This is a genomic window from Myxococcus virescens, from assembly GCF_900101905.1.
GTDB lineage: Bacteria > Myxococcota > Myxococcia > Myxococcales > Myxococcaceae > Myxococcus > Myxococcus virescens.
Window position 1 is genome coordinate 170,420 of sequence record NZ_FNAJ01000007.1, and the last position, 57,671, is coordinate 228,090.

The following is a 57,671-nucleotide window of genomic DNA, read 5'->3' on the forward strand; positions in this document are numbered from 1 at the left end:
CCGCCGTCGCGACGCCTCCACCGGCGCCTGTCGTGGCTCCCGTGCCCCCGGTGTCGTCAGCGGGCTCACCGGTGGAGGACCTGGAGGCGCGGGTCCGTGCCGTCTTCGCTCGGGTGACGCGCTATCCGGAAGCGCTCTTGACGCCGGAGGCGGACCTGGAGGACGAGCTGGGCATCGACTCGGTCAAGCAGGCCGAGGTGATGGCCGTGCTCGTCAAGGAGCTGGGCCTGACCGATGCTCCGCAGCCTTCGCAGCGGCTGCGGACGATTTCCACTATCTGTGAGATGGCGCGCGCCCGGCTGGCGGTCGCGGCGCCCGTGCGCGAGGACCGAGCGCCGCGTCAGTCGCCGCCGCCAGCCGTGCTGCCCTTCGCGGGGAAGGTCGCGTTCGTTACGGGCGCTGGGAAGGGGATTGGCAAGGTCATCGCGGCTCGCCTGGCCAGCGCGGGGGCGACGGTGGTGGTGAACTCGTTCCACTCCCGTGACGAAGGAGAGCGGACGGTTCAGGAGATTGTTGACGCAGGAGGGAAGGCGTTCCACGCCTGGGGCTCGGTCGCGCAGGAAGAGCACCTGGACCGGATGTTCGCCAGCATCGAGGCGCAGTTCGGTGGGTTGGACTTCCTGGTGTGCAACGCGTCCAACGGCCTCATCGGACCGTTCGACCGGATTACTCCGCGCGACTGGGACAAGGCGTTCCGCACCTGCATCACGGGGACCTATGAGTGCGCCCTGCGCGCGCGGCCCCTGATGGCCCGGCGTGGCGGCGGCAGCATCGTGACGATGTCCACCTCCATGTCCCAGCGGTACATGCACGACCTGGGCTGCCAGGGCGTGGTGAAGGCCGGGGTGGAGTCCTTGACGCGCTACCTGGCCGCGGAGCTGGCACCGGATGGCATCCGGACCAACTGCGTGTCCGCGGGACCGGTGCATGGCGAGCTGCTGCGCATGTTCCCCGACGCCGCGAGCCGGGTCGCGCGCTGGGAGTCGGCGACGCCGGGCGGGGAGATCTGCACCGCGGAGGATGTCGCCGACGTCACCGAGCTCCTCCTGGGGCCCAAGACGCGCCGGGTGAACGGCGCCATCTGGGTGGTGGATGGGGGGCTCTCCGGCACGGTGGACGGGCTGCTGCCGGGCGCGTCGGAGGCACGGCGTCCCGGGGGGCCGCGCGGGTCGCACAGCCGTGAGCACGACGTGCGAGCGCTCCTCGCGCTCGATTCCTGAACCTCGTACCGGAGCCAATCGTCATGGGTTACTTCGCGGTCCCGTACGACATTCATTTCGATGACACGATGGCCTACGGGAGCCATCACTTCCTCACGAACTTCAAGTTCCAGTGTGCTGGGCGGGAGCACCTGCTCTTCAGCCCGGACGTGTTCGACGTGCCGGAGTTCCGGCGCGACTTCGACCAGGTGCTGCTGCTCACCTACGAGGGCTACTCGCGCAACCTGGCACCGGCCAACCTGGGAGATCGGTTGGTGGTGCTGACGACGCTGGAGGAGCGGGGAGCGGTCTCCATCCGCTTCTGCTTCCGGACCCTCAAGAGCGATGGGACGCCCGTGGCGTGCGGCTTCCAGACGGTTCTCTGTGCGGACCGGACATCGGGCGCCCTGTGTTCGTTTCCTGAGTCGTTCCTGCGGTGCTTCGATTCGTTGTCCGGCATCTTCGAGCGCGCCGGGGCACGGAGCTTCCGGGACTGTGTCCAGCAGGGAGGCTCCGCACTCAAGGAGGTGTTTCCGGAGTCCATCCGGGCGTTGGCGAAGTCGCTGCTCGCGGACCCTGCGTCACTGGGGACATCCCGCGTCGTTTCGTTGGAGGGGGCGCCCGCGGCGAGCGCTGCCAAGAGTCCCGACGCGCTGGTGCTGCCGCCGGGCGCGACGGCATTTCTGTTCGCCGGGCAGGGTTCGTTTGAGCCAGGGCTCTATCTCCAATTGAAGGCGCTCGACCCTGACCTCGAGGGCGAGCTTCAGGGGGTCGCCGCCGCATGTCGTGAGGTCGGCGTGGACGCGGAGCCGTTGCTCGCCGCGCGTGACGTCTCGGACGTCCGGCGTGCGCTGGATGAGCTGCCTCAGCTCGACCAACTGGGCATCTACCTGTCCGGAGTCCTGGGCGCCCGGTGGATGCAGCGACAGGGGGCGAGCCCGGACGTGTTCGTGGGGCACAGCTTCGGGGAGATTGCCGCGATGACGGCGGCGGGTGCGCTCGACTTGCGCGCTGGCGCGCAGGTCGTCTGCCACCGCATCCGAGCGCTTCAGGTCCTTCCCGACGACTTCGGAACGCTGGCGGCGGTGGCGCTCGGGGAGTCCGAGGCCGTTCGCGCCATCGCGGAGTGCGGCGCTTCGGGATTGCACATCGCGGGGCGCAACCACGCGCGGCAGACGGTGGTGGCGGGAGCGCGCGAGCAGCTCGCGCGGCTCCGCGCGCTGTTGGAAGGCCGGGGGCAGGGATTCACCTTCGTTTCGAGCCGGTACCCCTTCCACCATCCGGACATGGCCCCGGCCGCGAAGGCCTTCCGCGAGATGCTGGGCCGTGTCCCCATGCAGGCGCCGCGCGGCCGTGTCTATTCGCCCATTGAACGGCGCGCCTATGTGGGCGGGCGGCCAGAATTGGCGGATGCGCTCGCATCGCACCTGGTGCGCTCGTTCGACTTCCTGGGGACGGTGGAGACGCTCACCCGCGCGGGATGCGCGCGCTTCGTCGACTGCGGAACCACGGGCGTCCTGGCGCGCATCGTCCAGAAAATCATCCCGGAGGAGACGGCCGCCGAGGTGAGCGTCATCAGCAAGCTGCTTCCGGCGGAGCGGTCTGCCCCGTCGGCTGGCATCGAGCCGAAGTCCGTGGATGCCGCCGAGGTCGACGAGAGCGGCATTGCCGTGGTGTCGCTGGGCTGCATCCTTCCGGGGGGCGCGAAGGACCCGGAAACGTACTGGCAGAACATCCGGAAGGGCATCAGCGGCATCGTCGACCAGGGCCTGTTGCAGCCCGAGTTGGTGACGGACTTCGCGGGTCCCGCGGGAACTCCAGACCGGACGTACACCCTGCTCACGGGGTATGTGCGGGATGACGACCTGGTTCCGCCGCCGGGCTTCGACCCGACGCGTTTCCAGCAGTACGTCCGCGAGCAGAAGCTGCTGGCCATCGCCCTCTCGCAGGCCATGCAGGGACTGAAGCCGCTGGCATCGAAGTCGCCGGGGCGCATCCAGTGCCTGCTCGGTTCGACGGCGGAAGGGTCGGCCGAGTACGACGCCGCGCTGAGCGTGGAGGCTGGAGAGGCGCTGCTGAGTGCCCGGGGGGAGCGGGTTCATGACATCGCGGCGCTGGCGTGCGCGGCGCGTGAGGCACTTGGGGTGGAGGCCATCTCCCGTGACCTGGCGCCGCATCCCACCCTGCAGGCCGTGGTGACGGACGTGGTGGGGCAGGGTGTCGCCACCACGCTGCTCGACGCTGCTTGTGCGTCGTCGCTCTATGCCATGGCGCTGGGCATGAAGGCGCTGGAGCGAGGGGACTCGGACCTGATTCTTGCTGGCGGCGTGTTCTCGCCGGGGCCGGGCAACAGCTGTCTGTTCTCGCAGTTCAATGGACTGTCCGCCACGGGGAGCCGGCCCTTTGACGTGCGCGCGGACGGCGTCATCTTCGGTGAAGGCGCGGGCGTCGTTGGGCTGATGCGCCTGAAGGACGCCGTCGCGGCGGGGCACCGGGTCCATGCCGTCATTCGAGGCGCGGGGCTCTCCAGTGATGGACGGAGCAGCTCGGCGAACGTGCCCCGGTCGGAGGGGCAGGTGGCGGCGATGGAGGCGTGCTACTCGGGGGCCCAGGTTGACCCGGCGAGCGTGCAGTACATCGAGGCGCACGGAACGGCGACTCCCGCGGGGGACGCCACCGAGCTCCGGTCGATTGCCCGCGTCTTTGGTGGCAAGCGCAGTGGCGTTCAGCTCGCCAGCGTCAAGGCGCTGATTGGTCACGTTGGCTGGGCCGCGGGGGCTGCTTCGGTCATCAAGCTGTGCAAGGCGATGGAGCACCGGATCTTCCCGGTGCAGTCCAACTTCGATGCGCCCGGTGCCGCGCTGCGCGCCATGGGGCCCGGCTTCGACGTGAACACGCGCGAGCAGCCTTGGCCGGAGAATGGCGAATGGCCTCGTCGTGCCGCCACCAATGGCTTTGGCTTTGGCGGAACCAACGCCCACCTGGTGCTGGAGGAGTACCGGGGGCCTTCGTCGGCGCCGAGGTCCCGCGAGGGCATCCCATCGGAGGCCGAACTCGTGGTCGTGGCCGCGGAGGGCTTGTTCCCAGATGGACGCGGGCGGCCCGAAGCGGGTGTCCCTGTCGAGGTAGGAGCGCGCTTCGATCTGCAGGCACTGCGCCTGCCGCCCACGGTGCGCCTGTTGCCCGACATCTCCGAGGACATGGATGCGACGCAGCACCTCGGGCTCGTGGTCGGGAGTGCGCTCGCCCAGAAGCTGGGGGCGTTCGAAACGCTTCGTTCGGGGACGGCCATCGTGCTGGGGCTCGAGGGCAAGACGCGCCGTGGCGTCGAGGCGGTCCAGCGTGTCCTGGCGTTCACGCTGCAACGGCGCTTGAGTGAGAAGGCTCGTCGCGAGCCCGCATCCGCCGCGGTGCTGCCCCTGGCGGAGCGTCTTCACTCGGCGGTGATGGAGAGCCTCCGTCCCTCGGGGCCGTACACGCTCCAGGGGATGATGCCGAACGTCACGCCCGGCCGTGTCGCGGGGGCGCTCGACGTCAAGGGTCCCAATTTCGTGGTGGATGCGGGGGCAGCCTCGTCCTCGGCGGCGCTCCAGGCGGCGCGGGGGCTGCTGGAGAGCGGCTTCGAGCTGGTCCTCGTGGGCAGTACGCACATTGGCAGGCCGGGTGAAGTCAGAGGGGCGCAGCAGCCCGAGGAAGGCGCGGCGCTCTTCGCGGTGACGACGGCGGAGAAGGCCCGAAGGCTCGGCTTGAAGCCCATGTGCCACCTTCAGATTTCCACCCGTGGCGCGAAGGGGACAGGTGCGGGTGTCGACCTGCCACCGCACTCGGCGGCGGAGAGCCTGGCGTTGCTGCGCGCCGTACACGCGGCGGCGGATGGTCGTGCTGGCACGCTGCGGTTCCACCCCGATGCCGCGACAGGTGTCCGGCTCGAAGTGCGGCTCCAGCCGATGGCGGGCGGGCTGCCCGTGGAATCAATGCAGTCCTCGTCGCGAGCCCACGCCCATGCCGCAACGGAGGGCCAGCTTGGCGCGACATCTCGGGCAGCGGAGCAGGGAGGGCGGATTGACGCCTCCACGTCACCTCTTCGGACGCATCCTGATGCCGTGACGGACGGCCGGAGCGAACTGCCGTCCCGACCGTCAGAGGGAGTGCGGCTTGCTCCTTCCCGTTCTGTTGAATTCGCGTCGTCACCCGTCAACGGCGCATCAGGAGCCGAGTTGCAAGCCGCAGCGGGAGGCTTCGACCACGCCGCGCCCATTCAGTATCTGTCGCCCGTGCTGGTGGAGCGGCCAGCTCGGAAGACGCGGCCGTCGTATCTCAGAGGCCGTCGGGTGCTGTTCATCGCGGAGGACGTGGCGCTCGCGCGCGAGCTTGCAGCTCGGGCGGAGGCCCTGTGCGGATCGGAGCACCGGATTCTCTGTCCGGGGACAGGTTCGGATTCGGGACGCCTCCGGTACATCGACCTCACGACAGACACCTCCGCGGAGGCCGGGCTGGCCGCCCTTGGCTTCGAGCCCGAGGTCATCCTCGCGGTCCCCCGCATCGAGGCAGGGGCGCTCGAGGCCTCTGTGGTCGCGGACACGGCCATGAAGCACGGGGCCCTGGAGTTGCTCTTCCTGGCCGCCCGTCGCGCCTATGAGCGCCTGTCTCGTGGCGAGGTGGAACTGGTGAGTCTGTGCATTGGCGCTGTGGGCCCACGGCGGTGCCTGCATCCAATGTCGGGACTGTTCGCGGGGATGCTCAAGTCCATCGGGCGGGAAGTGCCTGCCCGGAACGTTCGTGCCGTCTCCACCACGGCCATGCCGCTCCAGGAGGCGCTCGAGCTGGCCGAGGCTGAGCTGGGCTCGGAGGCGGGCGGGAATCACTCCATCGAGGTTTGCTTCGACGGTCCGGTGCGCTGTGTCCGCGTGTTGCGGGTGACGGACGTCACGGCGGACCCGGCGGCGACGCTCGATTCTCGCTCGGTGGTCCTGCTCACGGGCGGGGGACGGGGCGTCACGGCAGTCCTCGCGGGAGCCCTGCTCAAGCGGTTTGGATGCAAGGTGGTCCTGTTGGGGCGGAGCGATCCGGATGAGGCACCCCTGCGCGTGCTCCAGGCCCGTGAGGAAGACCTTCCGGCGATGGAGCGGGAGTTCTACGCCTCGGAGCTGGCCAGCAATCGGGGCGTGCGCATGCCAGAGCTGCGCAAGCGCTTCGAGCGCTTCCTGGCCGCTCGCGAGCTGAAGGCCACGCTGGAGGGCCTGGGCCGGCTCCCGGGCGAGGTGCTCTACCGGGCCGCGGACGTCACGCGAGCGGCGGACGTGGACCGCGTGGTCCAGGAAATCGTCGACACGCATGGGCGACTGGACCTGGTGGTGCATGGGGCGGGCACGCAGACGTCCAAGAAGTTGAATCGCAGGCAGCTCGGGGAGTTGCGCACGAACCTGGGCACCAAGCTGCTGGGGCTCAGGAACCTGCGGGAAGCCTGCGTGAATCGGCTTGCTCGGCCGGTGCCGTTCCACGTCCTGACCTCCGCGTTCAGCTACATCGGGAATGACGGTCAGGCGGATTACGGCGCGGCGAACGAGGCGCTGGACCGGCTCTGCGCCTGGGTCAGCGACGCGAGCCAGGAGGTCCGCTGGTGCAGCGTGGGCTGGTTGGCCTGGGACGGAATCGGCATGACACGGGGCTCGGAGTACCGCGTGCTCGGTGCCACCCGGCATCTGCGAGGAATCCGAGCAGAGGAAGGCGAAGCGCTCTTTCTCCAACTCGTGGATGGGCGGCCTCGACAGGCCATCAACGTCCAGCTCACGGAGAGTGAGCGTTCCTACTACGCACTGGAGGTCTTGCCCGCGGAGGAGGCGCGTTCTCTGTCGGCGGGGCCCGTGCAGCGCGAGCTGGTCGTGGATGCGGCGAGTGTGCCGTGCCTGGAGGACCACCTCGTGCGTGGCACGCCCACGTTGCCGGGGGCCTGGGCGTTGGACCTGATGCTGCAAGCCGCGGTGGGCAACGGGCGGCCAGAGCTGCGCACCGTCACCATCGAGGACGTCCGGTTCTCACGCTTCATCCGCGTCAAGCAGGGAGGCCGTCAGCACCTGCGCGCCGAATGCACGCCCCTCATCGATGAGCCCGGATGTCATGGCGTGCGGGTCCGGCTGATGGGGGACATCGTCCACGCGTCCGGGGTCGTGCTGGAGAAGGACCTCGTCTATGCGGAGGCGCGGTTCACGCTGACGGCGGAGCCGCCGCGGGGCACGCCGGAGCTGGATGCGGCGGCGCCGTCGGGACAGGCACTGCGGGTCCACGACCCACACTGCGCCGCCGGTGCGCCCATCGAGCTGCGGAAGATGTTCGACTGCCTGGAGGAAATTCGCATCGAGCCGTCGGCCCGGTTCGCGCGATTGGGGCTGCCGACCGAGCCTCGTCAGGCGGGCAGCACCGTGCCCGCGCTCGTCCTGGATGCCGCCTTGCGGCTGAGCGCGATGCATGTGGATGGGGAGTCGAGCGCGGTGTTCGCGCCCATCCAGTTCCAGCGGGCCACGTTCGATCGTGGCCTGGTGGACGCCCGAGGTGGAGCGCCGCTTCACCTCTCGTTGAAGGCACTTCCTCCGCGAGTGGATGGCGACCTGCTGGAGTGCGGCACCGTCGCTGCGCTCGACGAGGCGGGACGGCTTCGGATGTTGCTCGAGGGCGGCCTTGCGCGGCCCATGGCTTGAGACCTCCTTCCTTCGGGTGAACGCATGAATTCTTCCAATCCCCAGGCGGGTCCCATTCCCGCCGATGACCCCCGGTGGCTGCGGTCGGAGCTGCGCCGGGTGATGCCGCCGGAGTCCTTCCAGCCGCAGCCCCTGCGAGGCATCGTCGCGTTCGGGCTGGTCCCGGTGATGGTGGTCTTGATGTGGGCCGCGGGAAGCGGGCGGCTGCCATGGTGGGCGTGCCTGCTCATCTCGTTCGTGCTCGGGCAGATGGTGACGGCCGTGGGGCTGGCGGCGCATGAGGCGCTGCACCACGCGGTGTTTCGCAGCAGGGCGCTGGAGAGTCTCCTGGGCTGGGTGGGCTTCAGCCCGTTCCTGGTGACCCCCGGGAACTGGCGGGCGTGGCACGTCCAGGCACACCACAGCGCGGCGAACGTCCTGGTTCGGGACCCGGACATCCTGCCGCGTCAGAGCGAGTGGCGGACCCAGTGGTTCGCGAAGGTGTTCCACGCGATGTCTCCGGGCTCGGGCTCGTTGCTGAGCTTCGTCAGCTTCAGCTTCTTCTTCACCGCCCAGGGACAGGCCTTCCTCTGGCACCACAGCCGGCTGCCGCAGTTCAAGCATGTGCACATGCATCGAACGCGGGAGCGCGTCCTCACGGTGCTCGTGCTGCTGGGGTGGGTCGCGGTGGGCTGGTGGATGGGGCCAATGGGGGCGCTCTATGCGCTCATCCTTCCGCTCCTCATCGGCAACATCACCTTGATGATCTACATCGCCACCAACCATTGGCTGCTGGCCGCGCACGAGGAGTCGGACAACCCCTTCGTGAACACGGCCAGCGTGGCGACGCATCCGGTGATGGACTGGCTGCACTACAACTTCAGCCACCACCAGGAGCACCACATCTTCCCGGCCATGAGCCCGAAGTTCGCGCCGCTGCTTCGCAAGCACCTGCGCGAGCTCAACCCCGAAGCGTCACAGGTGTACCCGCACCTGCACGCGCTTCGGATGCTTTACCGGCGCCCGGCGCTCTATGCCGAGGACGGGCAGACGCTCATGGCTCCGGATGGGACGCCTTCGATTTCGACGGAAGCGCTGCGCAGCCAGCTCAAGGGAGGTGGGGCAAGTCTCGAACACGGCCTGAACCGGTGAACGGCTGCGCCTATGTTATGGGGCACCATGCCTCCCTCCGACACCGAGTCCTACCTCCTCGACTACCACCGCCGGCTCGCGGGCGTGACCGCGCGGTGGTTCGCGAAGACTCCCGTGGTTCGGGGGGACAGCCGATTCGCCTCCACCTACGAGTTGCTGGCGGCGGAAGTCCCCCAGGACGCGCGGCCGAGGACCGTGCTCGACCTGGCTTGCGGTGATGGCTACCTGCTCGAGTTGCTCGCTCGGCGGGCGCCTCCGCGTCCAAGACTCGTTGGCCTGGACATGAGCGAGGACGAGCTCGCCCTGGCCCAGGCGCGATTGAAGGGGGCCGCCACGCTGATTCAAGGCGTGGCGCAGTCGCTCCCGTTCGAGGACGCCAGCCTCGACGTCGTGCTCAGCCACCTGGCGCTCATGTTGATGGATGACTGCGAGAAGGTCCTCTCCGAGATTCGCCGCGTCCTGACGCCTGCCGGGAAGCTGTCCTGCGTCGTCGGCGGAGGCTTCATGCCTTCCGGGGCGCTCGCGGTGTTCCGCGCCCTGATGAAATCCGCCATCGAGGCGCAGCCTCGCCCTCTGCTGAGCCTGGGCGACACGCGCTTCCGCTCCACCGAGGGGCTGAGGGCACTCTTCGACCTCGCCTTCGAGCATGTCGAGGTCTTCGACCTCGAGGTCCAGGAATGCGGAGAGCCGGAGCAGGTCTGGGCTTCCCTCTCCTCCACCTACGACGCCGACCAGCTCCCGCCCGACGCACGCGAGGACGTCCGGCGCGCGTTCCTCGCGGCCGTGGAGCCCATGAAGGATTCAACTGGAAACATCACGTGTCTCTGGAGCATGCGGCAGGTGACGGCGGGCACGCCGCGACGCCGCGGCGTGTAAGGCCTGGCGTGACCTGCCTGGCGCCTTGTCGCCCAAAGGACAAGGTGACCGACTCGTGATGAGTTGGCGCGCGGGCATGGGCAACCCAATCTCCTGGGCCTTCTGGCGAATGGAGACATGCCCATGCAGCGCAGGAGCTTCCTTCGACTCACGGCGATGAGCAGCGGACTCCTGGCCCTGGGGCCGGGTTTCTGGCGTTCCGTTCATGCCGCTCCCGCCCGGCCGGGGCCTGGCCCCTATGGTGCCATCTCCGGCGCTCCGGATGCTCAGGGGCTAAGGCTGCCCGCGGGCTTCAGCTCACGTATCGTCGCGCGCACCGGACAGCGCGTCCCCGGCACCCGCTACACGTGGCACGCCGCTCCGGACGGCGGCACCTGTTTCCCCACCGACGATGGCGGCTGGGTCTACACCTCCAACTGTGAGTTGCCGCTGATTGGAGGTGCCTCATCGATTCGCTTCGATGGAGGCGGCAACGTGACGAGCGCCTACCGCATCCTCGAGGGCACCCAGCTCAACTGCGCCGGGGGGCCCACGCCCTGGGGTACCTGGTTGTCCTGTGAGGAGTGGGACGGGGGCCATGTCTGGGAATGCAATCCCCAGGACCCCTCACAGGGCCTGCGGCGGAGTGCGCTGGGCACCTTCGCCCACGAGGCCGTCGCCGTGGACCCGGTGGGCATGCGCCTGTACCTGACGGAGGATCGGCCGGAGGGGCGGTTCTACCGCTTCACCCCCGCCCAGTGGCCCTCGCTGTCCTCGGGCACCTTGGAGGCCGCGAAGCTGAACGGCAGTGCGCTGGACGGCACCGCCACCTTCAGCTGGGTGAGGGTCTCCGCCTCGCTTCCCGCGTCGCTGCAGCTCGCCCGTTTCCTGACGACCGCGTTCGATGGCGGCGAGGGCTGCTGGTACGACAGCGGCACCATCTACTTCACGACCAAGGGCGACAATCGCGTCTGGGCCCACACCCCGGCCACCGGCAAGGTGGAGCTCCTCTACGACGACGACCTCTATCCGGAGTCGCCGCTACGCGGCGTGGACAACATCACCGTGTCCCGCTCGGGTGACCTCTACGTGGCTGAGGATGGTGACGACCTCCAGCTGTGCCTCTTCACCCCGGGCCCTGAGCGCTCTGTCGCGCCATTCCTCCAGGTGTTGGGGCACGCGGGGTCCGAACTCACCGGCCCCGCCTTCTGTCCGGATGGCCAGCGGCTGTACTTCAGCTCGCAGCGTGGGACGGATGGCAACGGCGTCACCTTCGAGGTGCGCGGCCCGTTCCGCTGAAGCCAGGATGCGCCCCGCGCGGTGCTGTTCGTCGCGTGGGGGCGTGTCGTGTCGGAGGGCCCGAAGCCATCGAGAGCAAGCGCTCGGCTCCGGGCCCTTCGTCATTGGACGAGACGTCGCTGCCGCTCGTACGGCGTCAGGCCGTGGCGGAGCGCACCGCCGCGAGCAGCTCGCCAGAGTCGACGAGCTGGCTCACCGCCTCGATGTCGCGGTGCAGCTCGCGGTCCTTGTCCATGTGGGGGACCTTCGAGCGCACCAGCTCGTACGCCGCGAGGGCGCCCTTGCCGGGCTTCAGCGGCAGGCGGAAGTCCAGGGCCTGCGCCGCCACCAGGATTTCAATCGCGAGGCACGAACGGGCGAAGTCGCTGACCTGACGGCCCTTGAGCGCCGCCGTCATGCCCATGGACACGTGGTCCTCGCGGCCCGCGGATGACGGAATCGAATCCACGGACGCGGGGTGGCTCAGCACGCGGGACTCGGCCACCAGCGCGGCGCTGGTCACCTGCGCGATCATGAAGCCGGAGTTCAACCCGGAGTTCTTCGCCAGGAAGGCCGGCAGGTTGGACAGCGACGGGTTCACGAGCTGCTCCACGCGCCGCTCGCTGATGGACGACAGCTGCGTCAGCGCCATGGCCACCACGTCCATGGCCAGGGAGATGGGCTGGCCATGGAAGTTGCCGCCCGACACGATGCGCTCCGTGTCCGCGAACACGAGCGGGTTGTCCGTGGCGCTGTTGACCTCCACCTCCAGGATGCGCCGGGAGAACGCGATGCCCTCGCGCGCCGCGCCGTGCACCTGCGGCATGCAGCGCAGGGAGTAGGGGTCCTGCACCTTGCTGCAGTTGACGTGCGACTCCACCAGCTCGCTGCCCACCAGGATGCGCCGCAGGTGCGCCGCGACGTCCTTCTGGCCCGGGTGCGCGCGCACGTCGTGAATCTCAGGAATGAAGGGCTTGTGGCTTCCCAGCAGCCCTTCCAGCGTCATGGCGCCCGCGACGTCGGCGATGTCCGCCAGGGACTCCGCGCGAAGCTGGAGCAGGGTGCCCACCGCGCACATGGCCTGCGTGCCGTTCACCAGGGCGAGGCCCTCCTTGGCCTCCAACACCACCGGTTGCAGGCCGGCGCGCTCCAGCGCCTGCTTCGCGGGCATGCGCTGGCCCTGGTAGAAGGCTTCACCTTCGCCGATGAAGACGAGCGCCAGGTGCGCCAGCGGGGCGAGGTCCCCGGAGGCGCCCACGCTGCCCCGCTCGGGGACCACGGGCACGACGTCCCGGTTCAGCATGTCCAGCGCCAGGGCCAGCGTCTCCATGCGAATGCCGGAGTAGCCCTTGGCGAGCACGTTGCAGCGGAGCAGCAGGAGCGCCCGCGCTTCGGGAAGGGGGAGGGGCGTGCCGACGCCACACGCGTGGGAGAGGATGAGGTTGCGCTGAAGGTCGCGCAGGTCCTTCTTGTCGATGCGGACTTCGGCCAACGTGCCAAAGCCGGTGTTGATACCGTAGGCGGGCGTGTCTCCGGCGGCGACGCGGTCCACCAGGGCGCGCGAGGCCCGCACGCGGGTGGCGGCGTCGGGCGACAGCTCCACGGTGGCCTCGTTGCGAGCCACCTGGAGGATTTCCTCGAGCTTCAGGGTGTCACCGTCGATGAGGATACGGGGGCGCGACATTCGGGACTCCAATGGGTGCGACGAAAGGGCGGGCACCCTAACGTAAACGGGTGCGGAGGTGCTGGCCGGCGCTTTACACCCGCCGGCCGGGCTCGTATAGCTCCCGCCCGTCTGGAGAGGGAGGTTGCAGGCGCCGTGGCACTCATCGTCCAGAAGTATGGCGGTACCTCCGTAGGTGATGTGGCCCGCATCAAGAACGTGGCCCTGCGCTGCCTGGCCGCCCAGGAGGCGGGGCATGACGTGGTCGTCGTCGTGTCCGCCATGTCCGGCGAGACGAACCGGCTGCTGAAACTGGTGGCGCAAATCACCGACCGGCCGGACGAGCGCGAGCAGGACGTGGTCGTCGCCACCGGCGAGCAGGTCTCCATCGGCCTGCTGGCCATGGCCATCCACGCCCAGCAGGGGAAGGCGACCAGCTTCCTCGGCCAACAGGTGCGCATCGTCACCGACAGCACCTTCTCCAAAGCGCGAATCAAGAGCATCGACGCGCAGCCCATCCGCGCCGCGCTGGCTCGGGGCCACATCGTCGTGGTGGCGGGCTTCCAGGGTGTGGACGAGTCCGGCAGCGTCACCACGCTGGGCCGTGGCGGCTCCGACACCACCGCCGTGGCCGTGGCCGCCGCGCTGAACGCGGACGCCTGTGAAATCTACACGGACGTGGACGGCGTCTACACCACCGACCCCAACATGGTTCCGTCCGCGCGCAAGCTGGACCGCATCACCTACGAGGAGATGCTGGAGCTGGCCAGCGTGGGCGCCAAGGTGTTGCAGATCCGCTCGGTCGAGTTCGCCATGAAGTACAAGGTGCCGCTCTGGGTGAAGTCGTCCTTCACCGACGACCCCGGCACCCTCGTGTGCGAGGAGGACAGTTCCATGGAGGATGTGCTGGTCCGCGGCGTCGCGTATGACCGCAACGAGGCGAAGATCACGGTGTGCGGTGTGCCGGACGTCGCGGGCGCCGCGGCGAAGATCTTCGGTCCGCTCGATGAGAAGCACATCGTGGTGGACCTCATCGTGCAGAACCCGTCCAAGGACGGACGCACGGACGTGACCTTCACCGTGGGCAAGGCGGACTTCCTCGCCGCGCAGGAATTGGTGCGGAAGGTCGCCGAGGAGATTGGCGCGTCCGGTATCGAGACGGACGGGGACATCGCGAAGGTGTCCATCGTGGGTGTGGGCATGCGCAATCACTCGGGTGTGGCGGCGCGGATGTTCCGGGCGCTGTCCTCCGAGGGCATCAACATCCAGATGATCTCCACGTCGGAGATCAAGGTGTCCTGCGTGGTCCAGGCCAAGTACACGGAGCTGGCCGTGCGCGCGTTGCACACCGCCTTCGGGTTGGATCAGCCGATGCCGCCGGAAGGCGTCTCCGCCGTCTCCGAGATGGCGGCCCTGATGGGCGAGAAGGTCTGAGCGCGTGGCGAGCCGCACCGCCGCGCTCGCCGCCGTCGCGCTGGGGGTGTTGGGCGTGGGCGTCGTCGCACGCCTGCGCTGGCCGGATACGGCGCCCGCGTTGGACTGCGCCGCTGAGTCAGTGCGAATCCGTCCGGATGGTGTGGCCATCTGTGGAGACGGCGCCGTGCCGACCGGGGCCCAGGCGCTGGCCCTGGGGCGTCCGTTGGATTTGAACTCGGCGACCGAGGAGGAGCTTGCCCTGCTCCCGGGCGTCGGGCGCTCCCTGGCGCGGAGCCTCGTGGAGGCCCGCGAGGAGCAGGGCGGTTTCAAGAGCTGGGATGACGTGGATGCCGTCCGTGGCGTGGGGTCCGCCAAGTTGCAGACCCTCCGGGCGGCCACGGCGCTTGGAGCGCCTCCCGACGCCGGGCCCGTGTGGTAAGCACGTCGAGTGCAGATCTCGTGCCCTCAGTGCTCGATGCAGTACGTCCTCGACTCCCGCTTGCTGCCGCCGGGGGGCGCCTCCGTCCAGTGCACGCGCTGTGGTCACGTGTTCATGGCCACGCCACACGGTGCGCCGCCGCCCTCGCGCTCGACTCCGGCGGTGACGGGCGGGGCAGGGCCCGCGCGCTCGAGCACGAAGTCCACGCAGCTCTTCGCGGGAACTCCCCCTGGCGCCACGGCGGGTTCGTCCGTGACGACGACGACGCAGGTGTTCGGCGCGGGAGCCGTGGAGCGTTTGGCGCAAGCACCTTCGTCGGGGGCGCCGGTGGGGACGACGCAGTCGTACGGTGCGGTGGCGTCGAAGGGGCAGGGCGCCGACAACGCGACGCAGGCGTTCGGGGCGGTGCCTCCCGTGGCACCCGTTGGAACCACCCAGACTTTCGGGGCAGCTCCCGCGGCAAGCAACGCAACGCAGACGTTCGGCGCGGTGCCTCCTGTTGGAACCACGCAGACGTTCGGGGCAGCTCCCGCGGCGAGCAACGCAACGCAGACCTTCGGCGCGGCGCCTCCTGTTGGAACCACGCAGACGTTCGGGGCAGCTCCCGCGGCGAGCAACGCAACGCAGACGTTCGGCGCGGTGCCTCCCGTCGGAACCACGCAGACGTTCGGGGCAGCTCCGGCGACTGGGCGGGGAACTGACAACGCGACACAGGCGTTCGGGGCGGCGCCCCCGGTAGCCCCCGTGCCGCAGACGCAGGCGTTCGGGACGATGCCTTTCAGGGGACCGGCGGCCGATGCTGGCGCCTCGTCGCAGGGCGGAACTCCCGGAGCCGGGACACAGATGTTCGGCGCGGTTCCTCCAGTGGCACCTGTCATTCCCCCCGTTGGAAAGACGCAGACCTACGGCACGGTTGCCGGACAGCAACACGGGGCGCCAGGGAGTGCCGGACCTGGCTCCGTGGCGCCCGGCAACGCGACCCAGACCTTTGGGGCGTACGCGCCTCCTCAGGCTGGCGCTTTCATGATGCCAGACCCGGGTTCCGTGCCCACGCCGCCTCCCGTGAGCCCGATTCACGCCGGTGGGGCGCAGGTTGCACCGCAGGGCTCCGCCTCGGCGGACGGCGCCCCCGTTGGATTCGCCGCGCCTCCCGCGAGCGATTCCGTGGCCCCATTGGGGCGCAGCCAGACGTTCAGCGCCGTTCAGCCGCCTGCTTCCGAGGCACCTGTGGGGTCGAAGCGGATCTTCGGCTCCGTGCCGCCCGTTCCCGCGCCCGCGAGCCTGTCCGGCGATGCCCCCACATCGTCACCGGATGCCGCCGAGCCCTTCGCGGGCGTCCGAACGACGAGCCCCTATGGCCTGTCACCGCTGTCCGGCGCCGACAATGGCATCCAGCTCCCGCCAGAATCGGAGCCCACCGAGGCGCCGGGCGCCGGGGCAGGGGGGCTGAGTGCCCTCAATGACTCCAGTGACTCGGACCTGGGCCCTCTGGCCGGGGCCGCATCACGCCGGGCCCCGCTGGAGCTGCCTCCGGACCTGATTGCGTCGACCCGCCTGTCGATGGACGGAGCGCGGGCGTTCGAGCACGGCAGCTCCCAGCGAATCCGCCCCCGGGTGGTGCTGGCCATCCTGTTTGGACTCATCGTGGTGGCCTCGCTGGGCTACGTCGCGCTGAAGAACCGCGGGGTGGAGATCCCCGCCCATGTGGTGGATGCGACGGACCGTGCGTCGGTGCTGCTCCGTCGGGATGACTCCACCAACCGTCATCAGGCCATCGAACGGCTGCGAACCATCGCCACCGAGAATCCCGGCTACGTCGACGTCCAGGCCGAGCTGGCGGTAGCGCTCACGCTCAGTCTGTCGGATGCCCAGGCGGATGCCGAGCGTCTGCGCCTCCGGGGCGCTGCCATCGCCCGCGGGCTGGAGGCCGCGGCGAAGATGCGCGTCCTTGCCGACCAGGTGGCGCGCCGCACCTCACTCCAGCAGGAGCAGGACGCCAACGCGCGCGAAATGGCGTCCCTGCGTGACACCACCGACACGCTTCGCAAGGAGCTGGACGTGCAGTTGGCCCAGCTGAGCAAGGCGCCGGAGTCCGAGCCGCCCAGTGCCGCGGCGGCGCGGCTCAAGGCACGCGCCCTCCATGCCTCCGTCCTGGCGGCGCCGGACTCCCTGGCCCTGGCCGAGCGTCTGCGCAACGTGGAGAGCGCCCCGTACCCGTGGAGCACGCTGGCTCGGGCCGAGTACGCGCTGATCGCCGGGTCGCCGCCAGAGTCGCTCGAGGCGGTGTCGAGGGATCTGGAGGCGCTGCGCCAGGCCGACAGCACGCTGCTGCGCGCCTACCTGCTCGGTGCTCGCGTGGCGCTGAAGCTGAAGGACACGGCAGCCGCCCGTTCACTCCTGGACGACGCCGTGGCGCTGAACCCGGACCACCAGGCGGCGGCTCGGCTGATCGCGCAGATTGACGCGGACGCCGCCTCGCCCTGAAACGACGACCGCTTCCGCCGTCTCGAGGGCTGGAGAAAGTCCAGTCCCTCACCCAGGGAAGAGCCCTCCGTGGCGCCACTGCCTGTGATTTCAAGCGCGTGGAAGAGGCACGCCTCTTGCTGAACCCGGACCCGTTTCGAGGACTGGGTGCTGGGAGGCAGGGTAGATGGCGGAGGTCTTCTTCTGGTGTGCCGTGCTGCTGCTAGCACACACTTACTTTCTCTATCCCTTGAGCCTTTTTTTGCTCGAAGGGGCCGCGCAGGTGCTCAAGAACGCCCGCGATGTGCGGCGCGCGGAAACAGGCAATCAAGGCTCTGGCGGGCAGCGGGCGTTGCCCTCGGTGAGTCTGGTGGTGGCGGCCTACAACGAGGCTTCGTGCATCCAGCAGAAGCTGGAGAACAGCCTCGCGCTGGCGTACCCGGCGGAGCGGTTCGAGGTGCTCATCGGTTCGGATGGTTCGTCGGACGGGACGGATGACATCGTCCGCGCCTGCTCCGACGCGCGCGTGCGGCTGTCACCGGCGCCTCGAGCGGGCAAGACGACGGTGCTCAACCGCTGCATCCCCATGGCGCAGGGGGACATCGTCGTTCTTTCCGACGCGAACACGATGATCGAACCCGAGGCCATCGAGCGGCTGGTGCGCCACTTCGAGGACCCGGAGGTGGGGGCGGTCTGCGGCAAGCTGCGGCTCTACAACCCCACGAAGCAGGACTACGAGGAGAGCGCGTACTGGAGCTACGAGTCGCTCATCAAGATGTACGAGGGGCGGCGCGGCGCGGTGGTGGGTGCCAACGGTGGCCTCTATGCCATCCGGCGCTCGCTGTTCACCCTGCTGCCGCCGTCCACCATCGTGGACGACTTCGTGATTCCGCTGCGCATCCTGGATCAGGGCTACAAGGTCGTCTACGAAGAGCACGCCGTGGCGCACGAGGAGACCACGGAGGATTATGGCAAGGAGTTCGGCCGTCGGGCGCGCATCGCCGCGGGCAACTTCCAGAGCATCCGCATGGTGCCCGGGCTGTTGCTGCCGACCGCGGGCTTCCCGGCCTTCGCCTTCTGGTCGCACAAGCTGCTGCGTTGGTGCGCCCCCGCGCTGATGGGGATGGCGCTGGTGGCGAACCTGTTCCTGCTGGACCGGCTCTTCTACCAGCTCACCCTGTTCAGCCAGGTGCTGTTCTACGCGCTCGCGTACCTGGGGAAGACGGGGGTGCTGAAGCGGGGCACGGCGAAGAAGGCCGCGTCGGTGGCGTACTACTTCGTGACCATGAACCTGGCCATCGTCGTGGGGTTCTGGCGCTTCCTGCGCAACTCGCAGCGCGCCGCGTGGGACCGGACGGCGCGCGCGTAGTCGGAATCCAGGATCCCGTTACCGGAGTGCCACGGGGACGGGCTTCTGGGCCTTGGGGCTCTTGGGCAGCACGCTGCCGTAGCCCCCGAAGAGCTGCCCGGTGAGGACGGGCTCGCGGTTGGGGCCCGGGTGCCGGAGCATGTCGTTGAGCACCTCGCCCGTCTTCGGATCCCTCCGAAGGTGCGGGCGTTCCAGGTTCATGCGGTAGCGCACGACGCCTCGGCGCACGCGGTGGATGACGGTGACCGTCCCGCTGGCGCTGACGTTCTCCACGATGCCCACGTGGGTGAGGCCGTCATTGCGGCGCCCGTCGCGGTTCTGGTCATACGTCTCGTTGAAGAAGACGAGGTCGCCCGGGGTCGGCCGCTCTTCCGAGTACACGCGGCCTCGCGAGCGGGCGAAGCGGTACATGGCGGTGACGCCGTTGTCGCCGGGCTGCACCGTTCCCCGGAAGGTGACGCCGGCCTGGGCGTAGACGCCTTCGATGAGGCCGGTGCAATCGGACGGGTACTTGCGGCCGTTGAGTGCGACTTGCGTCTTGCCCACCAGCGAGCGCGCCGTGGTCACCACCTTGGTGCGGGCATCACCGGCCACGGGGGTGGGGCGCGTGGCTCGCACCGGCGTCGCACGGGACTTGCCACCCGACGCCTTGGCCGGGCGGGCGGCCACCGTGCCGGGACGCGCCGCGGGCGCCTCGCGGTTCGCGGTGGCCACCTGCTTGGAAAGGGACTCGCGCGGGAAGGCGGGCGGGGAGGCGGAGCGGTAGCGAAGACTGTAGGAGTCCAGCCATGGCTCCAGCGGCGCGCCCGTGGTGGCGCAGCCGGTCGCCAGCGTGGCGAGGATTCCCATCAGCGTGACTGTCCTCATGGTGCGACCTCCCTGTAGCGTCCTGGGGGCACATGGTCCGCCCGGGAAGTCGTGTCGTCAAAAAACCTACCCAGGCAGCCGTCCGTCCGCGCTTGGGTTTCCGGGTGGGCGCGGGTGCGGTATTGCTCCAGGGACATGGCCTCCTTTCGCCGAGCCCTCGCCGTCCTGTTGCTGGCCACTGGCTGCATCCCCTCGCCGTATGACCGCGCGGCGAAGAAGGACACCATCGACGGCTATCGCGCCTTCCTTCGCGAGTACCCCACGCACGCGGACACCGACGCGGCCGAGGCGCGGCTGGAGGAACTGGAGTTCGAGGAAGCGAAGCGCCTGCACACGGTGATTGCCTACAAGCGCTTCCTGGAGGCGTACCCCGACGCGGCCCAGGCGCGCACGGCGAAGACGCTGTTGGAGGGCCTGCGCTTCAACGGGGCGAAGGAGACGGACACCGTCGCCGGCTGGCGCCAGTTCCTCCAGGAGCACCCGGACGGCGTCCAGCGCGACGAGGCGAAGCGCCTGCTGGCGGAGGCGGAAGCACGTGAGCTGGCCACCACGGAGGATCCGCGCAAGCTGGCGGAGTACCTGCGCGCGTCGCCGGATGATCCCCGCCGCCAGGACGTGGAGGCCCGCCTGGATGCTCAAGCCTTCGCGCAGGCCAAGGCCTCCGGCGCGACGAAGCTCTTCGCGTACCTCAAGGAGCACCCGGCCGGCGCGCACCGCGAGGAGGCGCGCGTCCTGCTGCTGCAACTGGAAGTGGAGGGCCTGCTCGTCTCTGGCCTGGTGGACGAGGCCGAGGCCCGGGTGAAGGCCCATCCCCTGGGCCCGAAGCTCACCGCCTTCCCGGCGCGGCTGGCCCACGCCCGCGCCGAGCGCGCCGCCCTGGCCCGGCCGGAGCCGCTGGCCCAAGCCGCCCACGTGGGGCACTACCTGCGCGGGGTGGAGGACCTGAACCGCGCGCTGGTGGCGCCCGACGCGCTGGACCGCTGGCAGGCCGCGGAGGAGCTGGGGCAGCACGTGTCGGTGCGCGTGTTGGATCCGCTGCTGGAGAGCCTTCGCGCGGCGCGTAACCCGTTGATCCGACAGCACGCCCTGGAGTCCCTGCGCACGGTGCTGGCGGCGCTGCCCAAGCCCGTGGCGGAGTACGAGGTGGCCTCGCGCCTGGATGCCCTGCGCGAGCGCGCCACCAGCGCGGAGATGTACCTCACGGTGGCGGTGCTGCTGGACCTGTCCGGCCAGTTGGCCCAGGCGTCCACGGAGTACCAGCGCGCCGCCGAGTCGGGCGTGCCGGATCCGGTCATCCTGCGGCGCTGGGTGCAGATTCGCGAGGAGCGGCGCCAGCACTTCTCCGCGGCGGTGGCGGCGCGGCAGCTGGCGCTGTGGTCCCTGGAGGTGGCGCAGGAGGAGCCGGTGACGCCCGAAGGGCGTGTTCCCCTGGCGTCGGCGCGGCAGCTCTGCGCGGCGGCCGTCAACGCGAACTTCGCCGCGGAGGCCATTGCCCGCGCCCGGTCCGCGAGCACCGAGTTCCCCGAGGACCTGGCGGAGTTCGAGCGCAAGGCGGCGGACGCCAAGCGGCTGGCGGACGCGCGGCTGGCGGACGCGGAGCTGCTGCTGCGTGAGCAGTCGCCCGGCGTGAAGACGTGCGCGGACCGCGGTGTGCGTGACCGCCTGGAGAACGCCGTGAAGGAGCGCACCGCCGCGCTGGACTCGGTGGCGACGAAGCTGCCGCAGGTGGGGCGGCTGCTCCTGGAGGTGGCCCGGGAGCGGGATCCGTCGCCCCAGGTCCGCGAGGCCGCGTCCGCCCGGCTGACCGCGCTCAAGCCGGTTCCCTGATCCGGGTGTCCCGGTGCGCCGGGCCGGTTAGAGTCTGCGTCCCCATGGCCTCCCGCACCGATACGCTCCAGGCTCCGGCCGCGAAGCCCTCGCTGCGGATCGACTATGCCGCGCTCCTCAACGAGGAGCAGCTGCGCGCGGTGGAGGCGGGGGAGGGGCCCGTGCTGGTGATTGCCGGCGCGGGCTCCGGCAAGACGCGCACGCTGACCTTCCGGGTGGCGCGCATGCTGGAGCGGGGCGTTCCGCCCGAGGGCATCCTCCTGCTCACCTTCACCAACAAGGCGGCCCGGGAGATGACGCGCCGAGTGGAGGAGCTGGCCGGCGCCTTCGTGGACGTGCGGCGCATCCTCGGCGGCACCTTCCACCATGCCGCGCACGTGCTGCTGCGCCAGTACGCGGGCGTGCTGGGCTTCTCCACGAACTTCACCGTGCTGGACCGCGAGGACGCGCGGGACTTGATGGTGACGTGCATCGCCGAGCGCCGACTCAAGAGCGACAAGCGCTTTCCCCGGCCAGACCTGGTGTTGGACCTGGTTTCCCTGGCGGCCAACCTCCAGCAGCCCGTGTCACACGTGCTGATGGACCGCCGGCCGCAGATGTTGCCGCTGGCACCCGAGGTGCTCGCCGCCGCCGCGCGCTTCCAGCAGCGCAAGGCGCAGATGCACCTGATGGACTTCGATGACCTGCTGGTGCACCTCAAGCGCTTGCTGACGCATCACCCGGACGTGAAGGCCCAGCTCACCGAGCGCTTCCGCTGCGTGCTCGTGGACGAGTACCAGGACACCAACCGGCTCCAGGGCGACCTGGTGGATCTGCTCGCCGGAGAGCGCAAGGACCTCACGGTGGTGGGGGACGACTGCCAGTCCATCTACAGCTTCCGGGGCGCGGACTTCACCAACATCATCGGCTTCCCCGAACGCTACCCGGGCTGCTCCGTCCATGCGCTGACGCGCAACTACCGCTCCACGCCGGAAATCCTGCGGCTGGCCAACACCTCCATCGCGCTCAACACGAACCAGTTCCCCAAGGTGCTGACGGCGGCACGGTCCCCGGGCGTCAAGCCGCTCATCGTCCCCGCCCGGGACGCCGGGGAGCAGGCAGCCTACGTGGCCCAGCGCATCGGTGAGCTCCGCGACCAGGGCCTGTCCCTGGAGGACATGGCCGTGCTGTACCGGGCCCACAATCACTCGCTGGAGCTCCAACTGGAGTTGACCCGACGCGGCATCCCCTTCCGGGTGCGCTCCGGCGTCCGCTTCTTCGAGCAGTCCCACATCAAGGACGTGCTGGCCCACCTCCGGCTGGTGAACAACCCGGGGGATGAGCTGGCCTTCAAGCGCGTCATCCGGCGCGTCCCAGGCGTGGGACCGGCGACGGCCGAGCACCTCTGGACCGCGCTGCGCGCATCGCCGGAGGGGACTCCCCTGACGGAGGGGCTGGCCCATGCGGACGTCCGCGCGCACCTGCCACGCAAGGCGCAGAAGGGATTCCAGGCCTTCGGTGACCTGATGGGGCGGTTGACCCGGCCGGAGGCGTCCCCTTCACCGGGGCGCCTCATCGAGGACGTCCTCGCCGGGGGCTACGCGGACTTCCTCCGGGCGGAGTTCTCCGAGGAGGAGCACCGGGAGGACGACGTCCGCCAACTGGCGGAGTTCGCCGGCCGCTTCGAGGACGTGGCGCGCTTCCTGTCGGAGATCGTCCTGGTGTCGGAGTTCGCGGCGGGGGAGGCCTTGAGAGAGGAGGGGCCGGAGGCGTGCCTGACGCTGTCCACCGTCCATCAGGCCAAGGGGCTCGAGTGGCGGGCCGTCTTCGTCCTGTGGCTGGCGGACGGGCGGTTTCCGCTGTCATTGGCCACGCGCCTGCCCGAGGAGGAGGAAGAGGAGCGGCGGCTGTTCTACGTGGCCCTGACCCGGGCGCGGGACACGCTGGCGCTGGTGTACCCCCAGTCGGTGCTGCCCCGGGACGGGGAGCGGATCCTCCTGCGTCCGTCCCGGTTCCTCCAGGAACTGCCCGGCGGGGAGGACGCACCGTTCGACCGGTGCATCCTGTCCACCCTGGAGGCGGAGCCCGAGGCGTCCGTGGGGCAGGATGGTCCCCCTCCGGGTGGATCGGACCCGGTGGACTGACACCGGCGCCCAGAAACGCGCACTCCCGTGCGCGACGTGATAGACAGTGGAGTCAGGGGCGGCGTCTTTTGGCACGAGCCCCCTCACTTCATGGCGGACAGACCTCGCATCATCGGGATTGACCTCGGAACCACCAACACGCTGGTGGCGTCCGTCCGCAACCGTATCCCGAAGATCGTCCCCACCGATCGCGGCAACCTCACGCTGCCCTCCGTCGTGGCGCTGTCGGCGCGCGGCGACCTGCTGGTGGGCGGGGTGGCCAAGGACCAGATGGTCACCAACCCGAAGAACACGCTCTGGGGAACCAAGCGGCTCATCGGGCGGAAGTACAACTCCAAGACGGTGGAGGAGCTCCGGGGCTACTTCCCCTACGACATCGTCGAGGGCGCCAACGGAGACGCCGCGGTGATGATGGGCGGCAAGCTGTACTCGCTGCCCCATGTGTCCAGCTTCGTGCTGGGCCAGGTGAAGACCATCGCGGAGCAGTTCCTGGGCGGCCCCATCGAGGGGGCGGTCATCTCCGTCCCGGCCTACTACAACGACAACCAGCGCAACGCGGTGAAGGAGGCCGGCCGGCTGGCGGGCTTCGACGTGAAGCGCATCGTCAACGAGCCCACCGCCGCGGCGCTGGCCTACGGCTTCAACCGGGGCCTGGATCAGAAGGTTCTCGTCTACGACCTGGGCGGCGGCACCTTCGACGTGTCCGTGCTGCACCTGGCCGGCAATGTCTTCGAAGTCCTGGCCACCGGCGGCGACACCTTCCTGGGCGGGGCGGACTTCGACAACCGCATCATGGAGTACGCGCTGGAGCGCTTCCGGGAGGAGACCAAGGTCGACCTCAACACGGAGAACCCCATCGCGCTCCAGCGCATCAAGAACGCGGCGGAGGCGGCGAAGATCGACCTCACGCTGATCCCCAACGTCGTCATCGACCTGCCCTACATCGACGAGCGCAAGGGCAAGCCGATGGACATGCGCATCCCCCTGACGCGCGAGTTCCTCAACAGCCTCACCGGCGACCTGGTGGACCGCACCTTCGAGATCTGCGACCGGGTGCTGGCGGAGAAGGGCATCTCCCGCGCGGAGATCGACGAGATCATCCTGGTGGGCGGCCAGAGCCGCATGCCGCTGGTGCAGCAGAAGATCCAGGCGCACTTCGGCAAGGCGCCACGCAAGGGCGTCCACCCGGACGAGTGCGTGGCCCTGGGCGCGGCGCTGCTGGGCGACTCGCTGGGCAGCATCGACGCGGTGACGCTGCTGGACGCGCTGTCCATGCCCATCGGCTACGCGATGCCCAACGGGCGCGTGAAGCGCATCATCGAGAAGAACTCGCTGATTCCCATGGTGAAGAGCTTCCGCCTGCCTCCTCCCAAGGAGCCGGGCTCGCCCTTCATCGAGCTGGACATCTACCAGGGGGACAGTGACCTGCTGGTGGACAACGAATATCTGGGCACGGTTCGCGTGCCCTCGGCCGCCGCCGGCCGGAAGATCGACTTCCGCCTCACCGAGGAGTGTCTGCTCCAGGTGACGGTGGAGGAAGCGAGCGGCATGCGCAAGGTGGACCTCGCCACCCGCGACACGCCGGAGCAGCTCAAGCGGGCGCTCCAGGAGGTCGCGTCGCGTCACTCACAGCAGGTGCCCAGCTCCAGCAGCGGGAGCGACGACCGGGGGCTCTTCTCCAGTATCAAGAGCATCTTCCGGAGGGGCTAGGAGTCCAGATGGCGAAGTTCCCGTCGAAGGAGTGGGTGGACGAAGCGGTCCGCCTCACCAATGAGGATCCCGAGTGCGCCATGGCCGGCAAGGGCTGGAAGGGCGACTTCGGGGCGGTGGTGGAAGCCGAGCCCGGCAAGCTGGCGAAGGCTTTCGTGGTGCACGTCGTCCCCGGTGACTGCCGCATCGAGAAGGCGCGCGTCCTGGCGGATCCGGACGACCTGGACGAGCTGGAGCCGGTGTACCTGGCCCGCGCGCCCTACAGCGTCTGGAAGCAGCTCCTCAAGGGGACGCTGGACCCGGTGGAGGCGGTGCTCAAGCGCCGCATCTCCATGAAGGGCGACCTGCAGCCGCTGATCGAACGCATGAAGTACAAGGGCATCGCCGACCGCGTCTTCGCGCAGCTGCAGACGCAGTTCATCGACGAGCCCTGAGCGAGGGACCCCATGGGAATCAAGGACGACCTGAAGAAGCAGGCCCTCAACGTGTCAGGCAAGGCCATGGAGAAGCTCATGGCCGACGACCGTCGCGCCATGGCCATTGCCAACGCCATTGGGAAAGCCCAGCGCGGCAAGCAGGCGCTCGACCGGGGGCAGGAGGAGCTGATGAAGGCGCTGAACTTCGCGCCCCGCAGCGAGTTCAAGGCCCTGGGCAAGCAGCTGTCCGGCCTCAAGCGCCGGCTGCGCGAGCTCGATGAGAAGCTCGGCGCGCTGTAGTCGAAAATGCGTTGACACCTGAGCGGGCGAATGGCATCTACACCCGCGTTCGCCGCTGGCAACACCGGCGGCGGGCAGCAGACAGCAGAAGGGCGTATAGCTCAGCGGTAGAGCACTGCCTTCACACGGCAGGGGTCGCAGGTTCAAACCCTGCTGCGCCCACTCAAGAAAGGTCGTGAGTCCGAATCGGGACTCACGGCCTTTCTGCTTTTGGGCTCCGCCTTCATCGCCGCGCCAGACGCAAGAAAGCCCACCCCGCATGCTGCGCGGAGTGGGCTTGGAATCGCGGCGTGAGGCCGCGGTGCGGCGGCTCAGACCTTGGGCGCGTCGGCGTCGCCGGTGGGCGCGTGCCGGGCCTTGATGAGCGACGCGACGATGCTCGCGCCCAGCAGGCCGGCGATGACCGACAGCGATACCTCGGGCGGCACCTTCACGAAGTCGATGATCGCCATCTTCGCGCCGACGAAGACGAGCACCGCGGAGAGGCCCACCTTCAGGTAGCTGAACTTCTCCACCGCGCCGGCCAGCATGAAGAACATGGAGCGCAGGCCGAGGATGGCGAAGATGTTGGACGTGAAGACGATGAAGGGGTCCGTCGTCACGGCGAAGATGGCGGGGATGGAGTCGAGCGCGAAGAGGATGTCCGACGCCTCCACCAGCAGGAGCGCCATCAGCAGCGGCGTGGCCAGCTTGCGGCCGTTCTCCACGGTGAAGAAGTGGTGCCCGTCGAAGTTGGGCGTCGACGGGATGGTCCGCCGGGCCAGACGCATCAGCGCACCTTCCTCCGGGTTGTCCTCCTTGTTGCGCTGGAGGAAGAGCTTCACGCCCGTGATGATGAGGAAGCCGCCGAAGACGTAGATGAGCCAGTGGAAGCGGGCCAGCATCGCCACGCCCGCGAAAATCATGATGGCTCGCAGCGCCAGCGCGCTGAGGATGCCCCAGAAGAGGACCCGGTGCTGGTACAGCGCGGGGATTCGCAGCGCCGAGAAGATGACGACGAAGACGAAGATGTTGTCGACGGAGAGCGACTTCTCGATGAGGTAGCCGGTGATGAACTGGAGGCCGGGCTCAGGCCCGAACTTCCACCAGACACCCGCGCCGAAGATGAGCGCCAGGCTGACCCACAACGCGCTCCAGCCCAGGGCCTCCTTGAACTTCACCACATGGGCTTTGCGGTGGAAGACGCCGAGATCGAGCGCCAGCATCGCGATGACGAAGGCGATAAAGCCGGCCCACAGGCCCGGGCTGCCGACGCTTGGGAAGGTTTCCATATGGGGGCGTCAGATAGGAGTCATCCGAGCCTTCCGCAAATAGGAATTCCAGCCACACTCCATCGAGAAAACCGAAGGACCCGGGCAAAATGCGACCATGCTCCCTCTGTCGCTCGGGGGGCATACGGACAGTCAAAAACATCCCAAATGTTTGGGAAGTGGTTTTGAAGGCGATGGGTTTGGAACCGTCCCGGTTGGAAAAATCAAACACGGGGCTATGAGACCAGCCAGGCGTCACCGTCCCTGAGAGCAACTACCCCTCCCGACGGAAGGACGCGTCGAGCCAACCCCAGGCGATAGGCGCCTGGGGACTCGTCACCCTCATGCCTCAAGCAGTAAGGACGCCATTTTGACTCGGAATCGTTTTCTGTCCTCGACGTGTGGTGCGCTCTTCGCCCTGGCCGCCATCACGGCCTGCGGGAGTGAAGCTGGTAACGAGGATTCCAACGCGCCAGGGCGGACCGAGACCCCTGGCCAGTCTCCGCAGCTGCCTGCTCCCTCTCCGTCCGAGCAGACGCCCGGAGGCCAGACCCCTGGCACCCCGGAGCCTGGGGACTCTGACACTTCGCCGGAGGGGCCTGTCGCCACCACGCCGCCCGACGAGCCCTCGACGCATCCCGAGGACCCGTCGACCGAGCCCGAGCAGCCTGTCGAGTCGGGCGCGGACAAGTTCGGCGTGACGATGATCCACCCGTCCGTCGCCGGCGGTGAGCAGTGGTTCCTGGCCGACGACGCGATGTCCGACAGCCGCTTCGATCCGCAGGACGACCTCACGCGCAACTCGGACGGCTCCTGGAATCTCAAGAGCGACAAGGTGCGCATGAACGTCTTCACGTCCACCGGCTACAAGCCGAATGAGATCGCCACGTATGACCGTGACGTGCTCGCCAGCCGTGGCTACATGCAGTCGCCGAATGACTGGAAGAACATCGAGATGACGGGCTTCGTGAAGCTCAACTCCGCGTCCGACGAGTCCGACAACTTCGACATGTATGCGCGTGGCGGGAAGCACAACGACGACCACGAGGGCTGTGAGGGCAGCAGCTACAAGGGCGCGCTGCACTTCAACGGCCAGGCGCGTTTCCAGAAGGAGGCGTGGCACGTCTCCTACGAGCAGGCGCCGTACAAGAAGGTGACGGAGCCGCTGACGGGCCGCTGGGTGGGCTTCAAGACGGTGATGCGGAACACGCAGGTCAACGGCAAGGAGGCCGTGCACCTGGAGCTGTACCTCAACGATAACGCCGACAAGGTCTCCTGGGAGAAGGTCTACGACTTCGTGGACGCCGGTGACTGGGGCGGTGACGCCGAGCACTGCGGCGGCGCGGATGGCGCGATTCCGCTCACGTGGGGCGGCCCCATCGCCACGTTCCGTTGGGACAGCACCGACGACGTGGACTTCAAGTGGCTGTCCGTGCGCGAAATCGCGCCGGAGCAGTGAGCTGCTGATGCCTGGCGCGCCCGCTGAGCGGGAGCGCGCCTGAACAGCAGTCCGCAGTCCCACGAGGGCGTGGGGGACCCGACGAGGTCCTCCGCGCCCTTCGTGCGTCCATGGACGGGAAGGTCCACCTCCCGGGCGGGTGGCGAGTGTGGCTTCGGCCCCCCCACCTTGCGGGCGCCGACGCGCCAGCCAGCCGCCGGCAGCCTGTTTCGCCGGGGCTCGGCGCTCAGGCCGGCCCACTGGCTGTCAGAGAGGAAGACTTCCCATGCACATTACTTTCCTGGGCCACGCCGGGTTCGTCGTGGAGACGGCGGGGGCCCTTGTCGTCATGGACCCGTGGCTGTCGTCCCGCGGGGCATTCGACTCGGCGTGGATGCAGTTGCCGTGCAACCACCACCTGGCGCCGCGCGTGCGGGAGAAGCTGGAGACGCCCGGCAAGGAGCGCTACCTCTACGTCAGCCACGAGCACAAGGACCACTTCGACCCGGAGTTCCTGGCCACCATCCGCCAGAGGGACTTCACGGTGCTGGTGCCGCGCTTCCACCGCTCCGAACTGCAGGACGTGTTCGCCAGGTATGGCTGCAAGCAGGTCATCGCCTGCGAGGACGGCCACGAGGTCCCCATCAAGGGCGGCTACGTGAAGCTGTTCGTGTCAGAGCAGGGGACCAACCGTGACTCCGCGGTGATGGTGCGCGGTGACGGGCAGTGCTTCCTCAACATCAACGACTGCAAGCTCCATGACCGGATGGGGCGCATCGTCGCGGAGGAGGGGCCCATCGACGTGTTCTCCGCGCAGTTCTCCGGGGCCATCTGGCATCCCACCTGCTACGAGTACCCGGCGGAGACCTACGCGGCCATCTCGCTGAAGAAGCGGGAGAGCAAGTTCGAGGCGGTGGCGCGCACGCTCGAGGTGCTTCAGCCGCGGGCGTACATCGCCGCGGCCGGGCCCGCGGCCTTCCTGGACCCGGCGCAGTTCCACCTCAATTTCGAGAAGGTGAACATCTTCCCGAACGCGACGCAGCTCTTCGCCTTTCTGCGGCAGCGCCTGCCCCAGGGGAAGACGCGCTACCTGGAGCCGATGCCCGGGGACGTGCTGGACGCGAAGTCGCTGGAGTTCGTCTCGCAGGTGGCCGAGCGGGTGACGCCGGAGAACCTGAAGGCGTACCTGCACGACTACGCGAAGCGGCAGGAGTCCGTGTTCCGCGAGCGCCGGCGCAACCTGCTCGTCGCGGAGGTGGCGGAGATTCACGAGCGGCTGCGCGTGGAGCTGCAGCGCAAGCTGGACCTCCTCGACCTGCACGAGCGTGTGGGCATGCCGCTCTACGTGGAGCTGACGGAGCTTCCGGAGAAGCTCTTGCGCGTGGACTTCAAGGCGCGCCGTGTCCACGTGGTGGCGGACATCCAGGAAGAGGTCCGCTACACGCTGAAGACGAGCGCGGCCGACGTGGGGCGCGTGTTGGACCGCAAGCTCACCTGGGAGGACTTCCTGCTGTCGTTCCGCCTGCGCCTGAGCCGCAACCCGGACGTGTACGAGCCGGTGCTGCACGGCTTCCTGGGCGTGGAGATCGAGGACATGCGCGAGTTCTGCGAGGGCATCCGCTCCACCGAGTCCCAGCGGGAGCGAACGGTGGTGGAGGCCGGTGGGCGGCGCTTCTCCATCCAGCGCTTCTGCCCCCACCAGGGCGCCGACCTGTCCGAGGGCTGGGTGGAGGAGGGGCGCTACCTGGTGTGCCCGCGCCACCGTTGGCAGTTCGACCTGGACGCGGGGGGCGTGTGCACGCAGAACACGTCCACGCTCTGCGCGGAGCTGCTGCCCGAGCGTGAGCAGGAGAAGCCCCAGACGCCGGCGGCGGACCCGCAGCCTCAGCTGTAGTGCCGCGTCCCCTGGGCGCCGCGCGGTTGCCGTGGCGCTCAGGGGGCGACGCAAGCGCGGAGCCGGTGACGGCGTGCCCCTGGCGCGCCTCCCGGATTGGCCGAGGGCGTTCGGTGAGCTGGCGCGGAGGGGCCGCCCCCTTCAGTGCGGCGGCGTCGAGAGCTGGAGACTCAGCCGGACGTTGTCCGAGCGCAGGCCCACCGGGGCATCCGGCGCGAGCGCCGCTTCGGGCACCTGGCCCGTCCACGCGAGCGTGTCGTCCGCCCAGACGCGGAGGACCTTGCCGTCGACCTGGGCCCGCAGCGTGTGGGGCTCCCCTGGCGAGGGCGCTTCGAGCCGGACGTGTTGCTCGGGGCGCAGGAGGGTGTAACCCCGGTTTCCGCACTCGCGGCTGGTGTGCTGTCCCGGGTTGCGCTTGAAGTTGACGACGATGCCCGGCTTGGGTGCCAGCCGCCACATCGCGTACAGCACGTTGCAGGCATCCACCGCGAAGAGCTTGAGACCCACCTGCTGGCGCTGCTCCCCCGAAGCCAGGGCCACCTGGCGCTCAGTGGGGCCTCGCAGGGTGAAGCGCAGCGCCACGTTGCTCGTCGTGCTTCCATGCACGATGGCGCGCATGCGCGGCCCGTCGACGAGGAGCTGCTCGCCGGGGCCGGGCTCCAGGCTTCCTTCACTGACCTTCAGTCGGGACAATGGGACGCGCGTCAGCATGGGCCTGCCTTTCTTCCGGGGAGCCCGTGGGCGGCTCGGCTCATCCCGTTCCTTCGGAGCGCGCTGTGGCGCGACACCGCCGTCCCGGCTTTCATTCGCTGGACTGGGGCCGGCGCCCAGCAGCGCGGCCAGGACGCCGCAGGCCACGAACAGCCGGCGCGGTGTCACGGCGACCGGGCACCCAGGAAGGACTGAAGCGATTCCACATGGGCACGCAAATAGGCCTGCTCCGCGCGCAGGCGGGTAATCTCCATCATCAGGTAACCGCGGAAGCGGCGAACCTCCCGCGTCTGGAGCGCGTCCATGGACTTCAGCTGCGCTTCCAGGTCCGACACCAGGGTGCTCACCTCACGCAGCCGGCCCTCCTCGGTGCGGTGGACGGTGCGCAGCTCGGCGACCAGCTCGTTGACCCGCTGAGGCACGCCTGACACGTCATCGAGTGTCGCGCGACGGCGGCCTTCCCTCGCCCGTGCGTTGGCCGAGCCCTGCCACAGGTGGCCCAGATTGTAGGACAGCGTGAGCTGCCCGAAGAGGGGCAGGTCCTGGTCGACGTCGATGAGCTCGTCGTACCCACCGCGCAGGCTGACGCGCCAGGCGCGCGAGCGGCGCAGCGCGCCGTTATACGTCTCGAGCTGGTCATCCGCGGCTCGCAGCTCGTTCAGCACACTCTCCAGCCGCTGACCTTCTTGAAGCCGAGGCCGTGCCGCCAGCCGCTCGCGAGCAATCTGGGTGTTGCTGGAAAGCTGACGCAGCCCATCCAGTCGAACCTGCACCGCGTTCAGCTCCTCCAGCGTCACCAGGCCTTGCTTCATGTCGTTGCGAAGCGACGTGAGCAGCGCCTCGGCGTGGGGCAGCGCCTCCTCCAGAACGCGAGCTCGAGCCTCCAGCGCGGCCTGTTCGCCCAGGCCGCTGCCCTGGCGGATGGCGGACTCCAGCACCGTCATCGCCCGCTGACGGCGGCAGTCCGCCTCCGCGCGCTTGTGGATGGCTCGACCGCGGTAGATGCCCACGAGGTCGTACATCAACCCCGCCGTCACACGCGGGGTCGGCTCACCCAGCGGCGTGGTACCAGCGCCGCCGCTGGCTTCGCCCGCGTTGACCACGCCGAAGGCCCCGAACAGCTCGGGCGCCAGTTCGAGCGCGGCCTCCGCGCTGCCAACGCCGCGGACGAAGTCGCAGTAACCGGCGGCCCGGTCCTCGCTGGACGGCGACGTGAGTTCTCCCGCGGGAGGAGGCGCCGGCTGGGCCAGCGCCAGGCGCGCGGCAAGTGACAGCAATGCGCCACAAGTGACGGTCATCCGCATGGTCGAGTGTCTCCGGCTCCGAGGCCGTCTCCAGTCAAAGGGTGGTAGGACTCACAGCAGCAGCGGCGGCCGGCCCAGGTGGAGCAGGTCTTCCCGGGCGGAAGGCGCGTCCGTCAGTTGGACCTCCACCATGACGCCGCGGAGCATGTACTGGCGGATGGGGTGCTTGAGGGACACCTCGCCCTCGAGCACGCGCCCGATGACGCCCACCTCATGGCACCAGATGACCTTGGCCGCGCACGCGTACAGCGGCGTGCCCTGCTCGGCGTTCGGGATGTTCTCGTACGGGACGAATGCGACCGTGAGGTCCTTCTCGATGGCCTTGAGGTACGGCGACGCCCGCAGCGACGCAATCAGCGTGTCGTAGCGCAGGGCCACCTCGTCCAGGGCGGCCAGGTCTGTCTGGAGGCTCTTCAGCGTCGCCTCCGCGCGGGCCTGCTCCAGGACGGAGTGCGTGTACTCGCGCTCCAGCAGCAGCACGTCGGACGTCATGCCCTGGGGCGTCTCGTTCTTGCCCATCCCGGACTGCACTGCTGAGAGGCCGGCAATCTCCCGCTGGAGCGAATCCAGCCGCGTCTCCAGGTCCGCCGAGGACTGCGCCAGTGACAGGTTGCTCTGCGCCAGCTGCGCCAGGTGGTGGTTGATGGTGAGCTTCTCCTCCTGCTCCATCAGGCGCGCGTCGTACAGCGCGTCGGTGCGCGTGCGCGCCAGTCCGGCGAAGGCACGGTTGGACTGGAGAATCTCCGCCCGGGCGTTGTTGTACTCACGGCGCAGCAACGACAGCCGCTGTGCCACCCGGTCCCTGGCGTCGCGCTCGCCACGCAGGGCGACGAGGAAACGCTGCTGGAACGCGCGCTCCGCGGCGACGGTGCGCTCGGCGTCGGAGATGCGGTTCTCCACCGACCGCCGGTCCGACAACACGTGGTCGCGCGCGGACGTCTGCGCGGCCACCTGCGTATTGAGCGTGAGAATCTGTGGGTCCGTCGGCGAGATGACCGTGGGGGTCACCCAGCTGCGGCTCACCAGGAAGAAGCCCTGAACGGACAGGAAGGACACCAGCCCGAGCATGATGAGCCCGAGCAGCAGGGAACCGATGAACTTGTAGGCGGAGACGGCGATGCTGTTGACGCGATTGGCGACGCGTTGGTTCATGGCGTAGTGCCCTCACCAGCATGGGTGGGAGGAAAGCGGCCCCCGGAGTCGACCGGCGACGTCTCGGGAGCGGCGCTGGCGCTGCCCCGCGTCTCCCAGCTCCCCGAGTCCAGCGTCAGCAGTGCCAGCGGCGTGAAGAGCGCGTACGTCACCGGCATCAGCAGGGCCATGGGCAGGAAACTGGCGCCGTGGACTCGCCGGTCCGCGGGAAGGTGCCGTGTTTCGATTCGATAGATGACCCCCAGCAAGCCGATGACCAGGAAGTGGAAGGCGAGGATGTCCCAGAACTCGCCGGTCAGGACGTTGTGCACGATGACCAGCGGGTAGGAGAGGAGCAGCGCGAGCTGCGACACGTAGTGGACCGCCACGACCGGGTGGAGCCGCCAGGCGTGTGACAGGCCGCCCAGCAGGTCCACCAGGTTGGAGCGGCGCCACCGGAGCTGCTGGGAGAAGTACCCGGCCAGCGTCGACGGCGCGGCGGTGAAGCAAAAGGCGTCCAGCGTGTAGACGGTCTCGTAGTCGTGCTTGACGATTTGCCGCGTGAGGAACCGGTCCTCGCCGTACTTGATGGGGATGCCCGCGATGGCGCGCGCCTCGAGGATGGGCTCCAGCTCCAACAGCACGTGGCGGCGGTAGGCGGTGAGGCAGCCCGACAGGCACATCACCTGGCGGAAGCTGCGCTCCAGGTCCTTGAGCCACTCCTGGGCGAAGTGGAACTTGATTTCAATCATCCGCGTCATCCAGTTCTGATGACGGTTCGTCACGTAGGTTCGGCCGCCCACCGCGGCGATGCGCGGGCTGACGAAGCGGCGCACCAGCTGGCGGACGGCGGCCTTGTCGACGATGACGTCCGAGTCCACCGACACGATGATTTCCGCGTCCGTGGCGGCCTTCACCGCGCGGTTGATGCCCTTGCGCTTGCCCATGTTCTCCGGGTTGCGCATGACGATGACGTTGGGATTTCCCTCCGCCGCCTTCAGTGCCCAGGCGTAGCTGTCGTCCTTGGAGCAGTCATCCACCACCACGATTTGCAGCAGGTGGCTGGGATAGTCCTGCTCCAGGAGACTTCGAACGCCGTGGTAGATGCCTTCGCCTTCGTTGAACAGCGGGATGACGATGGCGACTCGTGGCAGGTAGGTGTCGTCGACTCTGTCGAACTTCCGCCCCTTCAGGCGCCGTAGCAATGGCCCGAGGACATAGCGGTTCATCAGAACCACCATGAATAGTAACTGAATTGGAAAGAGCTCCATCCGTCCCTGCCCCCCATCACGCCACGAGCCGCCCTCGTCGCGACCCCACCCGCCGCTGCGAACCCCAACACGAGCGAGCGAAAGGTTGGCGGGGGCAACGGTGTGTGCCATCTGCCTCCAGGGTCAGAGACAGTGGCCATCAGTGGCCATGCCACGCAGAAGCACGCAGGAGCGAGCAGGCAGCGGTGGTAGAAAGGGGGCATGCCGACAGACTTCCAGCCCCTCGCGCTGCGTCCGGATGAGGTCCATGTATGGATTGTCGAGCCCGAGCGCATCGACGACCGGCGCCTCCTGGATGCCTACTGGGCGCTGCTGGACGCGAAGGAGCGCGACAAGCAGCAGCGCTTCCGCTTCGAGCGACACCAGCGCCAGTACCTGGTGAGCCATGCGCTGGTGCGGCTGACGCTGTCCCGCTACGCGCCGGTGGCGCCGGAGGCCTGGGCCTTCGACACCAACACGTACGGCCGGCCGGTGGTGCGGGGGGCGTGGGGCCCGAAGCTGCGCTTCAACCTGTCCCATACGGACGGCATGGCGCTGGTGGCGGTGGGCTGGGACGCGGAGCTGGGCGCGGACGTGGAGGACGCGCAGCGGAAGGGGGAGACGGTGGAGATCGCCGACCACTACTTCGCCGCCTCGGAAGTGGCGGCGCTGAAGGCCCTGCCGCCGGAGCGGCACCGGGAGCGCTTCTTCGAGTACTGGACGCTGAAGGAGTCCTACATCAAGGCGCGTGGCGCGGGGCTGTCGCTGCCGCTGGACCAGTTCGCCTTCCACCTGGAGCCGGGACAGGCGCCGCGCATCTCCTTTGACCCGCGGATGCAAGACGTGCCGGACGCGTGGCAGTTCGTTCAGCTGCGCCCGTCGGAGCGGCACCAGGCGGCGGTAGCGGTGAACCGGCCCCGTGGGCAGCCGCTGACGGTGCGCTGGCAGTTCACGGTGCCGCTGGCCGGGGACACGCCGCCCCGGTTCCAGGCGGTGTAGACGGCGGGCTCAGGGCGCGCGGCCCATCCACCGGTTCAGGTCCTCGCTGATGTGCGCGAGGAGGGCGTCCCGCTGCGACTTGATGAAGAAGTGGCCGCCGGGGAAGAGGCGGACGCGGACGTCCTCGCTCCGCGTCTCGTCGCGCCAGCGCTCCAGGTTCGCGGTGGGGACGTGCTTGTCGTCGGGCGAGCCGACGACGGAGATGGGGACCTCCAGCTTCGCGGGCTGGGGGCCGTCCTCCGTGAAGGCGATGCCGAAGTCGGCGCGCAGCATGGGCAGCACCAGCTCCAGCAGCTCGCGGTGCTGGAAGATCTCCTCGGGCGTGCCGTCGTAGCGCCGCAGCTGCGCGATGAACTCCGGTTCGGGCAGGTGGTGGATGGGCTCGCGGGTGTTGACGGACGGCGGCCCTGCGGCCCCCAGGAACAGGCCCACGGGGCGCGGGCCGTTGCGGGCCTGGAGGCGCCTGGCGAGCTCCAGGGAGATGCGAGCGCCCATGCTGTAACCGAAGAAGGCGAAGGGCCGGTCCAGCAGCGGCGCGATGGCGGGCAGCAGCGCGTCCACCAGGGCAGGCAGGCTGCCAATGGGCTTCTCGGACAGGCGGCGCTCGCGCCCGGGGAGCTGGACGGGGCACAGCTCCACACCCGCCGGCAGGCCCTGGCTCCACTGGTTGTAGATGGCCACGCTGCCACCGGCGTACGGCAGGCAGAACAGCCGCAGCCGCGGGTCCGTCAACGGCTTCCGGGTGGGGAACCAGCGGTCGGGGGCATGAGGGCTCGAGTTGGACGCGCTTTGCATGACGTGAAGGCTCTGTCGCATGGCCACGGAAAACGGGTCAAGTCCCGGAGGCCGCGTGGCGTGTTAGCGTTTCGGGGACGCGCAGGGGCGTCATTCTGGAGTCACCATGGGGCGTTCCGCGGGCTTCATACTCTGGCTGACGGGTCTGTCAGGTGCGGGCAAGAGCACCTTGTCCCGTGCCCTGCGTGCGCACCTGGCCTCGTCGATGCCTGTGGAGGTGCTGGACGGGGATGAGGTGCGCACCTGGCTGTCCCACGGACTGGGCTTCACCCGCGAGGACCGCGAGGAGAACGTGCGCCGCATCGGTCATGTGGCCCGGCTGCTGGCGAAGCACGGGGTGGGGGTCATCGCCGCGGCCATCTCGCCCTATGCGAACTCGCGCGCCGAGGTGCGCCGGCTGGCCGAGGAGGCGGGCATCCCCTTCGTGGAGATCTTCGTCCAGGCGCCGCTGGACGTGCTCATCGCCCGGGACGTGAAGGGGCTCTACAAGAAGGCGCTGGCCGGCGAGCTGGCGCACTTCACCGGCGTGTCGGACCCCTATGAGGCGCCTGACGCGCCCGACGTCACCGTCCGCTCGGATGTGGACACCGTGGAGGCGGGCCTGTGGCGCGTCTTGGAGACGCTGCGAAAGCGGGGCCTGCTCGACGCCGCCGCGGCGGCGTGAAGCGCGTCCCCGAGGTGGCGGAACGTCCGCGCACCTCGGGGGAACGGAGGCGCGGACTCAGGCGAGGATGCGCTCCATCTTCACGTAGGGGCGCTCGGCCTGGATGCCCTTCGTGCGGCAGTGCTCCAGGAACTTGTTCGACTCGACAATCTGCGGGGCCTTGTCGTCGTAGACGAGGATCATCACGTGGCGCAGCCACGGCTCCTGGCCCATGGCGTAGACGTAGACCTCCTTGGGCGACAGGTAGTTGGTGATTTCGATGGCGCGAGCGCTGTCGGAGCCGTTGAGCCGGCGGGCCTGGTCCATCTTCCGGGGCAGGGGATTGCACAGCAGCGGGCCGTACATCCAGCTCATCGGGCCGCCTTCGCACTCCATGCCGAGGAACAGCACGTCGATGGTGCCGACGATGTCGCGCAGGTGCTGGTACATGCGCGGCTCGATGGCGTTGGAGTCCGCGGCCATCAGCATGGACTTGCCGCCCAGGCGCACCAGGTGCGCCGTCTTGGCCTGGATGGCCAGATCGCTGTGCTCGCCCAGGAAGGGAAGGCCGGTGATGGAGCCGCCCGGCACGGGAATCTCCTGGAGGTCGTCAATCTCCACCACGTTCTTGAAGCCGTTGTGGTGGAGCATCAGTCGCAGCGACGGGTCCGCCAGTGAGTTGCCGTTGTTGCGCGGGACGATGATGCAGCCCACCCGGTGCCGCAGCTGGATGAGCGTCTCCATCATCAGGTGGTCTGCGTGGCCGTGCGTGAGGACCACGTAGTCGATGCGCTCGGGCAGGTCGGAGTGGGTGAAGCGGGGGAGGTCCGTGGGGAACTCGTAGCTGATGACGGGGTCGGTGAGGATGCTGACGTCCTTCGTCTCCAGCAGCACGCAGGCGTGGCCGAAGTAGCGCACGCGCACGCCCTCTCCGCTGTAGCGCTCCGTGCGGCGGGGCTCGACGTCCGTGAAGAGCGCGGCGAAGGCGTCCGCGGCGGAGGCGGGCACGCCGAGCATCTCCGCGACCTGTCCGGGCGAGCCCGGCGTGTGGCGCATGCGGAAGAGGGCGTCCAGTCCTTCATGCTTGTAGGGGACGCGCAGCCAGAGGGGCGTGTCCTCCTCCAGGCGGGGCGTGCTGAAGATGTAGGGCCGCCAGTCGCCGTCCACCTGCATGAGCGTCACGCTCTGCGAGGACTCCTTGTGGAAGGGGCTGCGGTACAGGAGCGGCTCGATGTACCGCGCGCTGGCGCGGTTGCTCAGGTCGTACGTGAGCTCCACGTAGCCGCGGAGGATGTCGGGCACCTTGGCGTAGAGGCCCTCCAGGGAGCCGCCGTTGTTGGGCGCCATGAGCTGCTCCAGCTCGGCCACCGCCTTGGTGTACGCGAGCATGTTGGCCTGCTCCTTCTGCGTCCGCTCCAGGAGCTCCTTCACGCGCGGGGCCTTCGCCGCCGGGTGGTTGATGAACGGGCCGCCCATCAGCATCGGGTTCTTCAGGGCCGCCACGTGCACGTCCGGGTTCGCCACGAAGGACTGCATCAGCTTCTGGTGCAGGTTCGTCACGAACAGCGGGGCCGTCGCCGGAGACAGCAGGTACCACCACGCGTACCACTGATTGTAGAGCGGCTCGATGGCGACGTTCGGCTTGAGGTACATGGGGCGGTCCAGCATGGCGGTCTCCTCCGAGCGAGGTCCGGAAAACGTCGGGAAATTGGCAAGCGTGGGGCCCGTAGATACACGGATTCGAAGGGTGATGCACGGGGCCAACACGGCGCATCTTTTGCGTTAGCTCAACCGTGCGAGCATCCGGGCGTATCCCTTTCATCGTGCAACCCGAGCAAGGAGCGTCCCGATGAAGGCAGCTTGGAATGTTGTGCTGGCCTTGATGGTGGGAGTGGCCGTGGGCTGCGGCGTTGGGGCCATGGATTCGGAGGACGTGCAGGATGAGGCGCTCGGCACGTCGGAAGCCACGCTCGCGGTCTGTGGAGATGGTGTCTGCGAATTCGGCGAGCGGTTGAGCTGTCCCCTTGATTGCCCACGTGGTGAGTTCTGTGGAAACGGCGCGTGCTGTCCTGGGGAGACGGCCCGGACCTGTCCCGAGGACTGCACGCAGGGCGACCCAGGGCGTTACTGCTACCGGGCGCACTGAGTCCCTGACGGGGCCTCGACGGGCGCGCGAGAAACGGGTCCCCGTTGCCCGCGCGCCGTTCCGCCGTGTCAGATTGGGCGGGGCGTTTTCGCTACATCGCGAAGCAGCCGTAGACCTTCTCGTAGTAGGAGGTCTTCGTGCCGTTGAGGACCGTCTCCGGCGTGCTGCAGCCGCAGAGGAGTTCACCGACCTTGGTGACCTTCGCGGGTTCCGCGTAGTACGTGATGACGTAATCCCGGCCGGTGATGTCACGACAGGGGATCGCCTGGGCCTCCGTTTCGAGCTCGGTGGCGGTCTCCTCTTCGATGCCGCCACAGCCCGTCATCAGCCCTACTGCCAGCAGACCCACCATGATGCCTGTACGCATGAATTCCCCTTTTGTGAGAAGGTGATGCGTTCTCAGGATAGCTAGAGAACGCGTCAATGGCACCTGGGGGCTGCGGACTGTCGGAATGCGAACGGGCCCACTCGGTCTGTCGACGAGGCGCCCACGCGGGAACAGCACCGCTCCATGGCGGATGCCCTTCATCGTGAGGTCCTCGGGCTGTGTCTGGATGGTGTTCATGGCATTGAGGGGCACGAGGAGATTGAAGAGCACTTTCTCCGGCATGTGCTTGCTGTCAGGGTTCAACGTCAGGTCGCGGGCAATGTCTCGGGTCTGCCGCAAGGCGACGACGCGGTCGAGGGCGACGGCCGAGCGCACTCAAGTCAGGGCGCCAGGTGCGTTCAGCGTGCTCCTACAATCTTCGTCAACCAGGTTTTCGAGGCCCCGTGGGAAGTGCTGAACCGAAGTCCGTCATGCCAGATGACCGAAATGCCTAGGGCCGCCAGGAGGCGTTCGCGCTTGTTGCTGAGTCGGCGGTTCACAACGAGGCAGAGTTCGTCCTCTTTCGATCCATGCTCATGGCGGTACTCGAATAGCTGAGCAAGGGCGGCCCGCGTTTGGTGTACCTCGTGGCGGCCCAGCGTCTTGGCTTCGAAAATGACTCGTGGTCCACCCCCAGGACTGTGGGCCCACAGAACAATAGCTCCAGGACCCTCGTTGATATGCGTCCAGCCATTCTTCTGCAGCAGCGCGTGTAGTTCGACGAGAAGGTCATGGTGGGCTTTCATTGCCTTCTCTTTCAGGACAAGCGTCTCGTCTGGATCTGCGTGCTGTTCTCTCTTTGTGAAGTCGGCTGGCGTTCGCGCTGGCTCGAAGGGCTGGTTGCGAAACGTCGTTGTGGGTAGGGGAAGCAGCACGCCAGTCATTCAGCGTCCGCACGGGCGCATTGCGGTAAATGGGAAGTCGTTGCTGTGTCCCCAGTCGATGACGTTTGCGAGGGACTTCCCAACGACTTTGCTATAGCCGCGCTCGGTGAATGCTCCATGGGAGTTGGAGCGAGATGACCCTGGCTTGATGAGACTGCATTCGGTGGTGTGAATGACGAAGTACGACGGGAGTAGCGACTTCGTCACGTTCGCGATGAATCCGGTCGAGTTTGCCGCACGCCAAGTGGCGTCGTCGATCGACGCATGCTACCTGCTCCCTTTCGACAAGCCAGCGTGCCAGCGAGATGCACCAGGCGGGTGTGGAGCATGACGGCATTCGCGGAGGCAGCTCTTCGTGTGGTTACGGCTGCATTGCGAGGATGCGCCAGGCGTTCACGTCAATCGCATAGGTGGCGCCTCCCTCCAGCGTGGGCGCCGTTCCGATGTCGCACTTCTTCGGGTTCGGGATGATGCTGACGAGCACAACCCCGGGGGAGGCCGGCGCTGTTGCGACCTCGTAGGACTCGCGGCGGTTGAGGCACTCATAGAGCGGTGTGGCGTCCTTGGGCAGCTTCCGGTCCCAGGGCAGGTAGTCCTCCATGGCGAGCTGGATGGCACGCAGGGTGGTGCCGCTGATGATCTGTAGCCCTTCGCTTGGAATCGCGAGCGGGATTGCGAAGGCGGCAGCCTCTTCCGGCGGCGCATGCACCGGGCGCGGCGGCCGTTGGAACAGGGCGCATGCGGGCAGCACGCAAAGAAGGGGGAGCAGAACGCGCTTCATGGGGCCTCCGTGCGGGCAACGATTTCGGATGTGCATCGACACGCTCAGCCCTCAGTCATCCACCGCAGTGACGAGCCCGAGAGCCTTGTTCTCGTGCTTGATGATGCCCACCAGCTTCCAGTGCTTGCGTTGTCGGAGGTAGACCTCTCCGGGTTGCTCGCTGCCGAGATTCGGCACGAGCTTGGTGATGGTGCAGGCGCGGTCGAACTGGATGCGGATGGTCCAGATTTGCGTCTCGGCAAGCCGGTCCACGAGCGACAGTGACGAGGGAGCCCACGGGTGGCTGTGGAAGTCCCCGAGCACAATCGTTCGCCCTCTCGGGTCGGCGACGTAGCGAGGTGGGATGCACTTCTTCCTCTTCGAGGGGCCAACCGGTTCGGGCTCGCCCAGAGGTGAGGGCATGCTGGCGTGGTAGATGCCGTCTCCCAGTGAGTAGATGGCGCCGCAGTACTCCTGCTCATAGTCGCGCGCCATCGCGCGCGGCAGCTCCATGACGGCAGGGCAGAGTTGGTCGATGACCTCGTCCACGTCGGAAGACGGGGTGATGGCTTCCCAGGGGCCTCGCACGTGGACGTGGGGGCCTGAACGCCAATAGTCCCGCGTGCCACTCGGTTCAGGCGCCCCGGCGCAGCCGATGGCCATGCCGAGCGCTGCGACGCGTCCCAGCCGAGCTGCTGTCATGGACCCCTCCCGTCCGAAATCAGGAATTAGAGTCCATATATGCAAGCCTCTAAGTCATGACAATTCGGTTTCGCTGCTTTGGGAGGGTTTGCACCAACGAGGCACGAGGCCGGGCCGGTACACCCCGGCACCGATGCCCGCGCGGGAAGGAGGGGCATCCCTCCCGCGCGGGTGGCGCCGGACGTCAACGCAGTAAGAACAGCCCCGCCGGAGCACCATGCCCGGCGGGTGTGATGACGGCAGGCGGAAAGCCGCGCCTGGTGCCTCCCGCCACCACGACACCTCAGTCGTCGTGCCTGCCCAGGGAACAGATGTCCCCGCGCTTGACCAGCAACAGGGGCTCGCCGCACCAGCATTTCTCATCGGGGGCATAGGTGCGTGGGCAGGGGGGCTTCGGGCTCGCCGCGCAGCTCCGAGGCGCGCAGCAGGCCGTTGAGCGCCGTCAACGCGCCGGTGAGCACCTCCGTGGGAATGGAGTCCTCGCCGGCGAGCTGCTCCTGAGTGCTCCACTGGCCTTCCTCGAAGGCACGGAGGACAGCCAGGTCCCGCTCCATGCCGTTGAGGCGGAAGGGCATGCCTCGCGCGCGTCCCAGGGCAGCGCACACGCACGGCGGCACTTCCCCCTGACCGAGCGCATCCAGCATCTGGCGGTAGTCCATCGCGTTCAGCACCAGGGCGCGCCCATCGCCAGTGGCCACTTGCAGGGCCGCGTGCAGGACGACGCCCACGGAGGCGGCGCCGGGCCCATGGACGACGCGCAGCTTGGCCTTGGAGTGCTTTTTCGGGGCGCCCACCGAGCACCCCCTGTCTTGCGCGCAGCGCCCTGGGCCGCGGACTCCCGTCCGGCGTCCGTGACGCGGCGGACCTCCGCGAGGGCCTTGTGGAAGGCGCGCAGCAAGGCGAGCCAGCCCTCGCCGCGGACGATGCCCGAGCCGCAATCCACCTCCCAGCGCTCGCCCGCCTCATCGAGGCGGCGGAACCCCAAAGTGAACTCGGTCGGCAGGAGGCTCCGGCGGGGCTGGGAGGATGGCGTTAAGCCGCCGCGGCCTTGGGCATCATCAGGCCGCTCAGCGGTACGGCTTGGTGAGTGTTTGGCTTTGGCCTTGCCGCCACGCCAGCGCCACGGCGCCATCAGCGGGAGCGGCACTTGCTCCATCCCCCCCGCCCGAATCCCCAGTGGGGACGGGCGGTTAGGATGTGACCCCGACAGGAATCGAACCTGTGGCCTGCGGTTTAGGAAACCGCCGCTCTATCCAACTGAGCTACGGGGTCGTGCTCTCAAGTCACTGCGCTTTCTGGAGGGAATCCGCCAGAAAGGTCCAGCCATGCTCCCCCAAGCCGGGGCGCATGCACAACGACGTGCCTTATAGCAGGCGGCCCGGCGCGCGCAACGCGCCAGCATCACCGTTTCCACCCTGCCGCCCCCTAGGGGGCCTGCCGGGCACCCTCAGCGTGACGCGGGAACGTCCCGGAACCGGACCATGCGACCCCGCTCTCCGTCCCAGACGTTGAGTCGCAGACAGGCCAGCACGTCCCTGGGGTGCAGGGTGGTGGTGCGGGGATTCTGCAGCTCGGGGATGGCGGCCATGGCCTCCGGCAGCCGGTAGAAGGGGATGCGGGGGTTGAGGTGGTGGACGTGGTGGTAGCCGATGTTGCCGGTGAACCACGCCATGACGGGGCCGCAGGCCAGGTAGCTCGAAGCCTCCAGGGCCGCGCTCGCGTGCGTCCAGTCCTGGTCCTCGCGCAGCGCGACGTCCGGGAAGTTGTGCTGGGAGAAGAAGAGGTACGCGCCCAGCGCGTAGCCGATGGACAGCGGCAGCGCCATCGCCGTGAGGTACACGCCCAGGCCCCCGAAGTGGAACACCGCCACGCTGATGGCCACGTGGAGGAGCACGGCGAAGCCCGCGCTCCAGTAGCGCAGCGGGTGCTTCACGAACGGCACGATGCACAGCCCACTCAGGAACGCGAGCGGGTACGCGAAGATCATCACGAGCGGATGCCGCTCCACCACGTAGGCCAGCCGCTCCAGCGCCGTGGCCTCACGCCACTGCTGCGCCGTCCACGTGGTGAACGTCCCCGACGCGGAGGCAGCCAGCCGCGCCGTGTTCGCATGGTGGTGGTTGTGCGACTCGCTCCAGACGCGCGGCGGCGTGAGCAGCAGCACCGCGTGGGTGTGGAACAGGGCCTTCGCGATCCGCGAGCCCGACAGCAGGGAACCGTGCAGGTAGTCGTGGACCAGGATGAAGGAGCGGATCATCACCAGCGCTTGCAACACGCTGCCCACGATGCGCAGGGGCCACCAGGAGGGAAGGGCAGCGAGCGCCATGGCGCCCAGCAGGGCCGCGAAGGTGGTGCCCACTTCCCACCAGCTCCGCCGCGTGTCCTGCGCGGCGAAAGGCCGCGTGCGGGCGATGAGGTTCCGCTCGGCATCTCGGGAGAGTGAGGTGAAGGCGCTGCTGCGGGTCGCGGAGTCCATTCGGAAGTCCAGGGCTGGCACGGCGGCGGCTGCCGTCGATTCGAGTCCCTGGAACCATGCCCGCCCACTGTCATGCGACCGTCATGGGCGGTGCTATTGGCAGACAGCCCTCACGGATGTCGCGATGCGTCGGAGGCCGCGTGGCCCCGCCTGGCCCATGGGGCCCGACGGGGCACGGCACGTCACGAGCGATGCTTGTTGGCTCGGAACTCGCTGGCCCACTGCTCGACGATGGATGCCACCTGCTCGCGCTCGGAGCGCTGCGAGGTCGGAATCACCGAGCTCTGGGCCAACTGCAGGACCGGCGGGCTGTCGCCACTGGGCGTCGGGACCACGGGGCTGGCGCCCTTCTTGCGGACCCAGACGCGGGGACCCTCGCTGGGGCGCACGGGCTCCGGGGTGACGGCGGTCTCCGGTGCCTCCGAAGACTCGCGGCGCTTCCGGCCCAGGATGACGTCCGGAATGCTGTTCGGCGCGGCGTCTTCCGTCCACGCGTGGTGCAGGCGGTCGGACGCCACCATGAGTCGCCGCTTCTGGTAGTGGGCCGCGCAGTAGCCCAGGCTGCGCACCGGCCGCTTGCAGCCGATGACGGCGCAGGCTCGGGCTTCCGGAGCGGCTTCTTCCTCGGCGGTGTCGTGGGGCCCCGCATCCAGGGTCGCGAGCGACGACGCCAGGGCGTCCAGGGCCGCGTTCGGCAGCTCACGCCGCGGCTGGCGCCGGAGGCCGCTGGGGGACAGGCTCTCCGCGATGCGCAGAAGCGTGTCCGTCAGCGGCGACAGCTGCCCGGCGAGTTCCTCGGCCAGCACGGTGCGGAACGCGCGCTCCAGTGGCGGCAAGGACGAAGCGGGAACGCGAGTGGTTCGCGTGGAGTGATGAGACGGGGCGGAACGAAGGCTACGGGGTCTTGGCATGTGGATGAGTGCCTGTGGTCGCTGCCGGTTGCTTCAGGGGACCGTGGAGCGGACGGCCGTTGCGTTAGCACACCTGTGGCCGACCGCCCAGGACAGCCTGTCAAAGGGCTCGTGAGTGGATGTTTCGCGGCGATAACCCAAGCGGTGCGTCCCCATGTCAACACGGCCCACGTCCATTCAATCCCGAGCCGCGCCCGCACCCCCCAAGGTATGTCGGAGTCCTACCTGTCGAGTGGTCGGCATGACTTCCAGGGAGTACGCTTCTTCCTCGGCTGAAACAGGCTACTGCGGCAGGATGCGCGTGTCGTGCAACTTCACTGAGAGGATTTGCCCGTGCGAAACATCTCGACTGTCGCGGTGTCCGTGGTCGCTGCTGGTTTCCTGGTGGCCTGTGGCGAGGGCGTGGACCTGAATGAAGAAGGTGCAATTCCCACCACCCCGGAAGCCGCGCAGGAGGCTGTCTCCGCGCCCGCCGAGGTGTCCGCGCAGGCGTGCACGACGCTGTACCGTCCCCGGATCACCACCTACTGGACGTCCTTCCCCATCGAGATTGAGGGGCAGGTGGGCCGGTGCACGACGGCCAGTGACTGTACCGTGACGTGTGTCGGCGAGACGTCGCAGTACGCCATCAACTCCCAGTTCTTCTACTGCACCTACTGCCCCTGACGTGACGTCTCGGCGCTCCACGCCGGACGCACCCGGCGTGGAGGCGCTTTCCGAGGGGCGGCATCGCGCTTCGGCCGCGCGAGCGTCGTGTCCAGCGGCCCGCCTCTTGGGTCGCAACTGTTCGGCCGCGCGCGCGGCGGCGGGTTGGCCCAGGACCCGAGCCGCTCCAGCCGGGCAACTCCACCTGCGCCACTCCGTCATGCGACTCCGCTTCCGGCCAGTTCAGCCCCATATCGAACATAGGGAACAGCGCCGGAAACGGGTCTTTGGATTCAGGGTTCTATTCGAATCAACCGCTAGGGCCCAAGCCGTCTCGGGGCTTGGAACGCGGGAGTCCGGCCGGTACAACGCGCCCCTGGGCCTGCGGGCATGTCGTCCTGGCCCCGGCTGTCATGATCGCGAACCTCCACAACGCCGACATCCCCCAGCCCGTGCTGGACGTCATCGCGCGGCTGCGCGAACTGGGCCACTCCGTCTACCTGGTGGGGGGCTGCGTCCGGGACATGGTGCGCCTGGTCCACCCCAAGGACTTCGACGTGGCCACCAGCGCGCTGCCGCAAGAAGTCCAGGGCGCCTTCCGCAAGGTCATCCCCACGGGCATCCAGCACGGCACCGTCACCGTCCTCCAGAGTGGCACGCACGTGGAGGTGACGACGTTCCGCTCGGAGGGGGATTACCTCGACGGCCGCCGGCCCAGCTCGGTGGCCTTCGAGCGCGACATCGTCAAGGACCTGTCCCGGCGCGACTTCACCATCAACGCGATGGCCTACAACCCGCTGGACCGCGAGCTGGTGGACCCGTTCGGTGGACAATCGGACCTCCGGGCGCAGCTCATCCGCTGCGTGGGCTCCGCGCAGGAGCGCTTCTCCGAGGACGGCCTGCGGCCCTTGCGCGCCGTGCGCTTCGCCGCGGTGCTCGGCTTCGCGCTCGATGCCGCCACCCGCGCCGCCATTCCCGCCACGCTCGGCGTCTTCCGCAAGGTCGCGCTGGAGCGGGTGCGTGAAGAGCTGGTGAAGCTGCTCCTGTCACCCCGGGCGGAGAGCGGCCTGCTGTTGCTCGCGGACACCGGGCTCCTGGACGTGTTCCTTCCGGAGCTGGCGCGCGCGGAAGCCTCGGCCGCCGCGTCCGTCCGGGCCGCGGTGCAGGCCTCGTCGCTGGAGGTGGAGGTCCGCGTCGCGGTGCTGCTGGCCGATCTGGTGGACCGAGCCCAGGCGCGCGACATCGGCCTGCGGCTGAAGTTCCCCAACAAGGTGGCGGACCTGGTGGCGCTGCTCGTCGAACACGCGAAGGCGGAGACGCGGGTGGGGGAGCCGGACGCCGCGCTTCGCCGGCTCCTGGCTCGCCTGGGCCCGCCGCAGCTTCCGCAGTGGGCCGCGGTCGTTCGCGCCCGGGTCGGAGTCCGCCAGCCGGACGCGCTCCCAGCGGTGGAGGCGCTCATTGCCCGCGTGGAGGCGCTCGCCGCCGCGAAGCCGCCTCTGACGGCGAAGGACCTGTCGCTGACCGGAGGCGACATCATGGCCGCCCTGGGCGTGGGGCCTTCTCCCATCGTGGGCGAGGCCACCCGGTTCCTCATCGAGTCCGTCCTGGATGATCCGGGCCTGAACACGGCCGACGCCCTGCGGCAGCGGTTGCAGGCGTGGCAGGCGCAGGTTGCTCGCTGAGCCGGCGGGCTGCAGGGAGTGACGGGGGGCGGGAAAGGGCGCCCTCCGTGTCCTCCCCGCGTGCGCCCGGACGCGCGGGCGTGTAGGAAGGAGCACCATGCGAGTCGTCGTTGCGATGAGCGGCGGGGTGGATTCCTCAGCCGCGGCTGCCCTGCTCAAGGAACAGGGTCACGAGGTCATCGGTATCACCCTGCGCGTCTGGTCCTACGAGGGCAAGGCGACGTGTGGGAGCTGCTGCAGTCCGGATGACATCGATGACGCGCGGGCCGTGGCCCAGACGCTGGGGATTCCCTTCTACGTGGCCAACGCGGAGGAGATCTTCCAGGACCGGGTCATCAACCCCTTCGTCCAGTCATACCTGGGCGGGCGCACGCCCATCCCCTGCGTCGCCTGCAACCGGGACGTGAAGTTCAACTTCCTCCTCAAGCGCGCCCGCGCGCTCGGCGCCCGGCTGGCCACGGGCCACTACGCCCGCGTGGAGGAGGTGGACGGCCGCTTCGTCCTGCGTCGCGCCGTCGATGCCGCCAAGGACCAGAGCTACTTCCTCTTCACGCTCGGTCAGGACGAGCTGCGCGACATCCTCTTCCCCGTGGGCGGCATGACGAAGGCGGAGGTCCGCGCCGTCGCGGAGCGGCACGGCCTGGTCACCAGTCAGAAGCCGGAGAGCATGGAGATCTGCTTCGTACCGGACGGCGACTACGCGGGCTTCGTGGAGAAGGTCGCCGGGCCGCAGCCGGCCGGGGACATCGTGGACACCGAGGGCAACGTGCTCGGCACCCACCAGGGCATCCACCGCTACACCGTGGGCCAGCGCAAGGGGCTCAACCTGGGAGGCGGCGAGATTCGCTACGTCCACCGGCTGGAGCCGGAGACGCAGCGCGTGGTGGTGGGCCCCGCCGAGGGCACCGGTCGCGACAACTTCGGTCTGCTCCAACCCCACTGGGTGGACGGGCCGCCTCCGGCCAGTCAGCCGGTGGAGGTCCGCATCCGGCACCGCCACTCGGGCGCGCAGGGGCGGGTGCATGTCTCTCCGCACGGGCTCGTCTCCGTGAAGCTGGACGCGCCCGCGCGCGCCGTCACCCCCGGGCAGGCCGCGGTGGTCTACGATCAGGACCGCGTGCTCGGCGGCGGTTGGATTGTCTGACCCCGCGTTGCCTCGGAGGGTGCGGCACATGGCGCAGCGCCTCGTGGGATGTCTGATCGCGGTCGTCACCGTCGTCGCGGCCGCTGGCTGCAAGGAGCGCTCGGACAAGCCCGTCGCGGGGCTGCTCGCCGCCGGTGCGCCGGTGCTGCGCGCGGAAGGCAAGGAGTGGCGGCCCATCGCCGTCGGCTCGCAGCTGCTGGGGCATGACGAGCTGAAGGCCACCGGCCCCGCCGTGCTGGAGTTCTTCGGCGGTGGCCTGCGCTTCCTGGAGAAGGGCGACACGCTGGAGGTGGGCGAAGCGGACGAGGCGAAGCTCCATGGCGTCAACCTGCCGTCCCGCCACATCGTCGAGGGCAAGCTCCAGGAGGCGCCGCGCCCGCTGCGCATCATCGCCGCGCGCTACACCCAGGTGCAGGTGACGCCCGCGAGCGCCCAGCAAGAAGACCCGTACAGCTCCAACGGCTACTTCGCCGCCTTCTTCACGCCCAACGGGCTGTCACCCAACAAGGCCAAAGACGAACCGTCGCGGGATGGCCCTCGCAAGCCGCTGCCGCCCCCGCCACACCGCCCCCGCGTGCCTCACATCCACGCAGGCAACCTGGGCGAGGGCGGTCTGGTGGCCACCGTGGAGGATGGCTTCATCGTGGCGGAGACGGACGACCTGGCCACCGCCGTGCTGCTGGAAGGGGGCGATGTGTCGCTGGGCCGCACGGTACGATTGATGGTGCCCGCTGGCGCGGAGGTGGTCCTGCGCACGCAGCAGGGCCGCAAGATTGAAGTCGAAGGACCCGCGGACGTCCGGCTGCGGTGAGGGGACGGGGAGGGCGGTTTGTCCTTGGGGGGCCTGCTTCGGTAGAGTCCTCGGTCGCCCAGCGGGAGGTGTGCATGACGCGCAGTGAGCTCATCGAGCGCATCGTGGAGCGTGCCACGCATGTTCCACGGCGTGAGGTGGAAGCCATCGTCCACGCCGTCTTCGAGGAAATGTCCCAGGCCCTGATCGCCGGACGGCGAATCGAGCTGCGGGGCTTCGGCGTCTTCTGTGTCCGCACGCGCCGGGCCCGCACGGGCCGCAACCCCAAGACGGGCCAGCGCGTGTCGGTGCCCGCGCGGCGCACGTTGTCCTTCGCCGCCGGAAAGGACCTGCGCGAGCGGCTCAATGCCCCACCCGCCACGGCGGCTTCCCCCATTCCGGACACCCCACCCGGCGAGGCGCTGTCGCCGCTGCCGATCGCCGCGGGGGCCTCGTTCTCCGTGCCCGTCACGGGTTGACGGTGAGGCTTGGAGTCGTTCCGCGAATTTGACCGGCTCAGGGGTGGGGCGTACTTTGCCCTCCATGCCGTCGCTACAGGCCGCAACACGGATTTCGTGTGGCCGTTGCGACCGCGCCCGAGGACTTTCAAGCCATGCGTGATGCTCACCGGATGAAGGAGAAGTTCGACGTCTCTCTGGACAACCGGCAGATCGTCAGCCTGCTCATCGCCGGCATTGTCGTGATGGGCGCTGTCTTCGTGCTGGGGGTCGTCGTCGGCAAGAAGCTCGCAGGCAACGCGGATGCCGTGGCCGCGCCGGACCTGCTCTCCGCGTTGGATGCCAACGCGCAGGCGCTCCAGAACGTGCAGCAGGAGCAGCCGCTCACCTTCCCGGACGAGCTGACCCGCAAGGCCGCTGCCGAGCCGGTGGCCCCGCCGCAGCCCAAGCCCGTTGTCGCCAAGGCTCCGCCGCCGACGGAGAAGCCCGCCGCCGCGAAGCCGCCCGAGCCGAAGCCGGCCGCCGCGCAGCGCGCCGCGCTGGCGCCCACGCCGGACCCGGACACGGGGGAGCTGCCGCCGGAGGAGCCCAAGGCCGAGCCGGAGCGCGTCGTGGTCGCCGAGGCCCCCACCGCTCCGACTCCCGCGAAGGCCGTGCCGGTGTCGGGCAAGGTGGAGGCGTCCGCCGTCCCCACGCGCACCACCACCACGGAGGGTGGCGGCCTGAAGGAGGCCATTGCCCGCGCCACCCAGCAGCCGGCGCAGCCCGCTTCGCCGCCCGCGCAGGCCGTGAAGGGTGGAGCCTTCACGCTCCAGCTCTCGGCGTTCCAGGACAAGCAGGAAGCCGACCGCTTCGCCGCTCGGTTGCGTGATCGGGGCTATGCCCCCTATATCCTGACGGCCGAAGTGGCCGGTAAGGGCACGTGGTACCGCGTCCGCATGGGAAGCTTCGCCTCCCGGGATGCGGCCACCCGGTATCTGTCAGACTTCAAGCGTGAGACTTCGCTCGACGCATTCGTGGCCGGCACGAACTAGAGCGGGACGAGGAAGACGGGAAGCGCCATGACGACGACGAAGCGGGTGGAGAAGCCCTGGGGATACGAACTCATCTGGGCTCACACCGAACGCTACGTGGGCAAGCTGCTGCACGTGAAGCAGGGCCACAAGCTCAGCCTGCAGTTCCACAACCGCAAGGATGAGACCATCCACGTGCAGAGCGGCAAGCTGCTCTTCGTCGTCGACGAGGGCCAGGGGCTCATCGAGAAGGAGATGCACCCCGGTGAGAGCTACCACATCAAGCCGCTCACCAAGCACCGCATGGTGGCGCTGACCGACTGTGACATCCTCGAGGTCAGCACCCCGGAGCTGGACGACGTGGTCCGGCTCGAGGACGCCTACGGGCGCACCGGCACCAGTAACCCGTAGCCGCTGTCCACCGCGGCGGCCCGCCTACTCGCGGGCCGCGTTGTTCGGGTTGCGGGTCCACTTGTCCACCGTGCCGTCCCCGTCCAGGTCCTCGCCGATGCGATCCACCTGGCCACCTTCCCAGTACTCCCAGTAGTCGATGCGGCCCGCGCCCCGCGTGTCGCGCTCCTTGCGCACCAGCTTGCCGCCTTCGTAGTAGGTGAAGCTGTCCGGGCGGCCATCACCGTTGGTGTCGCGCTCGCGGCGCGTGTTGACGCCCTTCTCATGGAAGTAGGTGGCGTCCACGCGCCCGTCGAAGTCCAGGTCCAGCGACTCACGCGCCTTGTCGCCGTTGGCGTCGAAGTAGCGCGTCAGGTCCACGCGGCCGTCCCAGTTCAGGTCCAGCTCCTGGCGCACCTTCCGCCCGTCCACCGTGTAGGTCCACACGTCCGGGCGGCCGTCGCCGTTGGCGTCCTGCTGCGTGACCTCCTCGTTGGCCCCGGCTTCCGGGCGGATGGGCTCCCCGGCCTGCCGGCCCCGCACGGCGCCCGCGCCATCCTGCTCCGCCGACTTGCTGCTGGCGCAACCAGCCAGGGCCCCTGAGGTCATGAGGCCCAGTAAAATCAACTGCTTGTAGCGTGGCATTGAGAACTCCCAGTGTCTGGGGGTTGCCTGGCGACGTCATTCGTACGAGATGCTTTCGCGCGACACGTCATTTCATATATTTTCACATATCGCCATGGCCCGAAAGAAAGTCAGCACCACCATCTACATCACCCCGGAGCAGAACGAGCTCCTCAAGGCGCTGAACCAGAAGACGAAGGTGCCCGTGGCCGAGTACATCCGCCAGGGCATCGACCTGGTCCTGGAGAAGTACAAGGCGCAGTTGCCGGGGCAGTCGACGTTCGACGAGCTGTGAGAGAGAGGCGTGAGGTGAAGAGCATGCGTGGCAAGCGGGTAGCGGTCCTGGGCGGCGCCGGCTTCGTCGGGTCGCACCTGTGTGAGCGTCTTCTGGATGACGGCGCGGCGGTGGTCATCGCCGTGGACAACCTCATCACCGGCAACGAGGAGAACCTGCGCACGCTGAACGGGCGGCCGGGCTTCTCCTTCGTCAAGGCGGACATCACCGAGCACATCCCGGTGGAAGGGCCGCTGGACTACGTCTTCAACATGGCCTCGCCGGCCTCGCCCATCGACTATGCGCAGCTCCCGCTGGAAACGCTGCGCGTGGGCTCCATTGGCACGGAGAACGGGCTGAAGCTGGCGGAGGCGAACAAGGCGGTGTTCCTGATGGCCTCCACGTCGGAGGTCTACGGGGATCCGCTGGTGCATCCGCAGCGCGAGGACTACTGGGGCAACGTAAATCCCATTGGCCCCCGGTCCGTCTACGACGAGGCCAAGCGCTATTCGGAGGCCATCACCGCGGCCTACGGGCGCACCAAGGGCGTGCAGGTCCGCATCGTCCGCATCTTCAACACCTACGGTCCGCGCATGCGCCTCAATGACGGCCGCGTGGTGCCGGCCTTCGTGGGCCAGGCCCTCAAGGGCGAGGACTTCACCGTCTTCGGGGACGGCAGCCAGACGCGCTCGTTTTGTTACGTGAAGGACCTGGTGGACGGGCTGGTCCGGCTGATGCTGTCGGACGAGCCGAACCCGGTGAACATCGGCAACCCCCGGGAGATGACCATCCGTCAGTTCGCGGAGGCCGTGCGCGCGGCGGCGGGCGGGGGCGGGGCCATCATCGAGAAGCCGCTGCCCAAGGATGATCCGAAGCAGCGTCAGCCGGACATCACCCGGGCTCGGACGCTGCTGGGCTGGGAGCCGAAGGTGCCGCTGGAAGAGGGTCTTCGGGAGACCATTGCGTGGTTCCGAGAGGTTGCCGGCACGAGGCCCCCGGCATAGTTTGCCGGCGCGAAGATCCTGCATGGCCTGCAGGCGGGAGGTTGCGTGAAGGTCCTGGTGACAGGTGGCGCGGGCTTCATTGGCTCGCATGTGTGCGATGAGTTCCTGCGCGGTGGTCACGACGTCATCGCGTTGGATGACCTGTCCGGCGGCAAGCGGGAGAACCTGGACCCGCGTGTGCGCCTGGCGGTCCACGACATCCGCAGCCGCGAGGCGTCGGAGCTCATCAAGTCCGAGAAGCCCGACGTGCTCTGCCACCTGGCGGCGCAGATGGACGTGCGCCGCAGCGTGGACGACCCGAGCTTCGACGCGGACGTGAACATCCGCGGCATGCTCAACCTGCTGGAGGCCGCCCGCGTCTCCGGGGTGAAGAAGGTCATCTTCAGCTCCACCGGCGGCGCCATCTACGGCGAGCAGGACGTGTTCCCCGCGCCGGAGAGTCACCCCACGCGGCCCATTTCTCCGTACGGGGTCTCCAAGGCGTCCGGTGAGCTGTACCTGGGCTACTACCGGGCGCAGTACGGCCTGCCCTACGTGGCCCTCCGCTACGCCAACGTCTACGGCCCGCGGCAGAACCCGCACGGTGAGGCGGGCGTGGTGGCCATCTTCAGCCAGCGGCTGATCGCCGGTCAGGGCTGCACCATCTTCGGCGAGGGCAAGCAGACCCGCGACTTCGTCTTTGGTCCGGACGTGGCCCGCGCCAACCGGCTCGCCTTCGAGAACGACTACGTGGGCGCCATCAACATCGGCACGGGCGTGGAGACGGACATCAACCGCCTCTACGCGCTGCTGGCCGAGGCGGCGGGCTCCAGCGTCTCCGTCGCCCATGCGCCCGGCAAGCCGGGGGAGCAGATGCGCTCCTGCGTGGACAACGCGCTGGCCAAGAAGGTGCTTGGCTGGGAGCCGAGCGTCGACGTGCGCGAGGGCCTGCGCCGCACCCTTGAGTACTTCCGTCAGAAGGCCGGCGCGCCCGCTCGCGCGCACGGCTGAGCGGCGTCCAGCACCCCCGCTGGTGGCCGAGGCGGGGGAGGGTGGTACCCCTTCCCACGGACGTACCCGGGCCGGCCCTGAGGGCCGGGGACCGGGCGTGCCGGGAGGGGGCTCAGGGCCTGTCCTAGGGGTGTTCGCCCGGGACGGGCGCTGATGACTGGGGAACAAACAAGCTCCCCCGGTGGGTTGCTCATCGGGCGTACGCGTGCGCGTAGATTTTCGCGCGATTCCCTGTTACGCACGCCCGCTTCTTCCGACGAGCGCCCTGAACATGCCGGCTGAAAACGCGCATATCCGCAACTTCTGCATCATCGCCCATATCGACCATGGAAAGTCGACGCTGGCGGATCGTCTCCTCGACAAGACGGGGACTCTGACCAAGCGCGAGGCGCAAGCCCAGTTCCTCGACAACATGGCCATCGAGCGCGAACGGGGCATCACCATCAAGGCCCAGTCCGTGCGGATGAACTACACCGCGAAGGACGGCAAGCAGTACGTCCTCAACCTCATCGACACGCCGGGACACGTCGACTTCGCCTACGAGGTCAGCCGCAGCCTGGCCGCGTGCGAAGGCGCGCTCCTGGTCGTGGATGCGACGCAGGGCGTGGAGGCCCAGACGCTGTCCAACGTCTACATGGCGTTGGACCACAACCTGGAGATCATCCCGGTCATCAACAAGATCGACCTGCCGAGCGCGGACGTGGATCGCACGCGTTCGGAGATTGAAGACGTCATCGGCATCGATGCGTCCGTCGCCGTGCCGTGCTCCGCCAAGGAGGGCATCGGCATCCAGGACATCCTGGAGTCCGTCGTGCAGAACGTGCCGCCGCCGAGCGGCTCCGCGGACGCGCCGCTCAAGGCGCTGATTTTCGACTCCTGGTACGACAACTACCGGGGCGTGGTGACGCTGGTGCGCGTGCTGGAAGGCACGCTCAAGCTGAAGCAGAAGATCAAGCTGTTCAGCAACAACAAGGTCTTCGAGGTCCAGGAGCTGGGCGTGTTCAGCCCGTTCTCCCGCCCGGTGCCGCAGCTCATCGCGGGCGAGGTGGGCGTGCTCGTGGCCAACGTGAAGGAGCTGCAGGACGCCAAGGTCGGTGACACCGTCACCGAGGAGTCGCGTCCCACGGCCGAGCCGTTCCCGGGCTTCCAGGAAGTGAAGCCCATGGTGTTCTCCGGCATCTTCCCGGTGGACTCCGCGGACTACGAGAACCTGCGCGACGCGCTGGCGAAGCTGGTGCTCAACGATTCGGCGTTCACCTATGAGCCGGAGTCGTCCACCGCGCTGGGCTTCGGCTTCCGCTGCGGCTACCTGGGCCTGCTGCACATGGAGATCGTTCAGGAGCGCCTGGAGCGCGAGTACAACCTGAACCTCATCACCACGGCGCCCAGCGTGGTGTACCGCATCACCACCAGCAAGGGTGAAACGCTGCTGGTGGACAACCCGGCCAAGCTGCCGCCGGTTCAGCACATCGAGAAGTTCGAGGAGCCCATCCTCACCTGCCACATCCACGTCCCCAACGACCACCTGGGCGCCATCCTCAAGCTGTGCCAGGAGCGCCGCGGTGTGCAGAAGGACATGAAGTACCTGGGCAGCAGCGGTCAGCGCGTGCAGGTCACCTACGAGATGCCGCTGGCGGAGGTCGTGTTCGACTTCTTCGACAAGCTCAAGAGCGTCTCGCGCGGCTACGCCAGCCTCGACTACGAGCTGGCCGGCTACATCGAGTCCGACCTGGCCCGGCTGGACATCCTCATCAACGGGGACCCGGTGGACGCCCTCAGCGTCATCGTGCACCGCGAGCGCGCCTACCTGCGCGGCCGCGAGGTGTGCCAGAAGCTGAAGGAGGTCATCCCGAAGCAGATGTACGAGGTCGCCATCCAGGCGGCGATTGGCGCGAAGATCATCTCGCGTGAGACCATCTCCGCCATCCGGAAGAACGTGCTCGCCAAGTGCTACGGTGGTGACATCAGCCGCAAGCGCAAGCTCCTGGAGAAGCAGAAGGAGGGCAAGAAGCGCATGAAGCAGGTCGGAACGGTGGAGATTCCGCAGGAAGCCTTCCTCGCGGTCCTCAAGTCGGAGCAGTAGCCCATGAACGCGGCCATGCCTTCCGCCACCCCTCCCGCGAAGCTCTCCGAGGCGATGGCGGCCCGCCGCACGCCGGAGATGCTTCGCGCCCGCAACGTGCTGGTGTGGCGCGAGCGCCTCACCAGCCTCTGGGCTCCGTTGATCATCCTGGCGCTGCTGTACGTGCCGTACACGGTGATCATCGAGTACTCGCGCGCGTCCGCCGCGTGGGCCCAGCCGGTGATGAAGGGGCTGGGGCTGCTGCTGGTCCTCTACTTCGTGGCCCTGCTGGTGTGGCGCAACGTCTCCCCCAAGGAGAAGGCGCTGCGCGGCGTGCGCCACGATGCGAACGAGCTGCTGGAGGAGAACGAGCGCATCCTCCGCAAGCCCGGCGTGAGCGCGAAGGTGGCGGGGCCGGTGCTGGAGCGCATCGCCGAGCAGGCGCTGCGCGTGGAGCAGGCCTCCGCCGCGGGTGACGCGGAGGCGCTGCGCACCGAGGTCAAGGGGCTGGAGGCGCTCACCGCGCAGCACCTGGGCGCGTTCCGCAAGCAGTCCGCCATGGACTTCCTGGGTGGGTTCGGCAAGGCGCTGCTGGTGGCGCTGGTGTTCCGCACCTTCATCGTGGAGCCGTACCGAATCCCCTCCGGCTCCATGCTGCCCACGCTGGAGATTGGCGATCAGGTCTTCGTCAACAAGTTCATCTACGGCGTGCGGCTGCCGTTCCTCAACTACGTGCCCTTCGTCATCGTCCGGCCGCCGGAGCGTGGAGACGTCATCGTCTTCAACAACCCGGTGAACGAGTCGGTGGACTACATCAAGCGCGTGGTCGGCGTGCCGGGTGACGTGGTGGAGTTCATCAACGGCGTCGTCCACATCAACGGCCAGCCGCAGCAGCGCGAGCTCGTCTCCAACGAGTTCACCGTCCACAACATCACCGACGACGGGCGCTGGTACGACCAGCAGGAGACCCTCTACGAGGAGAACCTGTCCGGCGTGACGCACGCCGCGCTGCAGACGCTGTCGCGCATGCCGCGCCGGGAAGGCCCCTACGAGGTCCCTCCGGGCCACGTCTTCGCCGTGGGTGACAACCGGGACAACAGCGCGGACAGCCGCCACGGCCTGGGAGTCACCGGGTACGGCAAGGCGGAGTACGTCCCCTACGGCCACATCAAGGGCAAGGCCA

Annotated in this window: 48 protein-coding genes and 2 tRNA genes (2 of these 50 running past the window's edge); 31 read left to right on the plus strand and 19 right to left on the minus strand. The window is 68.5% G+C overall.

Features of this window, described 5'->3' with window-relative positions; translation table 11 throughout:
- From BLU09_RS21465 to BLU09_RS21485, 5 genes are all read left to right on the plus strand, one after another.
- Positions 1–1,220, plus strand: the 3' portion of a protein-coding gene (locus BLU09_RS21465; RefSeq protein ID WP_090491391.1) for an SDR family oxidoreductase. It extends 286 nt beyond the left edge of the window; only the last 1,220 of its 1,506 coding nucleotides appear in the window; its start codon lies beyond the left edge, outside the window; it ends in the stop codon at positions 1,218–1,220.
- A gap of 23 nt (positions 1,221–1,243) precedes the next feature.
- Positions 1,244–7,894, plus strand: coding sequence for a type I polyketide synthase (locus BLU09_RS21470; protein ID WP_090491392.1), 6,651 nt, complete (start codon positions 1,244–1,246; stop codon positions 7,892–7,894).
- A gap of 24 nt (positions 7,895–7,918) precedes the next feature.
- Complete coding sequence (locus BLU09_RS21475; protein WP_090491393.1) at positions 7,919–9,025, plus strand: fatty acid desaturase family protein; 1,107 nt, start codon at positions 7,919–7,921, stop codon at positions 9,023–9,025.
- Positions 9,026–9,052: 27 nt separating this feature from the next.
- On the plus strand, positions 9,053–9,901 hold the full coding sequence (locus BLU09_RS21480) for a class I SAM-dependent methyltransferase (protein ID WP_244171923.1): 849 nt from the start codon (positions 9,053–9,055) through the stop codon (positions 9,899–9,901).
- A 117-nt stretch (positions 9,902–10,018) separates the two neighbouring features.
- A complete protein-coding gene (locus BLU09_RS21485) occupies positions 10,019–11,179 on the plus strand; it encodes an alkaline phosphatase PhoX (protein WP_090491395.1) in 1,161 nt (386 codons plus the stop codon).
- Between the two features lie 136 nt (positions 11,180–11,315).
- On the opposite strand, the gene hutH is transcribed toward BLU09_RS21485, so the two are convergent.
- A complete protein-coding gene (hutH, locus tag BLU09_RS21490; RefSeq protein WP_090491396.1) occupies positions 11,316–12,842 on the minus strand; it encodes a histidine ammonia-lyase in 1,527 nt (508 codons plus the stop codon).
- Between the two features lie 135 nt (positions 12,843–12,977).
- Between hutH and BLU09_RS21495 the strand changes: the two genes are divergently transcribed.
- Complete coding sequence (locus tag BLU09_RS21495; protein WP_090491397.1) at positions 12,978–14,255, plus strand: aspartate kinase; 1,278 nt, start codon at positions 12,978–12,980, stop codon at positions 14,253–14,255.
- Positions 14,256–14,259: 4 nt separating this feature from the next.
- Positions 14,260–14,676 carry a ComEA family DNA-binding protein gene (locus BLU09_RS21500; protein WP_090491398.1) on the plus strand — a complete coding sequence of 139 codons (417 nt, stop codon included), beginning with the start codon at positions 14,260–14,262 and terminating at the stop codon, positions 14,674–14,676.
- Between the two features lie 104 nt (positions 14,677–14,780).
- Here BLU09_RS21500 and BLU09_RS21510 read toward each other — a convergent pair whose 3' ends face one another.
- Positions 14,781–15,110 carry a hypothetical protein gene (locus BLU09_RS21510; RefSeq protein WP_244171924.1) on the minus strand — a complete coding sequence of 110 codons (330 nt, stop codon included), beginning with the start codon at positions 15,108–15,110 and terminating at the stop codon, positions 14,781–14,783.
- A 589-nt stretch (positions 15,111–15,699) separates the two neighbouring features.
- Here BLU09_RS21510 and BLU09_RS39455 point away from each other — a divergent pair.
- Complete coding sequence (locus BLU09_RS39455) at positions 15,700–17,160, plus strand: tetratricopeptide repeat protein (protein ID WP_244171925.1); 1,461 nt, start codon at positions 15,700–15,702, stop codon at positions 17,158–17,160.
- Positions 17,161–17,326: 166 nt separating this feature from the next.
- A complete protein-coding gene (locus tag BLU09_RS21520) occupies positions 17,327–18,508 on the plus strand; it encodes a glycosyltransferase family 2 protein (RefSeq protein WP_090491399.1) in 1,182 nt (393 codons plus the stop codon).
- Between the two features lie 18 nt (positions 18,509–18,526).
- Here the strand turns inward: BLU09_RS21520 and BLU09_RS21525 are convergent, their stop codons facing one another.
- On the minus strand, positions 18,527–19,375 hold the full coding sequence (locus BLU09_RS21525; RefSeq protein WP_090491400.1) for a CHAP domain-containing protein: 849 nt from the start codon (positions 19,373–19,375) through the stop codon (positions 18,527–18,529).
- Between the two features lie 135 nt (positions 19,376–19,510).
- Between BLU09_RS21525 and BLU09_RS21530 the strand changes: the two genes are divergently transcribed.
- The 6 genes from BLU09_RS21530 (at position 19,511) to BLU09_RS21555 (ending at position 25,913) form a co-directional block, all read left to right on the plus strand.
- Positions 19,511–21,202: a HEAT repeat domain-containing protein gene (locus BLU09_RS21530; protein ID WP_244171926.1), complete on the plus strand. Its 1,692-nt coding sequence runs from the start codon at positions 19,511–19,513 to the stop codon at positions 21,200–21,202.
- 44 nt (positions 21,203–21,246) lie between these two features.
- Positions 21,247–23,325: an ATP-dependent helicase gene (locus BLU09_RS21535; RefSeq protein ID WP_090491402.1), complete on the plus strand. Its 2,079-nt coding sequence runs from the start codon at positions 21,247–21,249 to the stop codon at positions 23,323–23,325.
- 90 nt (positions 23,326–23,415) lie between these two features.
- On the plus strand, positions 23,416–25,035 hold the full coding sequence (locus tag BLU09_RS21540) for an Hsp70 family protein (RefSeq protein ID WP_090491403.1): 1,620 nt from the start codon (positions 23,416–23,418) through the stop codon (positions 25,033–25,035).
- Positions 25,036–25,043: 8 nt separating this feature from the next.
- The gene (locus BLU09_RS21545) at positions 25,044–25,469 is read left to right on the plus strand and encodes an SCP2 sterol-binding domain-containing protein (protein ID WP_011553507.1); all 426 of its coding nucleotides are present in this window, start codon (positions 25,044–25,046) and stop codon (positions 25,467–25,469) included.
- A 12-nt stretch (positions 25,470–25,481) separates the two neighbouring features.
- Positions 25,482–25,751, plus strand: a complete 270-nt coding sequence (locus BLU09_RS21550; RefSeq protein ID WP_011553508.1) for a hypothetical protein — start codon at positions 25,482–25,484, stop codon at positions 25,749–25,751.
- 90 nt (positions 25,752–25,841) lie between these two features.
- Positions 25,842–25,913: transfer RNA gene (locus BLU09_RS21555), tRNA-Val, on the plus strand.
- A 149-nt stretch (positions 25,914–26,062) separates the two neighbouring features.
- On the opposite strand, the gene BLU09_RS21560 is transcribed toward BLU09_RS21555, so the two are convergent.
- Entirely contained in the window at positions 26,063–27,022 is a 960-nt protein-coding gene (locus tag BLU09_RS21560; RefSeq protein ID WP_090491404.1) for a TerC family protein, read from the minus strand.
- 349 nt (positions 27,023–27,371) lie between these two features.
- Between BLU09_RS21560 and BLU09_RS21565 the strand changes: the two genes are divergently transcribed.
- On the plus strand, positions 27,372–28,460 hold the full coding sequence (locus BLU09_RS21565; protein ID WP_090491405.1) for a carbohydrate-binding protein: 1,089 nt from the start codon (positions 27,372–27,374) through the stop codon (positions 28,458–28,460).
- 265 nt (positions 28,461–28,725) lie between these two features.
- Positions 28,726–30,333 carry a Rieske 2Fe-2S domain-containing protein gene (locus BLU09_RS21570; RefSeq protein WP_090491406.1) on the plus strand — a complete coding sequence of 536 codons (1,608 nt, stop codon included), beginning with the start codon at positions 28,726–28,728 and terminating at the stop codon, positions 30,331–30,333.
- A 141-nt stretch (positions 30,334–30,474) separates the two neighbouring features.
- Here BLU09_RS21570 and BLU09_RS21575 read toward each other — a convergent pair whose 3' ends face one another.
- The 4 genes from BLU09_RS21575 to BLU09_RS21590 all read right to left on the minus strand — a co-directional run bounded on the left by BLU09_RS21575 (position 30,475) and on the right by BLU09_RS21590 (position 34,750).
- Positions 30,475–31,044 (minus strand): hypothetical protein, encoded by a 570-nt coding sequence (locus BLU09_RS21575; RefSeq protein WP_244171927.1) that lies wholly within the window; start codon positions 31,042–31,044, stop codon positions 30,475–30,477.
- 164 nt (positions 31,045–31,208) lie between these two features.
- Positions 31,209–32,348, minus strand: a complete 1,140-nt coding sequence (locus BLU09_RS21580) for a hypothetical protein (protein WP_090491408.1) — start codon at positions 32,346–32,348, stop codon at positions 31,209–31,211.
- A gap of 51 nt (positions 32,349–32,399) precedes the next feature.
- Positions 32,400–33,500, minus strand: coding sequence for a coiled-coil domain-containing protein (locus BLU09_RS21585; RefSeq protein WP_090491409.1), 1,101 nt, complete (start codon positions 33,498–33,500; stop codon positions 32,400–32,402).
- Complete coding sequence (locus tag BLU09_RS21590) at positions 33,497–34,750, minus strand: glycosyltransferase family 2 protein (RefSeq protein ID WP_090491410.1); 1,254 nt, start codon at positions 34,748–34,750, stop codon at positions 33,497–33,499. The genes BLU09_RS21585 and BLU09_RS21590 overlap by 4 nt, the downstream gene beginning before the upstream one ends.
- 201 nt (positions 34,751–34,951) lie before the next feature.
- Between BLU09_RS21590 and BLU09_RS21595 the strand changes: the two genes are divergently transcribed.
- Entirely contained in the window at positions 34,952–35,728 is a 777-nt protein-coding gene (locus tag BLU09_RS21595) for a 4'-phosphopantetheinyl transferase family protein (protein WP_090491411.1), read from the plus strand.
- A 9-nt stretch (positions 35,729–35,737) separates the two neighbouring features.
- Here BLU09_RS21595 and BLU09_RS21600 read toward each other — a convergent pair whose 3' ends face one another.
- Positions 35,738–36,523 (minus strand): thioesterase II family protein, encoded by a 786-nt coding sequence (locus BLU09_RS21600; RefSeq protein WP_244171928.1) that lies wholly within the window; start codon positions 36,521–36,523, stop codon positions 35,738–35,740.
- 106 nt (positions 36,524–36,629) lie between these two features.
- Here BLU09_RS21600 and cysC point away from each other — a divergent pair, with 106 nt between their 5' ends.
- On the plus strand, positions 36,630–37,187 hold the full coding sequence (gene cysC, locus BLU09_RS21605) for an adenylyl-sulfate kinase (RefSeq protein ID WP_090491413.1): 558 nt from the start codon (positions 36,630–36,632) through the stop codon (positions 37,185–37,187).
- Between the two features lie 57 nt (positions 37,188–37,244).
- Here cysC and BLU09_RS21610 read toward each other — a convergent pair whose 3' ends face one another.
- From BLU09_RS21610 to BLU09_RS21650, 9 genes are all read right to left on the minus strand, one after another.
- Positions 37,245–38,834 carry an MBL fold metallo-hydrolase gene (locus BLU09_RS21610; RefSeq protein ID WP_090491414.1) on the minus strand — a complete coding sequence of 530 codons (1,590 nt, stop codon included), beginning with the start codon at positions 38,832–38,834 and terminating at the stop codon, positions 37,245–37,247.
- A 569-nt stretch (positions 38,835–39,403) separates the two neighbouring features.
- Entirely contained in the window at positions 39,404–40,015 is a 612-nt protein-coding gene (locus BLU09_RS39460; RefSeq protein WP_244171929.1) for a hypothetical protein, read from the minus strand.
- 23 nt (positions 40,016–40,038) lie between these two features.
- The gene (locus BLU09_RS38280; RefSeq protein WP_143043161.1) at positions 40,039–40,563 is read right to left on the minus strand and encodes a hypothetical protein; all 525 of its coding nucleotides are present in this window, start codon (positions 40,561–40,563) and stop codon (positions 40,039–40,041) included.
- A gap of 361 nt (positions 40,564–40,924) precedes the next feature.
- The gene (locus tag BLU09_RS21625; RefSeq protein WP_090491416.1) at positions 40,925–41,344 is read right to left on the minus strand and encodes a hypothetical protein; all 420 of its coding nucleotides are present in this window, start codon (positions 41,342–41,344) and stop codon (positions 40,925–40,927) included.
- Between the two features lie 51 nt (positions 41,345–41,395).
- Positions 41,396–42,025, minus strand: a complete 630-nt coding sequence (locus tag BLU09_RS21630) for a hypothetical protein (protein WP_090491417.1) — start codon at positions 42,023–42,025, stop codon at positions 41,396–41,398.
- Positions 42,026–42,384: 359 nt separating this feature from the next.
- Positions 42,385–42,819: a hypothetical protein gene (locus BLU09_RS21635; RefSeq protein ID WP_090491418.1), complete on the minus strand. Its 435-nt coding sequence runs from the start codon at positions 42,817–42,819 to the stop codon at positions 42,385–42,387.
- A 404-nt stretch (positions 42,820–43,223) separates the two neighbouring features.
- Positions 43,224–43,297, minus strand: a tRNA-Arg gene (locus BLU09_RS21640).
- A 175-nt stretch (positions 43,298–43,472) separates the two neighbouring features.
- Positions 43,473–44,501 carry a fatty acid desaturase family protein gene (locus BLU09_RS21645; RefSeq protein WP_090491419.1) on the minus strand — a complete coding sequence of 343 codons (1,029 nt, stop codon included), beginning with the start codon at positions 44,499–44,501 and terminating at the stop codon, positions 43,473–43,475.
- A 182-nt stretch (positions 44,502–44,683) separates the two neighbouring features.
- Positions 44,684–45,307: a cell wall protein gene (locus BLU09_RS21650; protein ID WP_244171930.1), complete on the minus strand. Its 624-nt coding sequence runs from the start codon at positions 45,305–45,307 to the stop codon at positions 44,684–44,686.
- 438 nt (positions 45,308–45,745) lie between these two features.
- Here BLU09_RS21650 and BLU09_RS21655 point away from each other — a divergent pair, with 438 nt between their 5' ends.
- The 7 genes from BLU09_RS21655 to BLU09_RS21685 all read left to right on the plus strand — a co-directional run bounded on the left by BLU09_RS21655 (position 45,746) and on the right by BLU09_RS21685 (position 51,555).
- Positions 45,746–46,078: a hypothetical protein gene (locus BLU09_RS21655; protein ID WP_090491421.1), complete on the plus strand. Its 333-nt coding sequence runs from the start codon at positions 45,746–45,748 to the stop codon at positions 46,076–46,078.
- A gap of 392 nt (positions 46,079–46,470) precedes the next feature.
- On the plus strand, positions 46,471–47,739 hold the full coding sequence (locus BLU09_RS21660) for a CCA tRNA nucleotidyltransferase (protein WP_090491422.1): 1,269 nt from the start codon (positions 46,471–46,473) through the stop codon (positions 47,737–47,739).
- Between the two features lie 97 nt (positions 47,740–47,836).
- Positions 47,837–48,883, plus strand: a complete 1,047-nt coding sequence (gene mnmA / locus BLU09_RS21665; protein WP_011553529.1) for a tRNA 2-thiouridine(34) synthase MnmA — start codon at positions 47,837–47,839, stop codon at positions 48,881–48,883.
- Between the two features lie 28 nt (positions 48,884–48,911).
- Positions 48,912–49,694: a hypothetical protein gene (locus BLU09_RS21670; RefSeq protein ID WP_186817655.1), complete on the plus strand. Its 783-nt coding sequence runs from the start codon at positions 48,912–48,914 to the stop codon at positions 49,692–49,694.
- A 74-nt stretch (positions 49,695–49,768) separates the two neighbouring features.
- Complete coding sequence (locus BLU09_RS21675) at positions 49,769–50,152, plus strand: HU family DNA-binding protein (protein ID WP_090491424.1); 384 nt, start codon at positions 49,769–49,771, stop codon at positions 50,150–50,152.
- A 134-nt stretch (positions 50,153–50,286) separates the two neighbouring features.
- Positions 50,287–51,165, plus strand: coding sequence for an SPOR domain-containing protein (locus tag BLU09_RS21680; RefSeq protein ID WP_171452203.1), 879 nt, complete (start codon positions 50,287–50,289; stop codon positions 51,163–51,165).
- Positions 51,166–51,192: 27 nt separating this feature from the next.
- The gene (locus tag BLU09_RS21685; protein WP_090491425.1) at positions 51,193–51,555 is read left to right on the plus strand and encodes a cupin domain-containing protein; all 363 of its coding nucleotides are present in this window, start codon (positions 51,193–51,195) and stop codon (positions 51,553–51,555) included.
- A 24-nt stretch (positions 51,556–51,579) separates the two neighbouring features.
- On the opposite strand, the gene BLU09_RS21690 is transcribed toward BLU09_RS21685, so the two are convergent.
- Complete coding sequence (locus tag BLU09_RS21690) at positions 51,580–52,179, minus strand: methyl-CpG-binding domain-containing protein (RefSeq protein WP_090491426.1); 600 nt, start codon at positions 52,177–52,179, stop codon at positions 51,580–51,582.
- Between the two features lie 94 nt (positions 52,180–52,273).
- Here BLU09_RS21690 and BLU09_RS21695 point away from each other — a divergent pair, with 94 nt between their 5' ends.
- From BLU09_RS21695 to lepB, 5 genes are all read left to right on the plus strand, one after another.
- Complete coding sequence (locus BLU09_RS21695) at positions 52,274–52,453, plus strand: ribbon-helix-helix domain-containing protein (RefSeq protein WP_002640579.1); 180 nt, start codon at positions 52,274–52,276, stop codon at positions 52,451–52,453.
- 23 nt (positions 52,454–52,476) lie between these two features.
- Positions 52,477–53,436 (plus strand): UDP-glucuronic acid decarboxylase family protein, encoded by a 960-nt coding sequence (locus BLU09_RS21700; RefSeq protein ID WP_090491534.1) that lies wholly within the window; start codon positions 52,477–52,479, stop codon positions 53,434–53,436.
- A gap of 45 nt (positions 53,437–53,481) precedes the next feature.
- Positions 53,482–54,426, plus strand: a complete 945-nt coding sequence (locus BLU09_RS21705) for an NAD-dependent epimerase/dehydratase family protein (RefSeq protein ID WP_090491427.1) — start codon at positions 53,482–53,484, stop codon at positions 54,424–54,426.
- Positions 54,427–54,697: 271 nt separating this feature from the next.
- Complete coding sequence (gene lepA / locus BLU09_RS21710) at positions 54,698–56,509, plus strand: translation elongation factor 4 (protein ID WP_090491428.1); 1,812 nt, start codon at positions 54,698–54,700, stop codon at positions 56,507–56,509.
- A 3-nt stretch (positions 56,510–56,512) separates the two neighbouring features.
- Positions 56,513–57,671 carry the 5' portion of a signal peptidase I gene (gene lepB / locus BLU09_RS21715; RefSeq protein WP_090491429.1) on the plus strand. Its footprint extends 98 nt past the window's final position, so the window shows 1,159 of its 1,257 coding nt (coding positions 1–1,159); its start codon is at positions 56,513–56,515; its stop codon lies beyond the right edge, outside the window.

Coding starts and splice junctions, on each gene's coding strand:
- hutH (WP_090491396.1), bottom strand. CDS start 12,842: ATGTCGCGCCCCCGTATCCTCATCGACGGTGACACCCTGAAGCTCGAG.
- BLU09_RS21690 (WP_090491426.1), bottom strand. CDS start 52,179: ATGCCACGCTACAAGCAGTTGATTTTACTGGGCCTCATGACCTCAGGG.
- BLU09_RS21645 (WP_090491419.1), bottom strand. CDS start 44,501: ATGGACTCCGCGACCCGCAGCAGCGCCTTCACCTCACTCTCCCGAGAT.
- BLU09_RS21560 (WP_090491404.1), bottom strand. CDS start 27,022: ATGGAAACCTTCCCAAGCGTCGGCAGCCCGGGCCTGTGGGCCGGCTTT.
- lepA (WP_090491428.1), top strand. CDS start 54,698: ATGCCGGCTGAAAACGCGCATATCCGCAACTTCTGCATCATCGCCCAT.
- BLU09_RS21625 (WP_090491416.1), bottom strand. CDS start 41,344: ATGAAGCGCGTTCTGCTCCCCCTTCTTTGCGTGCTGCCCGCATGCGCC.
- BLU09_RS21630 (WP_090491417.1), bottom strand. CDS start 42,025: ATGACAGCAGCTCGGCTGGGACGCGTCGCAGCGCTCGGCATGGCCATC.
- BLU09_RS21675 (WP_090491424.1), top strand. CDS start 49,769: ATGACGCGCAGTGAGCTCATCGAGCGCATCGTGGAGCGTGCCACGCAT.
- BLU09_RS21535 (WP_090491402.1), top strand. CDS start 21,247: ATGGCCTCCCGCACCGATACGCTCCAGGCTCCGGCCGCGAAGCCCTCG.
- BLU09_RS21470 (WP_090491392.1), top strand. CDS start 1,244: ATGGGTTACTTCGCGGTCCCGTACGACATTCATTTCGATGACACGATG.
- BLU09_RS21530 (WP_244171926.1), top strand. CDS start 19,511: ATGGCCTCCTTTCGCCGAGCCCTCGCCGTCCTGTTGCTGGCCACTGGC.
- BLU09_RS38280 (WP_143043161.1), bottom strand. CDS start 40,563: ATGACTGGCGTGCTGCTTCCCCTACCCACAACGACGTTTCGCAACCAG.
- BLU09_RS21695 (WP_002640579.1), top strand. CDS start 52,274: ATGGCCCGAAAGAAAGTCAGCACCACCATCTACATCACCCCGGAGCAG.
- BLU09_RS21520 (WP_090491399.1), top strand. CDS start 17,327: ATGGCGGAGGTCTTCTTCTGGTGTGCCGTGCTGCTGCTAGCACACACT.
- BLU09_RS21575 (WP_244171927.1), bottom strand. CDS start 31,044: ATGCTGACGCGCGTCCCATTGTCCCGACTGAAGGTCAGTGAAGGAAGC.
- BLU09_RS21525 (WP_090491400.1), bottom strand. CDS start 19,375: ATGAGGACAGTCACGCTGATGGGAATCCTCGCCACGCTGGCGACCGGC.
- BLU09_RS21670 (WP_186817655.1), top strand. CDS start 48,912: ATGGCGCAGCGCCTCGTGGGATGTCTGATCGCGGTCGTCACCGTCGTC.
- BLU09_RS21580 (WP_090491408.1), bottom strand. CDS start 32,348: ATGCGGATGACCGTCACTTGTGGCGCATTGCTGTCACTTGCCGCGCGC.
- BLU09_RS21660 (WP_090491422.1), top strand. CDS start 46,471: ATGATCGCGAACCTCCACAACGCCGACATCCCCCAGCCCGTGCTGGAC.
- BLU09_RS21550 (WP_011553508.1), top strand. CDS start 25,482: ATGGGAATCAAGGACGACCTGAAGAAGCAGGCCCTCAACGTGTCAGGC.
- BLU09_RS21480 (WP_244171923.1), top strand. CDS start 9,053: ATGCCTCCCTCCGACACCGAGTCCTACCTCCTCGACTACCACCGCCGG.
- BLU09_RS21600 (WP_244171928.1), bottom strand. CDS start 36,523: ATGCAAAGCGCGTCCAACTCGAGCCCTCATGCCCCCGACCGCTGGTTC.
- BLU09_RS21585 (WP_090491409.1), bottom strand. CDS start 33,500: ATGAACCAACGCGTCGCCAATCGCGTCAACAGCATCGCCGTCTCCGCC.
- BLU09_RS21700 (WP_090491534.1), top strand. CDS start 52,477: ATGCGTGGCAAGCGGGTAGCGGTCCTGGGCGGCGCCGGCTTCGTCGGG.
- BLU09_RS21485 (WP_090491395.1), top strand. CDS start 10,019: ATGCCCATGCAGCGCAGGAGCTTCCTTCGACTCACGGCGATGAGCAGC.
- cysC (WP_090491413.1), top strand. CDS start 36,630: ATGGGGCGTTCCGCGGGCTTCATACTCTGGCTGACGGGTCTGTCAGGT.
- BLU09_RS21685 (WP_090491425.1), top strand. CDS start 51,193: ATGACGACGACGAAGCGGGTGGAGAAGCCCTGGGGATACGAACTCATC.
- BLU09_RS21595 (WP_090491411.1), top strand. CDS start 34,952: ATGCCGACAGACTTCCAGCCCCTCGCGCTGCGTCCGGATGAGGTCCAT.
- BLU09_RS21590 (WP_090491410.1), bottom strand. CDS start 34,750: ATGGAGCTCTTTCCAATTCAGTTACTATTCATGGTGGTTCTGATGAAC.
- BLU09_RS21570 (WP_090491406.1), top strand. CDS start 28,726: ATGCACATTACTTTCCTGGGCCACGCCGGGTTCGTCGTGGAGACGGCG.
- BLU09_RS21475 (WP_090491393.1), top strand. CDS start 7,919: ATGAATTCTTCCAATCCCCAGGCGGGTCCCATTCCCGCCGATGACCCC.
- BLU09_RS39455 (WP_244171925.1), top strand. CDS start 15,700: ATGATGCCAGACCCGGGTTCCGTGCCCACGCCGCCTCCCGTGAGCCCG.
- BLU09_RS21680 (WP_171452203.1), top strand. CDS start 50,287: ATGCGTGATGCTCACCGGATGAAGGAGAAGTTCGACGTCTCTCTGGAC.
- mnmA (WP_011553529.1), top strand. CDS start 47,837: ATGCGAGTCGTCGTTGCGATGAGCGGCGGGGTGGATTCCTCAGCCGCG.
- BLU09_RS21610 (WP_090491414.1), bottom strand. CDS start 38,834: ATGCTGGACCGCCCCATGTACCTCAAGCCGAACGTCGCCATCGAGCCG.
- BLU09_RS21540 (WP_090491403.1), top strand. CDS start 23,416: ATGGCGGACAGACCTCGCATCATCGGGATTGACCTCGGAACCACCAAC.
- BLU09_RS21545 (WP_011553507.1), top strand. CDS start 25,044: ATGGCGAAGTTCCCGTCGAAGGAGTGGGTGGACGAAGCGGTCCGCCTC.